The organism is Acinetobacter sp. YH01004 (assembly GCF_013420455.1).
GTDB classification, from domain to species: domain Bacteria; phylum Pseudomonadota; class Gammaproteobacteria; order Pseudomonadales; family Moraxellaceae; genus Acinetobacter; species Acinetobacter towneri.
Map to the genome: position 1 here is coordinate 57,672 of NZ_VOXZ01000003.1, position 57,671 is coordinate 115,342.

A 57,671-nucleotide genomic window follows, 5' to 3' on the forward strand; every position below is an offset into this window, starting at 1 on the left:
GATGAGCACTCGACATTTGGTTATGATTTCACTGGGCGGTGCTATTGGCACAGGTCTATTCTTAGGCTCAGGTGAAGTCATTGCACAAACAGGCCCCGTTGGCGCCATCATCGCTTATATTTTTGGTGGTTTAATTGCCTATATGGTGATGCTGTGTTTGGGCGAGCTTGCCGTACACATGCCTGTTTCAGGTTCATTTGGGGCATACGCCAAACAATATATTGGACCTGGCACGGGCTATACCATCACTTGGTTATATTGGCTCACGTGGTCGGTCACTTTAGGCACAGAATTTACCGCCGCTGCGTTGCTAATGCAGGAATGGTTCCCGCATATTTCCATGTGGATTTGGACACTGATTTTTGGTGGCGTTGTATTTGGTTTGAATATGATTTCCACGCGCTTGTTTGCAGAATCTGAGTTTTGGCTATCTTTGGTCAAAGTCGTGACTGTCATTGCCTTTATCGTTTTGGGTTTAATGGCAATTTTAGGTGCTGTGTCTTATCAAGGTTATACCTCTGCACCTTTATTTAGCAATTTAACCGCACAAGGTTGGTTTCCTGAAGGGCTATTCCCTATTTTTGCCACCATGTTAATTGTTAATTTCGCCTTTTCAGGTACAGAGTTGATTGGTGTTGCCGCAGGTGAAACCAAAGACCCTGCCAAAAACGTGCCTAAAGCAATCAATACCGCAATTTTCCGTCTGTTGATTTTCTTTGTAGGTACCATTGTGGTGATTAGTGCCTTGCTACCACATCAGGCTGCAGGTTTGGCTGCAGAAGGTGTAAGCAGCAGTCCTTTTGTAACGGTGTTTAATCAGATTGGTATTCCTTATGCGGAAGATATTATTCGTTTTGTGATTATCACAGCGTTACTCTCTGCAGCGAACTCAGGTTTATTTGCAGCTTCACGAATGATGTGGTCGCTCTCACACCAAAAGCAATTACCACAGATTTTTTCTAAGGTGAATGCGCGTGGTATTCCTTATATTGCAGTCATGGTCACCATGCTCGGTGCAATGCCAGGTTTATTGTCTGAACAATTTGCGCCTGAAACCATCTTTAAAAACCTCTTGGGTGTGGCTGCATTTACCATGGTCGTGGTCTGGATGAGCATTTGTTTAAGCCAGTTTAACTTCCGTCGCCAATGGTATAAACAAGGTAAAACCGTGCAGGACTTAGGTTTTGCTGCACCGCTATTTCCAATAGTGCCTATTTTAGGTTTTGTGTTCTGTTTTATTACTTGCTTAAGTATGGTGTTTGACCCTGAAATGCTGGCAGGTTTTATTGGCTGTATGATTTTTATTGTGTTGTGCTATCTCAGTTATTACATGATTTATCACAAAAAATCATAATGCTTTTTTAGCGATGATGTAAAACAATAGGGGCGATCTTCGGATTGCCTTGTTTTTTGAGTTGTGTTGATTAGCAATGAATACTGCAAAATACAAAGAAAATCATGCTGCTCTAATAAATGTGTCCATTTAAAAATAACTTGAAAAGCATGATTTTTACCGCTTCAAACGTATCACGACAGCAGAATAGTTTTAATTTTATTCAGTTGAACATTTTTTTCAGAATTATTGCAGAAAAGCGTTTGACACCCCCCCTTATACGCCCTATTATACGCCCACCTCTGAAACGTCCCTATCGTCTAGAGGCCTAGGACATCGCCCTTTCACGGCGGTAACCGGGGTTCGAATCCCCGTAGGGACGCCAATTTCAGAAGTAGATATTTTTTTAAGTCCCTATCGTCTAGAGGCCTAGGACATCGCCCTTTCACGGCGGTAACCGGGGTTCGAATCCCCGTAGGGACGCCAATATTCTCAACAACTGCATTGGTTGTTACATGGTTTAAAAATATAAACTTCTATTTGTCCCTATCGTCTAGAGGCCTAGGACATCGCCCTTTCACGGCGGTAACCGGGGTTCGAATCCCCGTAGGGACGCCATATTCGAGATGTTTACATCTCAACAAAAAGCCCAATCAATATGACTTGGGCTTTTTGCTATCTAACGCATTAGTTTTATATTTCAATCTGTGCGGACTGATTCAAAAACCATAGTTTAAGCTTTGAATCCGTCCACTGAGGTTTGAAAAATACGAATCAAGCTGATTTACGTGAGTTGACCTGTCCTTTAATCACCGCAGTTAAATTGCCTTTTAAATATTTGAAAAAGACTTTTAAAGGCGAGAGTTTCGGGTTTGGACGCTTGCCTTGTGCAATTGCTTTGAACTGCGCGGCATACCAAATAATTTCCATAATTGCCATTTTATCAATCATCGGGATACCAGTTTTAATTTTATCGACCCCGTAACGTACATCTTGACCCGCCAACAAACGGTTGGCTAAATCGGTTTCTACCGCAAATGGTCGGGCGATCCCAATAAAGTCACATGCACCACTGTCCAAAGCAGCATTCTTGGCAACTACCGTTCTAAAACCACCTGTCACCATTAAGTGGCATTTCACCTGACTGCGAATCAATTCCGCAAAAGATAAAAAATAGGCTTCACGGGCAATGGTACTTGGTTTACGTTTATCAGCTTTAGAGCCTGCCATCGCGGGTGCTTCATAAGTACCACCTGAAATTTCAATCATATCTATACCTGCTTCATCCATGGCTTTAAACACGCTAATCACTTCTTCTTCAGTGATGCCGCCACGTTGAAAATCTGCAGAGTTTAGTTTGACTGATACAATAAAATTGTCTGAGGTCGCTGCACGTACCGCTTGATAAATTTGCATCAAAAAGCGCATACGGTTTTCAATATTGCCGCCCCATTGGTCTTGGCGTTTATTGGTCAGTGGCGATAAAAACTGGCTGATCAAATAGCCATGCGCACCATGCAGTTGAATCCCTTCAAAGCCCGCTTGCTCACAAATCTGTGCAGCTTTGGCAAAACGCTGAATAATATCGAGGATTTCATCTTCATGTAGTTCACGTGGTGTACCAAAACTCAAAGCTAAACTTGGACTAAAAGGCACAGCCGAAGGTGCAACCGTTTCTTTATTCAAACCTTTCGGACATTGCCGCCCAGGATGTGACAACTGTACCAATTGCACCATGCCATAACGTTTACCAACTTCTGCCCACTGTTTGAGCTTTTCTATATCTCGGTCTGATTCAATTCCCACAACACCCGGTTCATTTTTGGCACGTAAATCGACCATTACGTTGCCAGTGATGGCACAGCCCAAACCACCTTTTGCCCATGCTTCATATAGACCTAAATGCAGGCTATTCGGCTGCCCTGCCGTGTTGGCAAGCGCCTCACTCATCGCGCCTTTAATGATGCGATTTTTAAACATGGTATTACGAATCTGAATTGTTTCGGCAAGATGGCTCATACACTGTTCCGTATTGTGTTTTATTGGTCTTTTTTACTCTAAAGATTTTTCGGAACAGGTCAATGCCATTTTGACAAATCTTATTGTCAAAATGGTAAAACAAGTCAGCCAGCCGAAATAGCTGTTTAAAAATATTGAAGGTTTAATACTCACTGGCAGCAATCAATTGACGGGTATATTCTGTTTGCGGATGGCTAAATAACTGTACAGTATCTTGAAATTCCATGACTTTCGCTTGATGCAGCACCAACACTTTTTGACACAGTGCTTTCACCACTTGCAAATCGTGGCTAATAAACAAATAGCTCATCTGTTCTTGCTGCTGCAAACGGCGTAACAGCTGCACGACAGCACGTTGCGTGGTACGGTCTAAGGCAGAAGTCGGCTCATCCATAATTAACAGTTTAGGACGCAGCACCAACGCGCGTGCTAATGCAATCCGTTGACGTTGCCCACCCGACAATTCATGCGGATAGCGTTGTTTAAAACTCACAGGCAATTCCACTTTGCTTAGAGCTTCATCAATGCGCTGGATGATTTCAGGCTTGGACAATTGTTGCAATGCCAAACCCTCACCAATGGTTTGCTCCACATTTAAACGTGGATTTAAGCTGCTAAACGGGTCTTGAAATACAATTTGAAACTGCTGACGTAAGGGACGCAATTGGCGTTCATTCAGTTGATTCAGATCTTGCCCAAGTAGTTCAATTTTTCCCTCACTTTCAATCAATCGTGCAATTGCAAGTGCCAATGAACTTTTACCCGAACCACTTTCACCGACAATACCAATAGATTGACCTTGCGGAAGTTGCAAGCTTAACGGCTCAACCGCAACCACATAATCTTTAACCCGATTCAGCAAGCCTTGTTTAATCGGGAATTTCACAGCAACCTGCTCCAACTCCAAAATGGTCGGCAACTCATCAACCTGCAAAGCTTCACCAAAATCATGATTCAACAAGTTTTGGGTATAGGCTTGCTGCGGTCTATTAAAAATATCTGCCACACTGCCCTGTTCTTCGACCCGCCCCTGATTCATTACAATTACCCGATCTGCATAGTGTTTGACTAAATTCAAATCGTGGCTGATCAAAATCATGGCCATATTACGACGCACTTGCAGGCTTTTTAATAAATCCAAAATCTGCGCCTGCAAAGTCACATCTAAAGCCGTAGTTGGTTCATCAGCAATTAAAATATCGGGATCGAGTGCCAACGCCATTGCGATCATCACTCGCTGACGTTGCCCCCCAGATAATTCATGTGGATAACGCTTTAGTTTTTCTTCAGGCTGTGGAATGCCGACATCTGCAAGTAATTGCAGCACCCGGGCACGCGTTTTTTCTTTGCTCCAACCTTGGAGTAATAAACTTTCACCAATAATTTTTTCCACTCGATGCAACGGATTTAAAGCCGTCATTGGTTCCTGAAAAATCATGGCAATTTTTTGACCACGAACTTGTCGCAATTGTTGCGGTTTAAGGCGAAGTAAATCTTGTTCTGCAAAGACTGCCTGACCTTGCACCTGTAAATGTTCGGGCAATAAACCCAGCAATGCCAAACTACTAATAGATTTTCCAGAACCACTTTCACCAACCAAAGCAATGGTTTCGCCTGCATGCAGCTCAAAGTTTAAATCGTGCAATAAAACCTGTTGCTGCTGAATACGCAGATGACTGACTGTTAGCAATACTGCAGGCTGTGATGCAGTTGAAGAATTAACGTCTTGGATCGAATGCATCACGGGTCGCCTCCCCAATATAAATTAACAAGGACAGCACAATTGCTAAGGTAAAAAAGCCTGACAATGCCAACCACGGTGCATTTAAATTATTTTTACCTTGTAACAACAACTCCCCTAAAGATGCTGCATCGGGCGATAAGCCGTAACCTAAAAAATCCAGTGCGGTTAAAGCTGTAATATTGGCGGTTAGCATAAATGGCAACTGCGACAAACTCGAACTCATGGCATTGGGTAAAATATGCCGAAACATAATGGTACGATCGGTTACGCCTAAACTTCGCGCTGCACGGACATAGTCAAAATTTCGGGCGCGTAAAAATTCTGCTCGAACCAAGCCGACCAGTGTCGTCCAGCCAAATAACAGCATAATCACAAATAGCCAATACACACTTGGGGTAAACATGCTGACCAAAATCATCACCATGAACAGCATCGGTAAACCGCCCCACACCTCTAAAACGCGCTGACCAATTAAATCGACCCAGCCGCCATAGTAGCCCTGAATTGCCCCGACCAAAATGCCCAAAGCTGCCGATGCAAAAGTCAATGCAAAGCCAAATAACAACGATACACGCAAGCCATATAAAATTCGCGCCAACACATCGCGCCCTTGGTCATCTGTACCTAGCCAATTTTGTGCAGTTGGTGCAGAAGGTACAGGAACGGCCAAATCTAAATTCGGGGTCTGGTAAGAAAACTCAATGAGCGGCCAAACTGCCCATCCTCGGTCTGCAATCAGTTGTTGCACCACTGGGTCTTTATAATCTGCTTCGGTTTCAAATACACCGCCAAAGGTCGTTTCAGGATAAGCCTTGAACACTGGCAGATATAAAGATTGCTCATATTTGACCAATAACGGTTTATCATTGGCAATCAGTTCTGCCGCCAAAGACAACACAAAAATAATGATAAAGACAATGAAACAACCCAAACCCAATTTATTCTGTTTAAAACGCTGCACACGCGCCTGCATGATCGGTGACATTATTTTGCCCCTCGCGATTCAAAACTAATACGTGGGTCAATCACCTGATATAACACATCGCTGATTAAGCGTAGAATTAAGCCCAATAAGGTAAAAATAAACAAAGTGCCAAAAATTACAGGATAATCACGCTGTACAATCGCCTCAAAACCAAGCAGGCCTAATCCATCCAAATTAAAAATAATTTCGATGAACAAGTTCCCGACAAAGAAAATACCCACCAACGCTTCGGGCAAACCTGCAATTACAATTAGCATGGCATTACGAAACACATGCCCATATAACACACGCGATTCGGTTAGACCTTTAGAACGTGCCGCCAACACATACTGCTTGTTTAATTCTTCCATAAACGAGTATTTGGTGAGATAAGTCAGCCCTGCAAAACCACCAATCACCATCGCCAATAAAGGCAAAGTTATGTGCCAAAAATAATCGGTAATTTTTCCCCACAGACTTAATTGTGCAAAGTTCTCAGACACCAAACCCTGTAAGGGGAACCACTGAAAATATGAACCACCCGCAAAAAATACAATCAGCAAAATAGCAAAGGCAAACGCAGGAATGGCATAACCGACTGCCAACAAAATAGAAGTGGCTTTATCAAACAACAAGCCATGCTGACGGGCTTTTTTAATGCCTAAAGGAATAGAAATTAAATAAATCAGCAAGGTGCTCCATAAACCTAAAGATAGCGATACAGGTAATTTTTCCCATAACAATTGGGTCACAGGTTTATCTTTAAAAAAGCTGGTGCCAAAATCGAACTGCACATAGCTGGTGAGCATTTGCCAAAAGCGTTCATGTGCAGGTTTATCGAATCCATATTGCGCTTCGATTTTTGCAACCATTTCATCACTTAAACCTTTAGCACCTTGATAATTGCTGCTATTGGAGGTTGCAGCAGTTTCACCGCCTGTCGCCCCCATGCCCTGAAAGGCTTCGGCTTGCTGAATCGCCTGTTCGACTGGACCGCCCGGTGCAATTTGAATCACCACAAAGTTAATCAATAAAATGAAAAACAAGGTTGGAATAATCAGGAGCAATCTTTTGAGTATGTATGTGCCCATGTACTTACCTTTTGGCAATGTTCTGGTTTATCGCAAACACTGTCATGCTTGAGTTTTAAAATCGTTATTGTTGACGTAAATAATGTGCAACTTTCTTGGCTTGGGCAGCATCACTCCACCAATAATCAATTCCTGCCGATAGTTTAGGTTTGATGGCGGGCTGACGATACATATTCCAATAGGCATACCAGTTTTCACCTTTGCCATAGGTTGGAATTTGATAATACCCCGCACGCAATAAACGATCCAAAACTTTGGTACGCACAATCAATTGTTCACGATTAGGCGCACGAATCAACTGTTGTACCACTTCATCAATTACTGGGTTTTTAATGCCTGCGTAATTATAGTTTCCTGGTTGATCTGCGGCAGCACTACTCCAAAGCTGTGCTTGCTCATTGCCTGGACTTAAAGATTGCGGCATGACACTGGTGGTCATATCAAAATCGGCACGGCGCATGCGTTCAATATATTGCGGCACATCGACATGCCGAATATTTACCGTAACGCCCAGACGTTTCATATTGCGCACAAAAGGCACTAATGTGCGTTGCAAACCATCCTGATGAATTAAAAATTCAATTTGAATGGCTTTGCCTTTGGCATCGACCAATTTACCTTGCTGAAAACGATAACCCGCTTTCAAAAGCAATTCACGGGCTTTAAGCAAGCCGTTACGGTTAAAGCCACTGGCATCAGTCACAGGATACTGCCAATTTTGCAATACGCCTTGGCGTTGAATAGGATGCAGCTTGGCCAAATAGGGTTTTAAAACAGACAATTCTGCGGCTGAAGGTGTGCCTTTGGCTTCTAATTCACTGTTAGAAAAATAACTTTGCAAACGGCGATATTGCCCATAAAACAAGGCTTTGTTTTGCCATTCAAAATCATAAGCGTAGGTTAAAGCCTGCCTAAAACGAATATCCTGAAACGCATGTCTGCGGGTATTAAAAACAAAACTTTGGGTCGGAATTGGGTTTTGGTGCTGAAATTTATGCTTGACCACCATGCCCGCATTCACAGCAGGAAAACGATATTCAGTGACCCATTTTCGTGCGGTATATTCTTCATGCAACGTGTATTGCCCCGACTTAAACCCTTCGAAGGCAATATCCAGATTGCGATAATAAACATACTTCAGGCGGTCAAAATTATAGCGCCCTTTATTTACGGGTAAATCTTTGCCCCAATAATTTGGATTACGCTTATAAGTAATGCTGCGCCCTGCATCAATCCGCTCAATAAGATACGGCCCTGAACCTAAAATCGGTTCTAGTGTGATGCGGGTAAAGTCACGCTTTTGCCAGTCTTTTTTAGAATAGATTGGCATTTGCGACAAAATCAGCGGCATTTCTGCATTGTTAGTGGATTTAAAACTGACTTTAACCTGATGCTTAGACAAGACCGTGGTTTTATCTAAATCGGATAAATACATTTGCAAACCTGGATTAGACTTGGTCTGAAAAGCATCAAAACTGAATTTCACATCATCTGCTGTAACTGGGCTGCCATCACTAAATTTAGCTTTAGGATTTAAATGAAAAATGACAAATGCAGTTTGCTTGGGGTCATAGCTGACTTTTTCTGCCAATAAGGGATACATCACCCCCGGCTCATCTAAAGAACTGCTCATGAGTGAATCGAATATAAAACTCACCCCATCGGTTGAGCTGCCCTTGCCATTCATGTCATTTAAATTATCAAAAGTGCCATTACTGGCACGAATTAAATCGCCACCTTTGGGCGCTTGCGGGTTGGCATAAGGCATAGCCGAGCGCCCCACATACTGAGGCTGGCTATGTACGGCAATATAGGGCGTGGTTTGTAACGCAGCCCATCCAAACTGCGGCAAGACCACACAACCTAAAATACAGCCCAGATATTGATGTGTCTTTTTTATGGCAAATGACATGCACACAGCTCCTTGTGCAGTATTCCTGAGGATGCCGTCAAAACATGACATCCTCAGGATTAAACTTTACAGATTCGGGACTTTAATCACATCGCCAATACGCAATTGAGTATTTGGCTGCATATCATTTAAATCTGCCAATGCTTTGGTGTCGATGCCATAACGACTGGATAAGCCAATCAGCGTATCCCCACGTTTCACTTTATATTCAGTTACGGTTTTGGGAACTTGAATATTTTGTCCAATGCGTAAACCTGAACGTGGCGTTAAGTTATTTAAACTCGCCAATTCTGCAACCGACACACCCACACGGCTGGCAATCGAATTTAAAGACTCACCACTTTTAACGGTATAAGTTTCGGTGGCTTTACTACTGCTGCTTTTCGCAGCACTTACGACCTCTGTTTTTACTTCATTTTTTGCAGCGCTGGCATCGACTTTTAAGCGTTGTCCAATGCGGACATTGGCAGTACGTGAAAGATCATTCAGCTCTGCCAAATAATTCAATTGCAATTTATATTGGCGCGCAATACTGCTTAAAGTTTCCCCTGCTTTGACCACGTGAATATCATTGGTGGTTTCAGCCACCGCTTCAACTTGGGCTTTTTTCTCAGGAACATCACCCGTGAGTTTAAGAATTTGTCCTGCTCTTAAACCACTGTTACGGCTTAGATTGTTTAAGTCTGCAATATAGTCTTGGCTGAGATTATATTTTGTCGAAATCGCCGATAAGGTATCGCCACGTTGTACCGTATAACGCTCAGGCACATTGACACCTGCAGGCACTTTGAGGGTTTGACCAATGCGCACACCGCTTTGCGTGCTTATATTATTTAAACTGGCGAGCTCTGCCAAAGAAATTTTGGCTTGGTTGGCAATGCTCGATAAAGTATCACCACGCTGTACTTGGTAGTTTTCAGTCGGATAGTTTGGCTCTGCTGCTTTTGTTTCTGACTTACTGGCTTCAGCTTTGCTCGCTTCCGTTTTTTGTGCAGTCACTTCATTTACAGGCACATTAATGCGTTGCCCAACCAATAAGCTACTGTTCGCTTTTAAACCTGGAGTTAAATCAGCCAATTCCTGATTTGACAAGGCATAACGGTCTGCAATCAGTTTTAAGTATTCGCCACGCTTCACTACGTAAGTTTTGGTTGCGATTTTTGCAGCCTGTTCTGCGGCTTTTTTGTCGGCTTCTGCTTTGGCTTTAGATGCAGCCGTTTCTTTTAAACTTAGACGCTGCCCTACAAATAAGCCACTGGTGGTGCTTAAGTTATTAAAATCTGCCAATTGTTTTACAGTTAAACCAAACTGACTGGCGACACCTGTTAAGGTATCATTGGCTTGCACCACGTATTGCTCAGGCATGGTTTTTGGCTTAGCAGGCTCTGCCTGTACTTGTGGCTTGGCGTCGTATAAATAAATACTGGTGCCCACATACAAAGTTGCATCTGGAGCAATTTGGTTCCACTTGGCAATATCACGCCAGTTCAAGCCATTTTTCATGGCAATACTGGCCAAGGTGTCCCCCGCTAACACGGTGTACGTGGTACGTTTGCCTTTTGGTGGTACGACCACCACTTCAGACTCCGTACGCACATAATTCTTACCTTGGTTACGCTTTGCTTCTTCTGAATCTAGGCGCGTATTTTCTGCCACACTTTTCGGGTAAGCAAAACCTTTGGTTAATTCTTTACCTTGCTGCTCTGCAACAGACAGACTGGTCTGAATAGCGGTCAGCTTAATTTTTCCATCGTATGGATCAACAATTTCAGTGCCTTGAGGCGCAATTTGTTTTAACTCAGCCACAAGTTGTTCTTGTTCTGCTTTAGAAGCCACAGGCTGCAACACTTCTTCTACAGTTTTATTGCTACCTTCTGCCTGCACTGCTGCAAGAATTTGCTCACGCTCAGTATTGGAAATTGGTGGTTCAATCCGCACAGGCTGAATATTGGCAGCAGGTGTAACAGCAACAGGAATACGCGGCGCACTTGGAATATCGCTACCCGCAGCAAATGCTGCCAAAGCGTCCGAACCTTGTGGCGTACGTGACAAACGTGTAGGCGTAGTCGTTGCTGGTTTTGAAACACTGGCTGTAGTCGATGCTGTGCTTGGTGTAGTGGTAGTTGTGACTGCCGTAGAGGCAGCAGGCTTGCCTGTAGTCGTTCTGGTTGTTGTACTGGTCGTTAACGCAGGTGGCTCAGATTTAGATGGTGTAATGGTCACACCAGAAGATGAAAACGATGGTGTGTTGCTGCTATTGCTTGCCCATAAACCGCCACCACCTTGTAGTTTTTTCAATCGTGCATCGACTGTTGGGCTTAAATCTGCAGGAATCAAAATACGCATTGGACTTTGGGTGTCAATCCGATCCCCACGATGTCCAGGGTTAAGCGAATACAGTTCGGCACGGCTGAGACCGGTAATATTGGCCACATCATTTAAATTCACCGCGCCCACATTAATTTCACGGAAGTGTGGACGGTTGGCAATTGGGGGTAAAGACACGCCATAAGCATGCGGGCTTTTAATAATTTGTGCTACCGCCAAGAAACGCGGCACATAGTTCATGGTTTCTTGCGGCAGTTTTAAAGACCAATAATCGGTTGGTAAACCTGCAGCTTTATTGCGGTTAATGGCTTGTTGAATACGACCCGGGCCTGCGTTATAAGCCGCCAATGCCAATTCCCAAGAACCAAACTGATTATACAAACTGCCCAAAAACTCATAGGCAGCACGAGTCGACTCCACGACATCTCGGCGACCATCGTACATCGAAGTTTGTTTTAAGCCGTAAATACGCCCTGTACTTGGAATGAACTGCCATAAACCTGCGGCAGCTGCGCTACTGGTTGCTGCAGGGTCATAGGAACTTTCAATCACAGGTAACAACGCCAATTCAGTTGGCATACCACGACGTTCAGCTTCTTTAACCGTGTGATACAAATAACGTGACGCACGCGCACTTAAACGATCCAAATACGGTTGACGTGAAATAAACCAGCCTCGCTGCGCTTCAATACGTGGGTTCCAATGGTTTAAATCCATTTTGAAACCAACGGTCATACGCTTCCAGACATCACCGTGTTTTAAAATTAATAAACGGTCACCTTCTACCGCGCGCATATCGGTTGCAGAGAGTAAATCTTCCAGACCATCTAAAGTACTGGCATCTAAATAACCCGAACCGACCTGACTTGAAGTGAGTGGCTTGCTCGCACCCTGCGTCGAGCTACAGCCCGTCATCAAGCCAAGGGCAGCCAATGCTGAACCTAAAACTGTAATTTTTAAAAATGAAGGTAAAGTCGGCTGCCACATGCGCGTGGTTGGTTTATACATAAAAAAATCCAAACAACTCGTATATAAATTATTTTTTAGACTTGCCATTGTAGTAGAGCTAGACAACGACACAAGGCATTAATTTAGCGCGTTTCGTCTATAAATGTTACAAGAAATTAAAAAATAGACAGGATTTACACGTCTAAACCGAATTTGCGATATACAATAGCTTTTCATTTTGATTTATTTTGCACAACCTGCGGATCTGATTTATGTCTCAAACAATCACTTTATATGTTGATGGTGCTTGTCGTGGTAATCCTGGCTTGGGTGGCTGGGGTGCGTATATTGTTACTGAACAAGAAGAACATAAATTATATGGTGGCGAAGCTCAAACCACCAATAACCGTATGGAATTGACTGCAGCGATTGAAGGCATTTTATTTTGCCCAATGGATGCCAAGCTGATTATTTGGACTGACTCCAATTACGTCAAACAAGGCATTACCGAGTGGATTCACGGCTGGAAAAAGAAAAACTGGAAAGATGTCAAAAACCCTGACCTTTGGCAAAAATTAGATGCCACCTGTCAAGGGCGTGAAATTGAATGGCACTGGATTAAAGGTCATGCAGGACATGTAGGCAATGAAATGGCAGATCAGCTTGCCAATTTAGGTGCAGATCAAATTCAGAAAACCTTAACTACAAATACGGCTCAACACATTCGCCCTGCGCTCGAGCTTACCCCAAATGATAAAAAAAAAGCGGAATCTGATTGGTTGCTCGACGATCCTTTCGGTTTTGACTTGATCGAAGAAGATGTAGAAATTGAAACAAGTACGCTGCATCGTCCTGTAGAAATCGACGTACACAACAATCATCAGGTCAAGGTCGATCTTGAAATAATGCAGACGCCAACCACACGCCTAGCCACAGAAACAGAAACAGAAACAGAAACAGAAACAGAAACAGAAACAGAAACAACAATTGAAACTGCAATCAATGCCGTTGAAGCCGATACAGCAGCAGTAAATGATCTTTCCAATCATCCACACATTGTGATTACCCCTGCCACGCTAAGCTTACATGGTCCACGCCAATTGATTCTAGATACTGAAACCACAGGTTTTTACTATCAAGATGGTGACCGAATTATTGAAGTCGGTGCGCTGGAAATGATTAACCGTAAACTCACGGGCAGTTCCATCCACATTTATATTCAGCCTGAAAAACTGGTCGGTGAATCAGAAAACATTCACGGTATTTCAGATGAGTTCTTAAAAGACAAACCCAAGTTTGCCGAAATTGCCGATGTGCTGTATCAATATCTTAAAGGTGCAGAAATTATTGCGCATAACGCCACCTTCGATATGAACTTCTTAGATATGGAGTTCAGTCGTGCGGGGTTGGGCAATTTGTCCGAAGTATGCGAAGTGACCGACTCACTGCTCATGGCAAAAAGTAAGCATCCTGGGCAAAAAAACTCACTCGATGCGCTCGTCAGACGCTATGAAATTCCTGCGCGTGACCGTACGTTCCACGGCGCATTACTAGATGCTGAAATTCTAGCCGATGTTTACTTGGCAATGACTGGCGGACAAGTCGCCTTTGATATGGATGCTCTGTCTGCAAGCGAAGAACAGCAACGTCAAAGTGATCGTTTAAGCATTGATATTGATCTTGCTGTGATTCTGCCATCAGAAGAAGAATTGGCTGCACATGAGAATTGGGTCAAACAATTTGAAGAAAAACACGGTAAACCTTGCTTTTTTGCCAAATAAAATCTACGAGTTTTGTAATTTTATGTATTTAAAGATTTGCCAGTTCAGTTATAGTTAAAGCAAATAGGACTTTGTGTATTTTGCAAAGAACCAACAAACAGATAAAACACTAGGAAAGGTGCAGATCCATGTCTTACCAAACCTCTATACATTTTGATCCAACTGCCTTACTGATAATAAAAAATGAGGTTGATAATTCTATCAAACTGGTTGAATCCGCAGTAAGCACCTTAGCAGAAGATCAAACTTTGCCTTTTGGGATTGATGATGCACTGAATCAGTTTGAACAGTGTGCTCAGGTTTTAGCCTTAATTGATATGGAAAGCTTGGCAAAAATTGCGCAATACTCAGCAGAGCTGATGCGTAAAATTATGGGGAATCCAAGCAATATCAACACGCTGGAAGTCATTGCACTTAGCGAAGGCACCACCATGCTCAAGCGTTATATTGAGTTTATTTGCCTACGTGAAGTTAAAATTCCACAATTCCTACTCGACACTTTAAACCGTTTAGAATTGGCATTGGGTAAACCATTGACTCAGGAAGGTCAGCATATTGAAACTTTATTGGACTGCATCACTCCAAGTTTCCAATTGCCGCAAGTGCCTTCTTTAGAAAAGTCGGCTTATGTGCATCGCTTATATAAACTGTCATTACATAAGCTGCTCAAGCAAGAAGAATCTGCCATGGATCTTCAAGCGATTAAACTGGTAGGAACGTATTTGGCAGGTTTGGCAGAACAACATCCGAGTCAGCAATATTGGGGCTTAGTACACGTTGCCTTTAACCATATTGATAACTTGTTGTTAAATGAGCCACGTTTGCGTACTTTTATTAGTATTGAGCACAATATGCGTCAATACTTTGCTACGCCAGAAAGCTTTACCGCCAGCTTGTCTGATCTTGCGAATGTGTTGAGCCTGTGTATTAGTCAAGAAGATGAAATTTCTCAACATATTCGCAGTCAAATGAATATTGGTGAAGACTTACTCACCGACATGCAGCTCCAAGTATTCAGCCGTCATTTATATGGTCCAGATTTTGACACCATGCATACCATTAGCGATTTGGTCACCACAGAAATGACACAAATTCGCAATGATATTGAATACAACTATCAAAACATGAGTCCTGAAAAAACGCTGGAATTACAAGGCAAATTAACAGAGTTAGCAAACTTGTTTAAAGTCTTGAACTTAAATGAAGCGCATTTGGACTTACAACGCCAAGCTGAATCATTAAGCCGTCCTGAATTACTCAAAGATGAAAACTTTGCCCAGCAATTAATGAACGTGATTTTATCGGCCATGAACTCAATCGGTGTGCTTGAACGTCACCACACCTCTAGCCGTTTGCAGTTACGTGTAAATAACATGAACATTTCGCTAGATCGTTTAGATGAAGCACACGAAGCCTTGCTGACTGAAACCAAGTTACTGATTGACTTAATCACGCAAACACTGACACAGCACCTACAAACTCAAAGTGTTGCAGATTTAGAGCATACTTCAGCGCAAATTCGTGAAGTTGCAGGGGCAATGTTGTTCTTGAATGCTGAAAGTGGTCAAAAAGCACTGAAAGTATCTGCAGATTTTGTGCATGCACAAGTCGAAGCAGGACAAAACTTAACTGCTGAACAAGTCAACAATATCTTAGATACGCTTGCCAGTGCAGACATGCTGATTGACAATTTAAAGAACAAACAACCTGTTCTACAAAGCATGTTTAAGGTAGCATTGGACAGTAGTGAAAAATTGAAAACTGTAGCCTAATGACTGAACTCTCACTTGCATATATTTTTCAGCAACAACAACTTTTGGTCGATGAAAACTTCCAATTACCACGTGTGGAAAAGTTGGCAAGTGATTTAAGTTTTAGCTCGGGTGATCAAGTGATTGCCCGAGATCTGCTTGAAGATGAATCCATTCCTGAAGGCTTTCAACTGGTGCCTATCCGACAACTTTTACAAGTCTGGAACACCCAACAGTTTGAACAAGCCAGCCGTGCTATTCAGTTACTCGAATGGCGTCGCAACCACAAATTCTGCAGCCATTGCGGTCATAAAACCGAAGTCCATGCGACTCAATATGCCATGGTCTGCCCAGCTTGTGGCTATCACCAATATCCGCGCGTAAATCCATGTGTCATTACCGTGATTACTCGTGGTGAAGATGAAGTCTTATTGGCGCGTAATGCACGCAATAAACTGCCCATTTACGGTTTAATCGCAGGCTTTGTTGAAGTGGGTGAAACACTCGAAGAAGCAGTACGTCGTGAAACTTTTGAAGAAGTTGGCGTACAACTTAAAAATATTCAGTATCTTGCCAGCCAGCCGTGGCCTTTTCCAAGTAACTTAATGATCGCCTTTAAAGCTGAATATGCAGGCGGTGAAATTCAGTTACAGGAAGAAGAAATTCGTGATGCACAGTTCTTTAAGTTTGATCAACTGCCTGATATTCCATTTAAAGGCAGTATCGCCCATGCCATGATTATGCATGTGACCCAAGGCACGCCTGTGGCAGATGACACCAAAGCTTGGCTATAAGTCTAATTCGCAATCTTGCATTTAAAAAACCGTTGCACCCCATAAGCTGCAACGGTTTTTTTAATTACCATTTTCCACAGAAGATCAATCAACATCACGCATCTTTAAGTGCCTGATCTAAAGCACGCATAATTTGGCGTTTGGTCGCAAAGAAACGACTAAACAAACTCGACACCGATGCCATAACACTGACATGCCCTGTTTTTGGAATGACAATAATTTCACTATGATTGCCATATTTCTTTAATACGTGGTCGAAGTCTGTGGCATTACTTGCCCCCACAATTTGATCTTTTTCTGCCACCAATAAATAGTGTTTGACTGAATTCGGCTCCACAAAATAATACGGCATCACATCCTGATACGGCACCTCTTGATCAAAGGCATCGGCACATAGCGGATCATCCTTATAATCAAAATGATAAGGCCCTGCCAAACCAATAATCACACGAATGTGATCTTTACAGCTTAAAGCATAGGGCTGGGGATGGTACAACAAGGACATCACATTAAATGCCCCAGCCGAATGTCCCATCAATACCACCTGTGCCGTAGAAATACCCAGTTTGTGTTGCTGCTGAGTCAAGTAATTCAGTGCAAGAGTTAAATCATCAATATAGGTGGGAAAAATATGCTGTGGCGCGAGTTGATAGTTCATCACCGCAACATCAAAGCCTTCTTTTGCAAAAGCTTCGCCCACAAAACGATAATCCTGCTTATCGCCACGTGACCATGCCCCACCATGCACAAACACCATGAGTGGACGCTGCGGGCGTGGTGTTATGGTGCGGTACAAATCCAAACGATGCCGTGCGCGTAAACCATAAGCAATATTGCTTTGAACGGTATAACCCTGACGTGGCGTTAAACGGTTCAGCGCATAGCTGCCCAAATCATACAGGCGAAATTCTTCATAAATACGTTTCGCCTGTTCTAAAGTTTTATTCAGTTGTTTAAACCAGTGTTCCACATTATTGAACATGTGTCGGTTCAACCTGATCTGGGTCAATCGCGACTGGCGTTTGTGTTTCTGGAGCAACCATTGGGCTGACAAAGTTCGCATTGTTGCTCGGTTGTAGCTCAATATTATCAATCAGGGTAATAATTTTAGTGACATTGCCCACTTGTTGTAGCACTTGGTTTAAATCCTGCAATTCTGCATTGTTTAAACGTCCCATCACATACAACACACCATCTTCGGTATGAATACGCACTTTGCTGTCTGACACCACAGGTGCTTTCATAATCAAACCACGGGTATTTGCAGTAACCGTGGTGTCCTGCATAATGGTGCTATAGCTGATTTGATTACCCACTGTAATATAATTGTGGATGGTTTTTACATCACTCATGGCACGCACATTGTCTTCTGCCAACTGTTTTAAATGCGCGTCAGGCACTTGCCCTGTCAACAACACATTGCCATGAAAACTTTCTATATTGACACGTGATTGTTTAAAACGTGAATCCAGTTTATATAAATTAATTTTTGCAGTACGTTCAATAGAGTTATCTATAAACACTTGCCCAAGTGAGCGTGCACCACTTTCTGTACCCACTGGCGCAGTGCCTGTGCCACTTGAAATAAAACTTGCACAACCCGATAAACTTGCTACACACAGCAAGGTCACTGCAATACGCTTGAACACTCAGCAAGACTCCTATTATTTTCTTTCAATTCTGGCTTGTGCTGTGCATTTCATCCTTAGATTTGCACGATCAACAATACACCGACTGATGCTTTTGCTTTAAATTTCACTCAAAGATTAATCAAGTCTGCATCAAAAGTAAAAGCATTTTCAATCCATTGCAAATCATACGGGAATTTGGAAAAGTCTTGCTGTACTGTTTTTGCAAATTGCTGAGAAAAATCAAAGCAAATCACATCAAAACGACAATAATATTCTGAATAGTGTGGATATTCTGTTAAAAACTGCATGGCGGTTTTCATAATTTTACGCTGCTTAGATGCAGACACCACTTCGTAGGCTTTGCCATAGCCAGTTTGCGAACGCGCTTTAACTTCTACAAAAATCAGTTGTTCTGCTTGAATAAAAATACCATCTATTTCACCAAAAACACTGTGATAATTCTGCTCCAGCATACGCCAACCGTGTTGATGTAAATATTGCCAAGCCGTCTGCTCTGCCCATGTGCCAATGCTTTGCTGCAGTGTTTTTTGATTCATGCTATATCCGATTTTTTTTATTTTGTTATGGTGCGCAATCGTAGTATTCGCTGAAGTGCGATGACGCGAGTTTCACACGCCAGACTGCAATTCAGGTAGAATAAGCGCTTGGTCTGTAACTTGTATCAGACGCAAGCCAATACTGCTGTTGTTTCGTGTTCCATCATTTTTATTTTAGTTTGCTATTTCCCACGGAGAAAACTCAATGAGTGCCCAGTTATTTGTTGTTGCTACCCCAATTGGTCACTTAGATGATATGAGCTACCGTTCAATTGATGTGCTCAAATCGGTCAGCCTAATTGCCGCTGAAGATACCCGCACCTCTGCACAATTAATGAAACATTTTAATATTTCAACTCCGCTTACAGCCTGCCATGAACACAACGAAAGCAACAAGATTGATATTTTAGTCCAAAAATTACTCAATGGCGAAGATATTGCGCTCATTAGCGATGCAGGTACACCACTGATTAGCGACCCAGGTTTTAAACTGGTTCGTGCAGCACAAGCCAATGGTATTCGTGTGATTCCTGTGCCGGGTGCATGTGCAGCCATTGCAGCGCTCAGTGCGGTTGGCTTACCAAGTGATCGCTTTAGTTTTCAGGGATTTCTCGCTTCTAAACAGTCACAGCGATTACAACAACTTGAAAAGCTAAAAGATGAAACCCAAACCCTGATTTTTTATGAAGCACCACATCGAATTTTAGATTCAGTCAAAGATATGGCTGCCGTGTTTGGTGCAGATCGCCCTGTTGGCTTTGCCCGTGAAATCACCAAAACCTTTGAAACCATTAAAAAAATGACTTTAGGTGAATTGGCTGAATTTATCGCAGCAGATCATCATCAACAAAAAGGTGAAATTGTATTGGTGGTGGGGGGAGCGAGCGAAGAAAAAGACATGGAACAAGAAAAATTAGATCAATTATTGCAGCGTTTGTTGCAAGATTTATCGGTAAAAGCAGCATCACAATTGGCGGCTGATCTAACAGGGATTAAAAAGAAAATTGCCTATCAACGTGCGTTGGAATTAAGCCAAGCAGCTGAATAAGCCGATTGAGCAATAACAGTGATGACGATCATCGCGCATAAAAAAAAGCATCACCCTTTATACAAGGTGATGCTTTTTTATGTTGAAGGTATAAGCATTAGAGCAGCCTGCATAGTAAGCATCCCGCCCTAACTCACTCAACAGTTCAACGAATAAATTCAATCAACAAGTTCAGCAAGCACGTTCAACAGATTAGTCGCGCGCAGACTCATCTGGTGGCACTTCGGTAATTTTTCCGCCACGCGCCAAGAATGCAGCCACTTCATCTTCCAATGCCTGACGCTGTTTTAGTTTGGCAGTTACAGTGAGAGTTTCTGCTTCTGCAAGATCACCATCTACAGCACCTTCTTCTGATTCTGCTGCACCTTTTTCAGCCGCTTTCGCTTCATCTTCGTCTACAGTTGAATCTTCTACATCATCGTAATCGTTCATGTCCGTCATCTTAATCTCCCCACAAATGACTTCAATTTAGTCCAAGTGAAAACTGGTTATGAATTACGATGAAATTTAGCAATCTCTTGGCCTTTCGCATAGAGTCTAGATTAAAAAAAACGTATCTTTTTTAACCAAATTCGTAATCAGGTATGTATGACCGTACAAAAAACGACTGTTTTGCTTTAAACCGCGTAGCGTGTGTCTTTAAGCAGGCTTAATCCACTGGCTTGTGACATAAAGGCATCTTTTAACGCAGGCAGCTGCTCCACCTGTTTTAAACCAAAGTTACGTGCCCACACCACAGGGAATAAAGTGGTGGTTTCCATCCAGCCAATCGCAGACATACTATGCATCATGGCATCATTTTGTCCTTTACGACGATGCTCGTAACGCTTTAAAGTTTGCTCATGCGCCCAAACACCACGTTTGAAATCATGCAACAACACATCGCACAGTACGGCTGCATCCAGACAACCAATATTCACGCCCTGCCCTGCAAGCGGATGAATTACATGCGCGGCATCACCAATAAGTGCCAAACCATCTTGCACATAACGCTGCGCTGCACGTGCTTTCAGTGGGAAAATAGCACGTGGGGTTGCCTCTAAGACTTCCCCAAGCATGTGATGACTTTCACGAGTCAAAAGTTGGGTAAAGTCGTCATCATTCAGTTTGGCATATTCTTCGGCATAGTCATCAGGCAAAGTCCAAACAATCGACTGCCAATGCCCTTCCTGCTCGGCGTGTAAACTTGCCATCGGTAAATAGGCCAAAGGACCAGTTTCTAAGAAAATTTGACGTGCAACATGCTGATGCGGCTGCGCAGTACGAATTGCACAGGTTAGACCTACCTGACGATAATCCAACACATCAAAATCAATAAAGGCTTGTTCGCGCACAAAGGAGTTAGCACCATCTGCGCCAATGACTAGCTTAGTCTGTAATTGTGTACCATCGGCCAAATAAATGTGCCAAACGCCAACACCACGCTCTAAACGGGTCACTTTGACTTGCGTTCGATAATCTTGCACTTGTTGCAACATTTGCTGCTGAATCGCTAGATTTAAAATGCTTGGCTCGACCATTGAACCCAGAGCCTGCTCAATAGCGGGTGTACGTTCGTTACTTGCCCCAAAGTTAATTTCGCCATAGCCATTTTTATTCCAAACCTGCATGCCGCTATACGGCATATGTCGCGCCAGTTTAGACCAGACATTGACTGTTTTTAACAGGTGGATGGTGGCCTGACTTAAAGCCAATACACGCGGATTGGCAACTGCAAGGGTTTTCTCTGCATCTAAAATAGGTGCGGCATCTAAAACTGTAGCCTGCACACCCCCTTGTGCCAATAAAAGTGCAGTTAAGCCTCCCACCAAGCCGCCACCAATAATGACGACATCTAACACTTGCGTTTGTTGATTTGCTGTGATCATGCTTTTAACCCCATGGCATAATTGGCGACCAAAGGTTTAATGCCTGGAATGGTATCAAACGCGACTAAGCCTGTATTACGCATAAATTTCAGGATTGGGTTTTGATTGCTAAATCCACGTACCACGCTGTCACAGAATTTAATGACTCGCTGTTGATCTTTCAAACGCGATTGTTCATAGTCACGCAGCATTGCAGCATCGCCTAAATCTGCTGACTGTGCCGCCTGTTCGGTGAGATAACGCAATAATACGTAAGCATCTCGCATACACAAGTTAAAGCCCTGCCCTGCGACTGGGTGAATGGTATGCGCTGCATTACCCATCAGTACAACGCGACCAACCGCCTGTTTTTCTGCCAGAACTTGTGACAATGGAAAACTAAAACGACGTCCTGTTTTTTCAAACTTCCCTGCACGATCACCATAGGCTTGTTGCAAGGCATTTAAAAAGTGTTGATCATTTTCATCGCCAATCCATTCATGTTCTGTACCTTTTGGCACAGGCCACACCACAGAACGGCGATATTCACCTGGCAGGGGCAGCAACGCCAAAGGTCCTAAGTGACTAAAACGCTCAAAACCCACATGCGCATGCGGCTTGGAGGTTTGCACTGTGGTCACAATCGCTACTTGGTCATAATCATGTTCCGATGCACCAATGCCCAAGGCTTTACGGCAGAAAGAATCACGACCATCGGCAGCAATCAGTAGTTTGGCAGCAAGCTGTAATTGTTCCTGACCACGTACCGCTTCAATATAGGCAAAATCTGCATCTTGTTTAAGACTGGTGACCTGCACACCATCAATCAATTCAATCAAAGGTTGTTTACGCACTTCGGTCAGTAACACCCGACCTAACCATGCATTTTCAATCACCTGACCAAAGCTTTCGACTTTTTCTTGTTCGGCCAATAAACGTGCCTTGCCAAAACTACCTTGTTCGGTAATTTGAACTTCTAAAATAGGCGTAGCATGTTCTTGCAAGGCATCCCATAAACCTAGCTCTTGGTAAATTTGTACGCTGCGACGCGACAAGGCACTGTTACGTGCATCAAAACTGGAATGATACGGCGCAAGGTTAGCATCGTCATAATTGGGGTATTGAATCGCTTCTAGCAACTTTACTGCAATGTTTGACTTAGCCAACATCAAGGCTAAGCTTAGCCCGACCATACCACCGCCTACAATGATCACTTCTTGTTGCATGCCTTGATCCTTTTTATGAGGTATTCGACTTCAAAAGATTCAATCGAAATACGTATAATCTGTAATGGATTTTATCTTACCGCAAAGTCATTTATTTTTATAATGAATTAGTGTTGAAGCTATGGAAGATGATTAGACTTCTTGCAAATGTCCAATTCAAACTATAATTATTAGTCCCTCATCTTCTTGCTCCGAGCCATGTATGACACAAGAGAAGATAAATTCAATACTTAGTATTATTGATGGCTGATGATTGATTTTAGAATAAGCTCAACGATAAAAATGATCTCACATAATGGTTATTATACAAACTATCTTTGTAATGCATATTGCATTACAATATTTCCATACATTCAATAACTGAGAGAAGTGATGGCTACTGTTAATTTCAGGGTCGATGAAGCCCTTAAAGAAAAATCTTATTCAATCCTTAAAGAACAAGGTATCTCACCTACCGATTTCTTTACCAATATTCTTGAATATGTGGCAACGACTGGAAAGCTTCCAGTACACAAAGCGTTGCTTTCAGAAGAAGATGCTGAACTATTGGCACTTGTCCGTAAACGCATGAATGATCCTAAAGAGATGTTCGAGGAAGTCACATTAGATGACTTATAATCTTTTACGTCATAAGGACTTCACTGCAGAATGGGAAAAGCTTCCGAGTGCTATCCGCGACCAATTCAAGAAAAAATTAGCCAAAGTCATTGAGCAGCCACATATTCCAAAGAACATGCTTAAAGGTGATCTTGCTGGCTGCTATAAAATCAAATTATTAAAAGCGGGTGTCCGACTTATTTATCAGGTCAAAGATGATCAGGTCGTTATTTTGCTCATTACCGTTGGAAAGCGTGCTGATAACATTGTTTATGATGAAGCAAAAAAGCGGATCAAAGACTAAAAATTATTTACATACTCAAAATTTACACGCGCTTTCTAATAAAAAAGCTGATCACTTGACCAGCTTTGATTAGACCCAATTAAGCAGATTTAGCTTTTGCCATCAATGCTTCAATCTCTTCTACGGTTTTCACCACTTTTGAAGTCAGATTCAATGGCCCGTTCGCAGTCGCAACAATATCATCTTCAATACGGATACCTATACCACGCCATTTAGCATCTACCGTTTCATCATCGGGTGCAATGTATAGACCCGGTTCAACGGTCACCACCATACCTTCTTCATAAACACGCCAGTCTTCACCGTGTTTATAGCTGCCGACATCATGCACATCCATGCCCAACCAATGCCCTGTACCGTGCATATAAAACTGGCGATAACTTTCCGAAGCAATAATTTCTTCTAAATTGCCCTGCATAATGCCTAGATCAAGCAAACCTTGCACCAAAATACGCACCGCAACATGGTGTGGTTCTTTATAGGAGTTACCAATTTGTACAGCTTCAATTGCTGCAATTTGCGCATCCAATACAATGTTATACAGTGCTTTTTGTTCTGGACTGAATTGACCATTCACGGGAAAAGTACGGGTAATATCTGAGGCATAGCACTGATATTCACAGGCTGCATCAATCAGGACTAAATCGCCATCTTTAAGCACTTTGTCATTTTCGACATAATGCAAAATGCAGGCATTTTCACCACCACCGACAATACTGTTATAGGCAGGTACGCAGCCATTTTTACCAAAAATATAATTCAGTTCAGCTTCTAGCTCATATTCCATCATGCCTGCTTTTACTGTTTGCATGGCACGAGTATGTGCTTCTGCACTAATATTTGAAGCAATTTGCATCAGTTCCAATTCAGACTCAGTTTTATGCAAACGCATTTCATCCAGCAAACGATCTAACTGAACAATTTTGGCAGGTGCAGTATTGCCTTGACGATGTTGTGCATCAGCTTGTTGGTTCCATGCCGCAACACGTACATCAAATTCAGTCTGATGCCCCAAGCGATAGTACAACGTGTCTTTATTGACAATTTTGGCGATGATTTCTGCATCTAATTGCGCAATTGCAAAAGACTCATCTGCCTCAAACAGCTCAATTGCACCTTCTAAACCTGCGCGATAACCATTCCAGATTTCCATTTCACGGTTACGTTCACGGCAGAACAACGTGTAGGTATAACCTTCATCAATTGATTCATAGGTTTCAATCACCGCAACTGCTTCAGGTTCAGCAAAACCTGTTAAATAGAAAAAACTGCTGTCGGCACGATATTTATAATCTGCATCACGATTACGCATTGCCACAGGACTGGTTGCAATAATTGCGACACTATTGGGCCCCATCAGTTCTGCAAGTTGATCACGACGTTCTTTAAATTCGACTTGAGTCAGTTTTTTCATAAATACGGTCTACATATATAAAATGATGAAAATATGATTGTTGTAATGACTTAAAGCACCTTACACCGACATACTTAGGCACACAACGCCCGATTAACTCGGACGGTGTGGCGTAAACATTTCAACAACAGCACTTGCGTTTTGTGTGGTTTGTGCAGTTTGTTGACGCGACTTAGCATGTAAGTTTTGCAATAAAGAGCTTTCTTCTACTGGTACTTTTTTACGCCCAACAGATAAACTCACAGGAATCAAACGTACAAATTCATACAATTCCTGATAGCTTTCTTCGCCTTCTTCGTCATTGTCTGAATCTTCAAATTCAACCGCAGCAACATCTTGTAAATGCTCAATCAGTTCGATTTCATCTGAACGAATATGCCCAGAAGCCAAACCAAAACCAAGCACAACGCCTGCACACCAATCTGCCAAAGCTTGCACACGTTCTTGTAAAAGATGTTCATCATCTGGCAATAACGGCAGATAATCTAACTCATCTTCAGACAAAGCATGTGCGACATCTTCCGATTCATCGGTTAAAAGTGACAGTGCGGCTGGCTCTAATTCTGGCACATTGAGGGTTTCTAAAATCTGCTGCCACTCGGTTTCAGTTGGTGCATTTGTCACACAAACTATACCTGTCAGCAAGCCATGTAACTCACTTGGGCTTGAAATTTCTTCAATGTTAGAAAAATTGCGGAACCATTCCGACCAACCTGAAATATCGTCTTGCATTCGTTTATCCAATCTCTATACTTCGTATATATTACCTTTGTTTGCAATACTGTGCGACCACGATATGTTAGAAGAATTACAGCGTCTACAAGCGCATATTGGTGTTTTAAAAACACGAATTGATCATTATGAAAGTGAAAATACCGCCCTCAGCACAGCCAAGCAAACTGCTGAGGAACAGCATCATGCACAAATTGTGCAAAGAAACAGCATTATTACTGCCAAGCAAGATGAAATTGAGAATCTGACTGAGCAATTAAGCAGCACTCAGGCGCAATTTCAGCAGTTAAACCAAGATGCGACAGCACTGGCAGACCGTTACAGTCGTTTGGAAAAAAGCTGTACTGATTTGAAAAACCGCTTTCAGGAAATTTTGGCTGAGCGCAATGAATTACGCATTCTGAAAGAAAAAATGCTGAATGATCAGCGTATGAATCAGCATGAAATTCAGACACTCAAACAAGAACGTGAAAGATTGTTACAAAAAAATGAGCATGCCAAAGCCAAAGTTGAAGCTATTATTCAGCGTCTTGCAATTTTAGGTACAGCTCAAGATCATCATGCGCAAGAAATTCAACAACTTGCCCACCCTGCCGAAGTGAGCGAGGAAGGTTAATATGTCAGTTCAAATTCCAATTGATTTACGTGTTTTAGGACATAGTTTCCGTTTAGCCACAACTGAAGAAAAAAGAGAAGATTTAGAGCGTGCGGCACAATTATTGAATGAACGCTACGATGAGTTTCGTCGTAAAGCGCCCAATATGGAACCGAGCAAACTGATTATTGTCGTGGCTTTAGAGTTGATGCAAGAGGTTCTTTCTATGAATAAATCTTTGCAGCATTATGAGCATTGTGAGCGTTTACTCAGCACCATTTTGCAAGAAGTTGAAGCCCTTACTTAAGTGGTGTTTTTTTGACTTAAGTTTGCATAAAGGCTATGCAAACAAGCTCTATCTTTATAGTTAATTCGTGAACATGAGTTGCCAAGCAACTGAGATGGGTTATACTAATTCTAACTCTGAGGTGTTCGCCAGCGAGTCTATATCCCTGCCGATACTTAAATCTTAGGATTGTGTTCTGCATATTTAGAGCGTATGCCCATCTCGTATGGGAAACCCAGCAAGTATGCGTCGCGTCCGCCTTGAACTTTTTCGGGTTCAGGGTAACGACATGCAGCGGCATCTTCGGAGCTATTTATTTTTAAATATCTAAAAATAAAATGTCTAAAAAATATAAAATCGTTTAGAAAAATGTATCAGCAGAAACCTTAAACCGCTCAGACAGCGCTTTAATATGACGAATATTCAACTGGCGTTTGCCGCTTAAAATCTCCGAAATCACAGATTGAGTTGCAACCTCTGCCAAGTCAGATTGACCTAATCCATGTTGCGCCATCAAAAAAGCTAAAGCAGCACGACCATCTCCATGAGGAATAGGCAGGTGTTCATTTTCATAAACAGAAACCAAGTCACCGAGTTGATGAATCAGCCCCATTAAAGGATGCGTTTCATCATCACCAACAATATCTAAAAGCTCATCTAAAGCCTCGACAAGTGCATGAAAATCTTTTTCATTTTCTGGTTTACTCAGCAAAGGAGCAACGTAGTGCCAGTGATCTACAGCCTGTTTAATCATTGCGTTCATACTAATCCTCCTTCCAATGACCTTTGTCATATTCTTTATGGGATAACACATGACGAATATACACACGCTTTGCCTGATACATCACAACAGCAATAAGTCGAATCTTATTCCCACCAATATCGAATACATGAAACTTTCCAACTTTATCAACTGCTGGAAATAACTGCTTCATTTCGGCAAAGTCTTTCGGATCATTTGCCTTAATAATTCGATACCAACCATCGAGTGCTGTTTCAGCCTGTGGCCACTTGTGCATTGCCTCTATAATTCTAGCGTGGGTGATCACATGCATAATATTTTATCGCATTTTGCTATAAATCAAGTATAAACTGATTATCGCATATTGCAATATTTTATAGCGAATTAAACAAACTCAGTTTCACCAACTTGATGATAGTGACGATTAAAATAAACCAACGCCTGATCTTGTTGATTTTTTTGAATAGCAACAATTGGGCAAATAAAAATAGTATGCGTCCCCACTTCTTGAATTTGTGAAATTTCACAATCAAAACTGACCAATGCATTTTTTAATATAGGAGCACCTGTTTCCAAAGCTGCCCATTCAGCCTGCTTAAAACGCTCATCGGAACTCAATTTTGATGAGGCAAATGCATTAGAAAGATGTTCTTGTTCTGCATTTAGCACATTCACACACAGCACTTTATTCTCTAAAAAACTGAGATGAGAACGCGATGATTTGTTCATACACACCAATAATGTTGGCGGTGTATCTGTCACGCTACATACCGCAGATGCAGTAAAACCATGACGTCCTGCATCTCCCATTGTCGTCACTACATTGACTGCACTTGATAAGAAAGACATTGCATTTTTGAAGTCTGTTGCTTTAACCATCACCGTATTCCAACACTCAACTTTTTTAGAAAGTTCAAAGGATGCTTTTTGCCTGAAAAAGCATCCCTGATTCACTTAACTTAAATTCACTTGGCTTGAATTCACTTCGCCTGATCGAACGCTTAACTAGATAATTCTTGGCGAATAATCTTCGTACCAGCAGCCAAAGCCTGTAACTTGCCTCGTGCAACCTGACGACTCAATGGTGCCATTCCACAGTTAGTCGATGGGTACAACTTGTTAGCATCGACAAATTGCAATGCTTTGCGCAATGTATCTGCAACTTCATCGGCTGTTTCAATCGTATTCGTTGCGACATCAATCGCACCCACCATCACCTTTTTACCACGGATAAGTTCAAGCAAATCCATCGGAACACGTGAGTTGTGACATTCCAGTGAGATAATATCCAAATTAGACTGCTGTAGTTTTGGGAAAACTGCTTCGTATTGACGCCATTCTGAGCCGAGTGTTTTTTTCCAATCGGTATTGGCTTTAATGCCATAGCCATAGCAAATATGCACGGCTGTTTCACATTTCAAACCTTCTAACGCGCGCTCTAATGTTGCCACGCCCCAGTCATTCACCTCATCAAAAAACACATTAAACGCAGGTTCATCAAACTGGATGATATCCACGCCTGCTGCTTCAAGTTCACGCGCTTCCTGATTCAGGATTTTGGCAAATTCCCACGCCAGTTTTTCACGGCTCTTGTAGTGCGCATCGTATAAAGTATCAATCATGGTCATAGGACCAGGCAGCGCCCATTTGATGGGTTGATCTGTCAGTGAACGCAGGAATTTGGCATCTTCAACAAAGACTGGTTTTTGCCTAGAAACTGCACCCACCACAGAAGGGACACTGGCATCATAACGATCACGAATTTTGACTGTTTCACGTTTTTCAAAATCGACACCTTCAAGGTGTTCAATAAAGGTGGTGACAAAATGCTGACGGGTTTGCTCCCCATCACTCACAATATCAATCTCTGCTTGCTGTTGTTCATGCAGTGATAGACGTAGCGCATCTTGTTTTGCGTCCAGTAATTCTTGCCCTGTTAATTTCCAAGCTGACCAAAGCTTTTCAGGTTCTGCGAGCCACGAAGGTTTAGGTAAACTGCCAGCCGTTGAGGTCGGTAATAAAATAGCCATTTTGAATCTTCTATCTGTATTTTAAGTTAAGCAACACGTTCTTGATTGGCAGCATGTAGCGGCACGAACTTGGCAGCCCATTGTTCAAGAATATCTTGATAAGGCTTGATAAAGTTTTCTTCAGTCCATTTGCCCTGCTTGACTGCCAACTGACCTCGCTCAACACGGTCATATACAACTTGGGTTAATGAATAATCCTGATAATTCAAACTTGGCTGATAGACCTCGCCTGCAGGTGAGTTGGTGTTATAAATTTCAGGACGATAAATTTTCTGGAAACTTTCCATAGTACTGATGGCACTGATCAACTCAAAATCTGTGTAATCATGCAGTAAATCGCCAGAAAAATAGAACGCAAGCGGTGCATTGCTATTTTCAGGTTTGAAGTAACGCACGGTTAAACCCATTTTTTCAAAATAGTCATCGGTTCTTGAATATTCATCATTTTTATATTCTGTACCTAAGACAGGATGCACATTGGTCGTACGATAATAAGTTTTTGTGGTTGATACGCTCAGGCAAATCACAGGTTGTTTTTGAAACTCAGCTTGGAACACTGCTGAACTGACCAAATGCTGATAAAGCTTGCCATGTAAATCACCAAAACTTTCAGGCTTTTCATTTACTTTGCAGCCTAATGCTGGCAAGACCACACTAAAATCATAATCACGAACATACGATGAAAAACTGTTGCCAATCATGCCTTCAATACGTTCATTTGTTTGATGATCTGTGATCGTACTTTTTAGCATTTCAATGAATGGAAAAGTTTTGCCATTTCCTTCAATATCAATTTCTGCAGAAATAATGTCGATTTCAAGCGAATAACGATCACCTTTTGGGTTATCGCAAGATGCCAGCGAGTTAAAACGATTATTGATCATCGCTAAAGTTCTGCGTAAATTTTCCTGACGGCTTTCACCACGCGCCAAATTTGCAAAATTGGTGGTTAAACGCGTGTTGTTAGCAGGTTCATAGTTTTCGTCAAAACGAATACGTTTAATTGAACAGGTGAATGGCTTTGTCATGATGATCTACTACCCAAATTTAAAAAGTTAAAATTTCTGAATGAGGGTATTTATACTGGAACGACAAAGTGAATAAAAATGATTTAACCTCAATCCAAAGTGAATTTTATTCACCTTAATTTAAAATATGCAGCAAAACATCTAAAAATGATGGTTTTTCTGTTATCCCTTAAATTTAAAAATTAAAATAAATATTTCAATAACAACAAGTTAAAACCAAAAAATATTTTTATTCCGATAAATATTGAAGAGTATATTTTAGAGGACAGCACATAGTTCATTCAGTAGATTTCAGCCCTGAATGAATGAAACTCAGCTTGAAGTTAGAAAATCTCAGCTTCTGATTGGCTTGGTTTAGCATCTTCGTGATCAAAATGTATTCAGTTGGTCACATCAAAAAACAACGAGAAAAAATCGGCAGGCAAAAAAATAGGTCAATTCGTCAGTTGACCAATTGACCTTACGATAAGCTCACACATTGGAGCTTCTTAGATGATGCAGTTTTATTGAACTTGTGCAGGAAAATCATCTTCTGCCAATGCAGCCGTAATTTGATCTACAGTTGCAGTGCTTTCCACGGTCACAATTTTAGTCGCTAAATCGACTTCAACTTTTGCAGCAGGATCAACATCTTGAATGGTTGCCGTGACACCACGTGCACAACCGCCACAAGTCATATTTTCAATCAATAGTTTCATTGCGAACTCCACACTTCTGCCTTTGTTGAACTGTAGTTTAAAGCTTACCATGCTGGCAAGGTCAAGCCTATTTTGGGCTAAAATTTACTTGACCTTACCATCGTGTCAATCTATATGCTAAACACATCCTCCAAATTATAGAGACGACCATGGACGCAAAACACCCAAATGCCTCTCCCTATCAGGAAACTTTGTCTATAGAAGGCATGACCTGTGCCTCATGTGTCGGGCGTGTCGAAAAAGCCTTAAAAAAAGTCGATGGTGTAGAAAAAGCTGAAGTGAATCTTGCAACAGAAAAAGCACTGATTCACGCATCGCAACCTTTAGACCGTGCACTGCTCATTAAGGCAGTGCAACGTGCAGGTTTTGATGTAGCTGCCATTCAACCAATCGAACTGTCTATTGATGGCATGACTTGTGCTTCGTGTGTAACACGTGTCGAAAAAGCCTTAAAGAAAGTGCCTGGTGTAGAACAAGCCAATGTCAATTTGGCGACTGAACATGCATGGATTCAGCCGAATGCCACTGTTTCTAGCCAAGACCTGATTCGAGCGATTCAAAAAGCAGGTTATGACGCCAAACTGCTGCAACACGACTCTAACGAACAACACGATAAAAAGAATCTGGAACAGCAACAACTGAAACGTGATTTAGTAATTTCACTGATTTTAGCCTTGCCTGTGTTTATTCTGGAAATGGGATCACACATGATTCCTGCCTTTCACATGTGGGTGATGCACAATATTGGGCAACAACAAAGTTGGTTGATTCAATTTGCTTTAACCACATTGGTGCTGCTGTTACCAGGACGTCGTTTTTATCAAAAAGGGATTCCAGCGCTGTTACATTTTGCGCCTGATATGAACTCTTTGGTGGCGGTAGGAACTTTGGCTGCATACAGTTTTTCATTGGTGGCAACGTTTATGCCGCAGCTTTTACCCGAAGGCACAGTGCATGTTTATTATGAAGCTGCGGCAGTGATTGTCAGTTTGATTTTGCTGGGTCGTTATTTTGAAGCCAAAGCCAAAGGTCGCACCTCGCAAGCCATTCAGCATTTAATTGGCATGCAAGCTAAAACTGCACGTATTCATCGGGATGGTCAAATCATTGAAGTGCCAGTGGCGGAAGTCAGCTCCAATACCATTGTCGAAATCCGCCCAGGTGAGCGCATTCCTGTAGATGGTGAAGTGATCGAAGGTCATAGTTATATAGATGAGTCAATGATTACAGGTGAGCCTGTTCCTGTAGCCAAACAAATAGGCAATCAAGTTGTAGGCGGTACCATCAACCAAAATGGCACACTAAATATTCGTGCTACTGCCATTGGTGAAGCTTCGGTGTTGGCGCAAATTATTCGTATGGTCGAACAAGCGCAAGGCTCTAAATTACCTATTCAAGCCTTGGTGGATAAAGTGACCATGTGGTTTGTACCTGCCGTGATGTTATTGGCTGCACTTACTTTTATTGTGTGGTTTATTTTTGGCCCAGAACCTACCCTAACCTTTGGTTTAGTCAATGCAGTCGCTGTTCTAATTATTGCCTGCCCATGTGCGATGGGTTTAGCCACACCGACTTCAATTATGGTGGGAACAGGTCGTGGCGCAGAAATGGGCGTGCTGTTTCGTAAAGGCGAAGCTTTGCAGCTTTTGCAAGATGTTAAAGTGGTCGCGGTGGATAAAACAGGAACGCTCACCGAAGGCAAACCGACATTAACCGATTTTCATGTGCAATCGGGTTTTGATGCAGATCAGGTCTTTGTACTTTTAGCATCGGTAGAAGCGAAATCTGAGCATCCCATTGCATTGGCGATTGTGCAAGCTGCAACAGAAAAGCAAGTCAGTTTACTGCCTGTTACCGAATTTGACAGCATCACAGGTTCAGGTATTGAAGCACTGGTGAATGGTCAACGTATTCAGATTGGTGCAGACCGTTATATGCAACAAATTGGGCTAGATGTTAGCGCTTTTAATGCAGAAGCTGCACGTTTAGGACAAGAAGGCAAAACACCAATTTATATGGCGATTGATCAACAACTGGCAGCCATTGTTGCCGTTGCAGACCCAATTAAAGACACGACTTTTGCTGCTATTGCAGCGTTGCATCAACTGGGTTTAAAAGTGGCGATGATTACGGGAGATAACCGACATACGGCTCAGGCAATTGCTGCACGTTTACAGATTGATCATGTGGTGGCCGAGGTTTTACCTGAAGGCAAGGTCGATGTTGTACGTGAATTACAACAGCAATTTGGACGTGTGGCTTTTGTGGGTGATGGTATTAATGATGCCCCTGCTTTGGCACAAGCCGATGTTGGAATTGCGATTGGTACAGGTACAGATGTTGCGATTGAAGCAGCCGAAGTTGTATTGATGTCGGGCAATTTACAAGGTGTGCCCAATGCAATTGCTTTGAGTAAAGCCACTATCCGCAATATTCGTCAAAATCTGTTTTGGGCATTTATTTATAATATTGCCTTGATTCCAATTGCTGCAGGCGTGCTATACCCGTTTGCAGGTATTTTGCTCTCGCCTATTTTTGCTGCGGGCGCGATGGCATTATCTTCAGTGTTTGTATTGGGTAATGCGCTCCGTTTAAAATATTTCCAAGCAGCACAGATTTAAATGCAACATACAAAAGGGTTTAGAAGATTGCTCTACGCCCTTTTTATGAGAGAAGTCACATGAATATTGGTCAAGCCTCTAAGCTATCGGGTATTTCCAGCAAAATGATTCGTTATTATGAGCAAATTGGTTTACTGGATACCGCCAAACGCTCTGCTTCGGGTTATCGGATTTATTCTGAGCAAGATTTAAAAACTTTGTCTTTTATTAAGCATGCACGGGATTTGGGGTTTTCTTCTGAGCAAATGAAAGAATTGCTAGGTTTATGGAAAAATGCTGACCGACAAAGTGCAGAAGTGAAGCAACTCACGCTTAAACATATTGAAACCTTAAAACAGAAGATTACGCAATTACAGGAAATGGCGAACTGGTTGCAAAGCTCTGCAGATCATTGCTCTGGCGATGAACAGGCAGATTGTGTGATTTTGAAAGATATTGAATTGGGGAAGTGATTTGGAATTAAGCTTCCCCCATTCAAACAAGACCTGACAGTTATCCACTTGTTAGAAACCATTGTTGTATCTGTCAGCTTAAATTTAACTTAGGAAATCTACATCCCTATCTTTTTTAATACATAGCATAAAAAAACTCACACTTTGGGGAAGTGTGGGGGGAAACTTGGAATATCTGTTACTTTATGGGAGCGTATTATATATAAACACAATTTGAATTAGTGAGCATTCTATATAATTTACGAGATAAATTTAACACTTTTTAAGAATCTCTCCGATAAACTGCACAACAATCAAGTTTTAGCACTATTCATTACGCATATTTTAGCGCGGTAATTCATACCCTTTTTCATTAATTAAACGAACCGCAGCATCACAGACTTCTGCATCATAAATTGTACCGTGTCCACGTATGACTTCTGCAAGTGCGACATCCACCCCTAATGCGAGGAGAAATAAATGACTTTAAGTCAAATACGTCTGGCGATACTAAGTCACGAGATAATTTAGGCATACTTTACCCTGCACCCAACCGATGAATGGTTTTTAGACTGACTTCGCTCACTACAGGTACGACAATATTCTGAAAAGACATCACGATATTTCCTATTTACTTGCAAGCCTGATTGAATCAATCTCTTTTATCATCTTACAAGCTATTGATCATTTTTTAAGGCATTTAAAGGTTGAAATTTAAGGAAATTTTATAAAAAACTCCAAGCTCAAACTCAAAAACCACATTACGACTTCATCTATTTTGTGAAATACCTCTCATTTTTAAACGATAAATTTTTTAGAATGATTTATGCTATATCACACATCAATAAACGAAAATTGAATAACAAGAGAGTTTGATCTATGCCACATTCTTACCACCTCGAAAAACACTATATTGAACGGTCTGGATGGTTACGTGCTGCAGTATTGGGTGCGAACGATGGGATCATTTCTGTGACCAGTTTGGTCGTGGGGATGGCAGCCAGTGGTGCATCTTCTCAAACATTGTTAATTACCTGTATTGCAGGCTTAATTTCGGGCGCTGCTTCTATGGCAGCAGGTGAATATATTTCGGTGAAATCTCAACAAGACATTGAACAAAATGACCTTGCGATGGAAGCACGCGAATTAAAACTCAATCCAGAGCATGAGCTAAAAGAACTCACCAATATTTATATGATTCGTGGTTTAGATGCCGAATTGGCAGAACAAGTTGCCATACAACTGACTGCTCACAATGCTCTAGATGCCCATGCCCGTGACGAAATTGGTATTTTAGAACACACCTCAGCGCAGCCATTTATGGCAGCTTTTTCATCGGCATTGGCATTTACTGTAGGTTCATTATTCCCGTTGGTGTCTATTTTACTCTTACCTGAACATCTGTTAGACAAAGGCGTGATGTTGGTCGGTGTAATCAGTCTAGGGGTTATGGGTGCGCTTGCCAGCTATGTCGGTGGCGCAAGTATGTGGAAAGGTGCATTGCGTGTCATGATCTGGGGTATTGTCGCCATGGTATTCAGTGCGTGGATTGGTTCAATGTTCCATGTCGCTGTGGCTTAAAAAATCTAGGAAATTCAGTGTAAATCTCTGCCCTATCTTTGGATAAAAATATATTCAGAGATAGGGCAAGCTTCAGAAATAACATGAATGAACAGCTTATCCATGCAAAGTTTATATCTCTAAAACTTCTATCTTCAAAGTTAATCAAATAAAACTACAACAGATTCAGCCCACAATTTTAAGTCAGTTTTAAGTTTCAAATTTTAAACTAAAGCATCTTAAAGTCTTTTGAATCATTGACAATGTCTAAGCAGCCCGAATCACCACTTGCTCCATCTATCTTTGCCCGACTACGCTTTTGGCAAAAACCGATTTCTTTATTCTATTTCAATCTACTGCTTGCCCTATGGTTAGGCTTGGTATTGAACTATGGATTTTATGAGAAAATTCAACAATTCACACCTTATCAGGGCATTAAAGCCATAGGCTTATTGATTGCAACTGTGATCGTCATCGTATCGGCGTATCATCTGTTGCTGCAATGGCTAAACTGGCGTTGGAATGCCAAAATATTAGCCAGTATTTTGATTGTAGTCGGTGGATTCAGCGCTTATTTTGTTAATAGCTTGGGCGTAGTGATTACCGCAGACCAAATTCAAAATATGCTGCAAACCGATGTACGTGAAGTACGTGATCTTTTGTCTGTACGCTTAGTGGTTTGGAGTGTGCTGTTTGTACTATTGCCATTGGTCTTGGTGTGGTCTGTTAAAATTCAGCCGACTCATTTTGCCCGTCAATTACTGCAAAAGACTTTAGGCAGTGTAGTTTCGATTGTGCTGATTTTGGGTTTATTGTTCTGTTTTTATGTGGATTATGCTGCAATCTTCCGCGAGCATCGTGATTTAAAAGGCATGCTTTCTCCACAAAATGCGATTGCCTCTAGTCTATCGTATTATAAAAAGAAAGCACCCAAACAGAATTTGCCGCTGCTGCGCTATGGTGAAGATGCACATTTAATTCAACGTGCGCAAACAGGCACAGCACCCAAAATTATGCTGTTGGTGGTTGGTGAAACTGCACGTGCTGAAAGCTTCTCGCTGAATGGCTACGCAAAAAATACCAACCCTGAACTCTCTAAGCTGCCTGTGATTAATTTCACTCAAGTCAGCTCTTGTGGTACAGCCACGGCTGTTTCTGTGCCGTGCATGTTCTCGGGGATGCCACGCCAAAATTATGATGAACAACTGGCAAGTCACCGTGAAGGATTACTGGATATTGCTCAGCGTGCAGGTTATCAAGTCACTTGGATTGATAACAATTCAGGCTGTAAAGGTGCCTGTGATCGGGTGCAGCAATATTAAATTCCTGCAGAACTAAAACAAAAATGGTGTGATGCTAGCGGTGAATGTTTAGATGAAATTTTAGTGGACAGTTTACAGGCTTATCTTGCTCAGCTTGACTCGAAAGACAGACGTTCACATTTAATTATCTTGCACCAAATGGGCAGTCATGGACCTGCTTATTTCAAACGCTCAACCGTAGCTTATCAACCCTTCCAACCGACGTGTAACAGCAATGCGATTCAGGGTTGCAGTGCCGATGCCTTACGCAATACCTATGACAACTCGATTGTGTATACCGACCATGTTTTAAGTCAGTTGATTCAAACTTTAGAGCAACAAAAACACTATCAAACTGGTTTTTGGTATTTATCTGATCATGGTGAATCGACAGGCGAGCATGGTTTATATTTACACGGCGCACCGTATTCTATGGCACCGACTCAACAAACTCATGTACCGATGCTGATGTGGTTTTCAGAAGCTTGGCAACAACAAAATTCCGCGCAAGTGAATTGCTTAAAAGCACAACGCCAAGCAGCATTGAGTCAGGACAATCTTTTCCCAAGTTTATTGAGCTTACTAGATGTAAAAAGCCAAGTGATTGATCCGAAAAATGATATGCTGAATCAATGTTCTGCCCCATCTACCACTCAACCGCAGCACGAGTCATCACATGCCTAAAATATTAATCATTGAAGATGATTTTATGATTGCCGAATCGACCCAAACCTTGCTCAAGTTACAGCAATTTGATGTTACTTGGGGGAACAACGGGATTGATGGCTTAAAGCAATTAGAGCAGCAAGATATCCAGTTGGTGTTGCTGGACTTAGGCTTACCCATGATGGACGGCATGCAGGTATTAAAAAACATTCGCCAGTTACATCCACAATTGCCCGTGCTGATTATTTCTGCGCGTGATCAATTGCAACAACGGGTGGATGGTTTAAATCAGGGTGCAGATGATTATTTAATTAAACCCTATGAATTTGATGAATTACTGGCGCGAATTTATGCCCTGCTCAGACGTAGCGGCGCACAAAATCCTGTAAACGATACCGCACATATTTTAAGTTATGGCGATTTAGTCTTAGATACCGAACAACATTTGGCAAAATTCAAAGGTGAATATATCGAATTGTCGAATCGTGAATGGGCAATTTTAATGGCTTTGGTCAGCCACCCTAATAAAATTTTCTCTAAAAGTAATTTAGAAGATAAATTATATGATTTTGACAGTGAAGTCAGCAGCAACACCATTGAAGTCTATATTCACCATTTACGCGCCAAACTTGGCAAGGACTTTATTCGTACCATTCGTGGTTTGGGCTACCGTTTAGGGCAAATTTAATGCAATCCTACTCTTTGCAAAAACGTCTGATTGTTTATGTTTCTATCTTTAGTGTCATGTTGGGCTGCGTTTTGGTATTTGCAGCGTATCGAATTGCCCTAGAAGAAATGAATGAAATTTTAGATGCACAAATGCAAAGTTTGGCAGAACGCATTGCAGCGAACCATCCTGAACCTACACAGAGCCAAATCGATTTAAATCAGAGATATAGCGAAGAAGACTTATTTGTCGATATTTGGTCATATGACGATGCTACAACACAATTACACCCTCAAGATGTGTTGCTACAACCCGTAGAAAAACCAGGGTTTTATAATCATCAAACCGAAGTTGGACTGTGGCATACCTATATTTTGCCGCAAGAAACCCTACAGATTCAAATTAGCCAGCAAAACTCTGTGCGCCAATATTTAGCTTTAGAATTAGCGGCAAATATGTTTATTCCCTATGCAATATTTTTACCCTTTGCCCTTTTGGCTTTGGGTTGGCTGATTCGTCATAATTTTCAACCACTAAATAACTTTAAAAGCGAATTGGCACGTCGTAAAGCGCAGGATCTCAGCCCGATTCACATGTTGGATTATCCTGTCGAGCTTGCACCCACGATTCAGGAAATGAATCAGTTATTTACGCGAATTTCTGCCGCACAGCAGGAACAGCGCCAGTTCGTTGCCGATGCTGCACATGAATTACGTACCCCACTCACTGCACTCAATTTACAAGTACAAATTTTATTGCAGCAATTTCCACATAGTGATGCCCTCAATAATTTAAGCCAAGGGGTTTTGCGTTTACAGCATTTAGTCAATCAGTTATTAAGCTTAGCCAAGCAAGATGCCTCAGATAGTCTAATTGAAAACGATCAAACCCTATCTTTAAATCAAATGACCATTGCCTGTGTGGAACAGCTCATTCAATTGGCATTGCAAAAAGATATTGATTTAGGTGTCGAACAACGCCAAGAGTTGAATATTCATGGACAAAGTTCTGCTTTACTTCCATTATTTATAATTTAATTGATAATGCGATTAAATATACCCCCAAACAAGGCGTGATTAATGTGACTATTTTTCAGCAAGAACAACATGCAATTTTGCAAATTGAAGACAGTGGTGCAGGCATTGACCCCGCACTATTCAATCAAATTCGACAGCGTTTTTACCGTATTCATAACCATGCGGAAATTGGTAGTGGTTTAGGTTTATCTATTGTAGATAAAGCCACCCAACGCTTAGGTGCAAGTTTAGAGTTTTCTAAAAGTGCCAGTTTAGGTGGTTTATGTGTGCAGGTTAAATTTCCGATGCGTTAAGATCGGGTTTTAAGTTAGATTTTGAGTGTGCAATTTATGCGCCAAGAATGCATAGGCAACCACATTCAAACACCAAGTAATCCAGCCTGTCCAAAGATTATGACTAAAAAAATGTGCCCCGCGCATCATTTGCGCCCAGCCCATCCCCATGCCTAAAATACATGCTGCAATTAAGAAAAAATAAGCACGTTTAGGTTGAGCAACCCGATAAACAAAATATCCTACCAATAAAGCAAAACCACTTGAGGCATGCCCACCAGGAAAACAATGCCCTGCCGTTGCACTTAAATCCCACCAAACGCCATGCGCTGTGGCAATGCTCATATCCCACGGGCAAGCATGTGCCGACTGCGATTTAAGTATTGCAATCACACTGGTTGAAATCACCGCCATCCAAAAGAAATAGCCAAACTCCCAACGACGAGCACGTAATTTTTGAAATCTGAAAGACAGCAACCAAGCCAGCAAATAGCTCAGATATACTGCAATCAGGATATATTTGACATACCGATGATTTAATACAGCCAATGCCCAGTCTTGTCGAAGTGGAAATTCTGCATGAGCATCCACAAAGGGTTGAATGAGGTATAAATCTAGCCTGCCTGCAACGCTAAAGAAATTGAGCAATATCAGCAAACTCAGAAGGAGTAAAATTGCTTGAAGAAGTAAAAATTTTGAATGCTGATGCCGCATGAGGAATACTCAACTCACTATCTATTTTAAAGTCTGTTTTATGCTTGTTTTTTAAGGAATTAAGCAGAAATCAGGCATGCACCCCAAGTCAATGCGATAATTGCCAAAGCAACAAATTGCGCTGCACTGCCCATATCTTTGGCATTTTTAGACAAGGGATGTTGCTCAATTGAAACACGATCGACCACAGCTTCAATGGCTGAATTAATCAGTTCGACAATGATGGCAAGTAAACACACCACTATCATGATCACTTGTTCGACACGACTAACAGGCATGAAAAAACTGAGTGGAATCAGCAGTGAATTAATCAGAATGATTTGCCGAAATGCCGCTTCATTTTGAAAGGCGGCTTTAAACCCTGCCAAAGAATAGCTTGTGGCATTCAAAATCCTTTGTAAACCAGAAGTGCCTTTGTAAGGAGAGCGTGGAAGCATAGTGAATCTGATTTGAAATAAATCCGATGTTAAGTCACTTAGCTTAAAATTGGCTTAAATATAACCTTTTGAGACTATTAAATTAAATCTGTGTAATATGTAACATTATGAATGCCTATTGAATAATAAGACTCCATCTAAAGTAAGCTGTAAATACCATCAATTTCTTATTGTTGAATCTAAGGTTGTATCAATTGCTCGGCTTCAACTTGCTTAATATCAAAATCAGGACTTTCTTTGGCTTGAATAATTTGCACAGGAATAAAGCGCACTTGAACCACACTTGGTTTTCCACGTGGGTCTTGTGCTAATTTTTGATTCAATGCAGAAATCTGTTGAGGTTTTGGCGCTATATCTCCACGCAAGACTACGCGAATTAAAGTCATCTCTTTACGCCGATCAAACTGCACCGTATCAATCAAATTATTATGTTGATTAAATTGACTTTCAATCAAGCTTTCTACCTGATGTTCATACATCTGTTTATTTAACATCATCATAAAGTTAAAGCTTAAATAGATACCCAGCGCAAAAAGTACTAAAAGACTCACGATATTTCTTTTAATAAATTCAATTACTGTGCTATTTACTTCTTCATCTGAACCGCGTCTAAAACCTGCTGCCCATAACACCAGTGAAGAACTAATTTGAATAGCAACAATATTGGTCAGTGCCAACAGCAGAGCATTTGCTGCATGTTTCCATTCCAGATGCGCAATTAATATGCCACTTGCAACCAGCGGCGGTACCAAAGCAGTCGCAACTGCAACGCCAACAACAGCCACAGACAGACGTGGTGAAACGGCTGCAAATGCCCCTGCTGCACCACCCGCAAGTGCAATCATTAAATCCATAATGGTAGGCTGAGTTCTAGACAGAATTTCATGGGTGATAGGTAAGTTAATATTGATAAGACCTAAAATGATGCCAATACTGACAATCATCGACACACCTAAAACTAAGGTTTTAAATGCTGTTTTAAAAAACAACCATCGATTATCAATAAATGCTAAAGCCATACCTGAAATAGGGCCTAGCATCATCGCAACCAGCATTGCACCAATCACCACTGCGGCTGAATTTGACAATAAACCATAGCCCGCAATAATCGCTGCCAAAGCATTCATTATAAAAAAGGTTTTGCTTGGTAAGGCATCCGCTTGAATGTTCAACCGTACTTGTTTATGATCAATTTTTTTAGAATTTTCGCGCTCCGCCTGTTTGTATTTCAGCTTTTCTTTCAAAAGTTCATATTTTTCTTGTTCAGGACTGTCTTCAACCACTATCGTTGGATCTTGATCTTTTTCCAAAGCATACCTCCGTGTCAGCTAAAGAAGAATCTTTCCAAATCCTCATACGGCCGTAGACTTTGTGCAATTACGCCCATCATGTTTAGCTTCATACAATTTATTATCTGCAAGTTTCAGTACATCAGAAACATCTTCTGCATCTCGAGGCCAAAAAGCGATGCCAACAGAGATGGTGATTTGACCCATCTGATTAATCGTAGTTTCCTGCATGGTTTTTCTAAGCCGCTCTGCAGCTTTATACACCACATTTGCATCTGCAGTCGTCATTAAAACTAGAAATTCTTCACCGCCACTACGACAGCAAACATCCTGTTCCCTAAAATTAGTTAGCATTATTTGCGCGAGCGTTTTAAGTACCACATCACCTTGATCATGCCCATACTGATCATTAATTTGCTTAAAAAAATCTATATCAATGGCTAATACTGCAAATTCGGTACGAGTCTCTAGCAGTTCATTTAAAAATAATTGCATACCACGACGGTTATATAAACCTGTTAATGGGTCCGTATTGACACGATGTTTTAACTCCGCAATCCGATCACTAAAGGTTTCCGAACTCATTAATAATGAGGTTCTAAACTTTAAAACCTCGAAATACCACGGATCAACTTCTTTAATTTTATTTTCAATGTCCGCATGATTGAGCATACTTGCCATACGTGCCAAGCGGTTCAAAGGTGAAGAAATAAAGCTTGAGATATACCAAATCAATAAAAAAATAAAAAAGTAAAAAATGAAGATTCCAATCGATACTTTAAAAATCAGCGTATTAGCTTGTGCAAGTAAATCATCTGTGGGCTGCTGAGAAACTACAATCCAATTTACACTTGGAATATGTGCAAAACCCGCCAAATTATCTATACCTAAACTATTCTTTAAACGAATTGATCCCTTTGTATTCTTATTAATATAATCCAAACCTGTATTATTGATAATTTTTTCACCAATTCGCTTTTTATCTGGATGAAAAATAATACGATTATGTTGATCAATCACATACATATAACTTTTTTTATAATCATACTGAGTATTGAGCATGGTATTAATCAAGTTCTGCTCCTGTAAATAAATCGTACCACTGATTAAGCCTAAATATTGATGTGTTTTATTATAAATAGGTTGTGACATCATGACGATTAAATTATTACTTATAGACCAATAGGGAGATGAAATATAAGTTTTCTTTTTTTCAATAGATCCATCAATACCAATGGTACTATAAGCCTGATTAAAATTAAGTTTTAATGTATTAGGTGCATAAGCTAAAATATGTTTATTCTGCTCTACCAATAAAACACTATTAAAATTATTCGATTGATTTTTTAAGCGTTTTACTTCTTCTTTTCTAACTTGTGTATTATAAAATTTTTTTTCTAATAAACGTGCACTATAATCCAACTCTTGCAGCATATCTGAAAAATGTTGATTGGCACTGGTGGCAATTTTTTCTGCATATTTTTCATTGATCGAAAGTGAATTTTGAATTAATTGTTGTTTAATTACATAATTTAAAATAAAAATACTTACGACAAATAAGCCTGATACACTTAAAATTGTGGAAATTAAAATAAGTTTACGCAGATCCAATCCAAGTCGTAGTAAAAAATGTTTCAACAGTTCCTACCCCAAAAATTCAAAAACTGTGACAATTGCCAACTTTAACACATAATTTTACAACTCAATCACATAATTTTAAAGCAATATAGTTGAATTTTTGATGTTCAATTCAACAAATTGGATAATTCGCTTGTTGCTGACCACAAACTAAATCAGAAATATATCCTCTAAATACAATTTCTACCACACACTTCCTAAGAATGCACCGACTAATAACAAATAAAGACAACTTGAATTTTTTCGTTCTTATTTTTTGCTGAAAACCTTGTCTATTCGATAAATTTTTAGGGTCAATTACTCATAAAATTACAAAAAATAAATATTTATTCCATGCTTTAAATTTATCCTATCCACCTAATAAATAAATTGTTTTCTCTTATGTTTAAGACACTTTTCACTATAAGCAGTTGCTCACTTTTAACAGCATGTATTGTAGTTGACGGAACAGCATCGGGGCAGATTCCCAATATCGTCATTCAACCTCAAATTCCAGCAAGTACACCTGTAGAACGTCCTGCACAACAAACCATTTATATGCCAACACCTATGCCTTATCCTGCACAAACATGGCAACAAAAAGTCAAAATTAAAACCTATGATGGTCGCTGCGTAGATTTTAGTCGCAGTAATCAACGTTCCATTCAGACTTCACATTGTCATGATGGTACCAATCAGCATTTTATTTTCCATCCTGATCAAAGCATTACCGTGCAAGGTAAATGTCTAGATGTAGCAGGAAAACAGAAACATGATGGTGCTGAAGTAATTGCTTATACCTGTAATGGACAAAGTAACCAAAAATGGTATCTCGATGGTCAGCGTATTCGTAGTGCAGATACAGGCAAATGTTTAGATATTTATAATGGAAAAATGAAAATGTATAGCTGCAATCAAAATCGTGGGCAGAAATTTAGTTTTATTGCCTTATAAAAAAGAATCACTAATTCCCTCAGCCTAGCCTGCTCTTTTGAAGATGAGGGAATTAGCGAATGATAATTTAAAAAATTATAAAAATTTTACTTTAAATACGATTAATTAAGGATGCTGACTAAACAAATCAAAAATCACTTTTCTTAACCACTGATGACTGGTTTGGTGATGACAAGACGTATGCCAATATTGTCGTACAGGATAGGTTGGAAAATTCAAAGGCGCACTCACTACTTGTAAATTCCCGCGTGCCAATAACACCTCACTTAAATAATAAGGCACTGTCGCAATCATATCGGTTTCTTGCACAATTAAACCGACCCCTAAATAACTTGGGATACTCATTAGAATATTACGTCTTAAACCACGATTGCTTAATTCATTTTCAATATGGTAGTGACCTATACTGGTATCTACATCGACATGCGATTCACGAATATAAGCTTCAACATCTAAACTTTTTTCACAAATACGTGGATGATCTTTACGACTAATCACCACATAATATTGTAAAAATAATTGCTGCTGATAAAAACCCTGCTCTAACTCAGGTAAAAAACCAATCGCAAAATCAATTTCACCATTTGCCATTTGATAACTGGTTTCACGGGTAATAGGACGAATTTTAATCCGCACTGAAGGTGCATATTTTTTTAAAAACTTGGTCAGTTTTGGCAATAAAACCAAATGCGAAACATCGGTCATTGCCAAGGTAAATAATTGATCGGAATGTGTCGGATCAAAATCGACTTTAAAATTATTGACCGTTTCAATTTTATTAATAATTTCACTAATCGGTGAAAAAATCTGTTTCGCCAACTCTGTAGGCAACATTTCATTGCCAACCCTTAAAAATAATGGGTCATTAAAATGCTGACGAATTTTATTTAAACAGTTACTAACCGCAGGCTGACTCATGCCCAATGCATCTGCTGCTGCAGACACATTTTTTAATTTATATACATAGTAAAAAATCTGTAGCAGTTTGCTATCTAACTTAAACATATCCATCTTTCCTTAGAATCAGTTTCACTGCTCAGTTTTCATCCTTATTTAACGCCAAGCTTTTAATTTAGAGCTATGCCCAATGCCCACATTAAAACAATTGGTCGGATCCAATTTTTGATAATGCTGCTTTAAGGCAGGCTTCGCCACATATAAATGCCCAACATTATGCTCTGCAGGATACTCTGCCCCACGTGCATCAAGCAATGACCACATTTGATGTTCCATCGCCAACGGGTCTACGCCTTTTTTAATAATATAGTCCTGATGAAAGACATGACATAAAAAATGACCATAATACAACTTATGTATAATCGCCTGCTCCAACTCTTCGGGCAAGGTTTCAACCCATTGCTGATCATTACGTCTTAACGCAATATCTAAAGCAACAATGTCTTCCACTTCATTTCGATGTGTATCACGATAACGAATTGCAGCACCTGCCACTGCAAAGCGATGCAGAAAAGCCTTGCGGCCTTCATCTTCATTACATAGAAAAAAACTGCCGGAATTGCGCGTGATAAAATAATCCATTAAAAACTGCTGTACTGCCGCAACATCTTGCTGCTCAATGCGCAAAATTAAATGATGTTCATACAAATCACGAAATTGGTTCATGCGTTCTGGTAAATGATTTGGCAGTAGTTTCGTGAACATTTGCAAAACTTTATCCGACAATCCACGCATGCCCCAACGGGTTAGAAAACCATCAACTTTATCTTTCATGGCAAAAGCTGCAGGTACTTTACTGGTGCCAAACTTCTCGATAAACAAGAAGCTGTCTTTGCCATATTCTGCACCAATGTCATAGGCATCTCGATGAATATACTCGCCAGCAATCGGTACACGCGGCAAATCACGTAATAAAAAACGGCGAATCGCGGTTAAATCATCCTGCTGATTGCTGCCGATATAAAACACCTGACTCGGAATTTTCTCAAATGTATCCAAACGCACTGCAAACACACAGACTTTACCTGCCGAACCCGAAGCTTCAAACAAACGGCTCGGGTCGGCATTAAACCGTGCAGGCGTATCGGCATCGACTTGGGCAACATCATGCACGTAACGCTGATCTGAAGCACAACAATGTTCCGAATATTCAATATCTTCAGGGCGATATTGTTGTTGCTCAAGTTTGGTTAAAATTTCTTCTGGCGAGTTCCCTAAATTCACCCCCAAATGATTGATGAGTTGCAACTCGCCCAGTGCATCGACTTGTGCATATAAGGCCAACTCAGTATAGGCAGGACCACGTCTGACCAATGCACCACCTGAATTATTACATACCCCGCCCAACACTGAAGCGCCAATACAAGATGAACCAATGACTGAGTGTGGCTCACGCTGATGCGGCGCCAATTGCTGTTCCAAAGCATCCAATGTTGCACCAGGCAAGCAAATCACTTGCTTGGCATCGTTGATGAGCTGAATACCTTTTAAACGTTGGGTGTTGATCAAAATTACAGGACGATCATAGTCATCACCAAAAGGGGTAGAACCACCCGTGAGTCCAGTATTGGCGGCTTGCATAATAATAATGCAATCTGCTGCCACAGCCACTTGTAACACTTGCCACTGCTGCAATAAAGAACCTGGCGTGACCACCGCAAAAACCTGTCCTTCGCCAAAACGTCGCCCTTGACGATATAAACGAGTATCTGATTCATGGGTCAATACATGCGCTTTTCCCACAATATCGACCAAGTTTTTGAGGGTTGCTGCAGCATCAAATTGTGTTGCAGAAGAAATTGTCTGTGGCATAGTGTACAAGTCCTGAAACAAGGTGAAAAATACAATTAAGCGATTCAGCCAAATGCATCGGTTGATGGATTGATCGCTCCTGTTGGCAATTTAGCCTTTCAGTTCACGCTCAAGTTGTACCAAGCAATCTGAGTTAATCGCTTGAATGTTTTTAGCACCCGTTAAGGTCATTGCGACTCGCATTTCTTTATCAATCAATTCGAGTAAATTACTCACACCCGCCCCACCTGCTGCACCTAGTGCATAAATAAAGGCACGTCCGAGCATACAAGTATCCGCACCCATCGCCAACATGCGCACCACATCTAGGCCATTACGAATACCTGAATCCACTAGAATTTTTAGATCTCCTTTTACTGCATCGGCTATTGGCGGTAAAGCACGTGCAGTCGAGAGCACACCATCTAACTGACGACCACCGTGATTGGACACCACAATTCCATCAGCCCCAAAACGAACAGCATCCTTAGCATCTTCTGGGTCTAAAATGCCTTTAATGACCATTGGGCCATCCCAGAATTCACGAATCCACTCCAAGTCTTTCCATGAAATAGATGGGTCAAAGTTATTGCCTAACCAGCCAATATAATCTTCAAGTCCTGTTGGTTTGCCTAAGTATTTAGAGATATTGCCCAAGTCATGCGGACGACCTAGTAAGCCAACATCCCATGCCCAGTTTGGATGCATCACTGCCTGCATATAGCGGCGCATAGCAGCATTTGGACCACTCATGCCCGAATGTGCATCCCGATAACGTGCGCCAGGCACAGGCATATCTACTGTAAAGACCAAAGTTGAACAGCCTGCTGCTTTAGCACGTTCCAAAGCATTACGCATAAAACCACGGTCACGCAATACATATAATTGAAACCACATTGGCCGTGAAATGGCAGGCACCACTTCTTCAATTGGGCATACCGACACGGTAGATAAAGTAAACGGAATGCCTTTTTTGTCAGCTGCAACTGCAGCCTGCACTTCACCACGGCGCGCATACATGCCCGTTAAACCCACAGGTGCCAAAGCCACAGGCATTGACAAGGTTTCATTAAATAAGGTGGTTTCTAAACTCAAAGCCGACATGTCATTCAAAACACGTTGGCGCAAGGCAATCTGTGAAAGGTCTTCCACATTTCTTTTCAGCGTTTGTTCCGCGTACGCACCTCCATCAATATAGTGAAATAAAAATGGCGGTAAACGGCGTTTCGCTGCTTCGCGGTAATCATTCGCAGAAGAAATAATCATGGCGCTATCCTGTTTAATCGACTCGCACGCTGACGACGCGCATCTTCCTCGTCTATCATGCGTACTTGTTGAACTACAAATTCAATATGTCCACACACTGCCGAACGGGCAGCTTCTGGATCCTGGCGTTCAATTGCATCCATCACTTGAAAGTGTTGATCGTGCAACTGATCGAAACGGTGGGCTTCGGTATAGACTTTGCGTCTGCCCAAAACTACGTTGTATTGCAACAAATCAAATAAGCCACGCATCATTTGAATGAGCACCAAATTGTGCGATGCTTCGGCAATTGCCAAATGAAACTTGGCATCGGCAATTGCTGCCTGATCGTCATCACCTAAAATTTGAAAGTGGGCGATTTGCTCATAACAGGCACGGATGTTTTTCAAATCCTCAGCAGTTGCCCGCTGTGCGGCATACCATGCCGTACCACCTTCAAGCACCATTCGAGCTTCCTGCACATCAAAACGATAAGCAGGGTCTTCATCAATCAGGTTACTTAAAGGCTGCACAATTTGATATTGCGACCAATTGGTGGGTAACTGTTGCAAAAAAGTACCCGCTCCAACTTTGCTGACCAGCATGCCCTGACTGGTCAATTGCTGAATGGCTTCACGCAAAGAGGAACGGGAAACCCCGAGTTGTTCACATAACTTTCTTTCGGCAGGCAATCGGTCTCCGACTTGCATCTGATTTTTTTCAACCAGTGTGCGCAGGTCTTGTACAACTTTGTCGGAGACTTTCATGCGGCTATCCTCTTGTGCATGTGATTATGGAATCATCCATGGGAATACATAAGCTTGTAGAGTGATAATAATACCGATCATAACGGTGAACGTGATACTATGTTTCACGGTAAAGCGGAATAAATCCGATTCTTTTCCGACTAAACCCACTGCCGCACAGGCAATTGCAATCGATTGTGGTGAAATCATTTTGCCTGTTACTCCACCACTGGTATTGGCAGCAACCAACAAGACTTCTGGTACACCAATTTGCTGTGCAGTTGTGGCTTGCAAGGCAGCAAATAAGGCATTGGCTGATGTATCTGAACCTGTCAAGAACACTCCAATCCAACCTAAAAATGGCGAGAAGAATGTGAAAGCATTGCCTGTGTGTGACAAAGCCAGTGCCAAAGTCGCAGACATGCCTGAATAATTGGCAATAAAAGCAAAAGCTAACACCATCCCAATCGAATAAATTGGTGTTTTTAGCTCGTTGATGGTTTCTGCAAAAGTTTTAACCGCTTCACGTGGTTTCATTTTTAAGTAAATGATGGTGATGACAGCCGCAATCATAATTGCAGTCCCTGTTGCACTCAGCCAATCGAACTTAAAGATTGCATCGTAGTCTTTAACTTCAGCAACCACAGGCGGCATTTTTTGCACCAATTGATGTAAAAATGGCACTTTGATGGAAATTACCCAGTCATGCATTGCCCCATCTTTGGCAAATAAATCTTTAAACGGTTTAATACTCCAAATGGTGACCATCACCGTTAACACTGCAAAAGGTGACCATGCTTTAACAATCTGCCCCATGCTGTATTTTCGCTGTTGTTCTGCAACCAAGTTGGCATCCACTTTTGTGTCTGCATCGCTAAAACGGAAAATGTGTTTTGGCTGCCAGAATTTAAATAAGACCGTTAAACTAATCAAAGAGGCAATTGCAGCTGTAATGTCAGGTAACTCAGGCCCAACAAAGTTAGAGGTCAAGTATTGTGCAATGGCAAAAGCACCACCACCCACCAACACTGCAGGCCAAGTTTCTTTCACACCGCGCCAGCCATCCATAATTGCCATAATCCAGAACAGCACAATAGGCACCATAAATGGTAACTGACGCCCCACCATCTGGCTAATTTCCATGGTTTCTACACCCGAAACCTGACCCGCCACAATAATTGGAATCCCCATCGCGCCAAACGCAACCGGTGCAGTGTTCACAATCAAACATAAACCCGCAGCGTATAGAGGCTTAAAGCCCAAACCAACCAATAAAGCTGCAGTAATTGCCACTGGCGCCCCAAAACCCGCTGCACCTTCTAAAAATGTCCCAAACGCGAAGCCGACTAATAGCATCTGGAGACGCTGATCTTCTGTAATCGACAGAATAGATGAGCGAATAATGTTAAATTGCCCTGTTTTTACAGAGATTTTATATAAAAATAATGCGCCTATAATAATCCATGCGATTGGCCATAAACCGTAGAAAAAGCCATAGATCAATGAAGCAAAAGCCATTGGTGCAGGCATGCCATAGGCAAATAACGACACCAATAACGCCAAAATAACCGTAATTGTTCCCGCAACACTTCCTTTTAAGCGAAATACAGCCAATGCCAGAAAGAAAAAGATAATCGGGATTAATGCAATAAGACTCGAAATCCAAATATTTGCCATTGGATCGTAGATCTGTTGCCAATGTTGAAGCATTGTCATCTCCTTGAAATGCTCACTCAAACGTAAACATAGGTCTAAGCATATAGATAAAATTCTAATTTTGGTCTGACCAATATTAAGATAAAAATCAAAATACTCTTAACATTTGCAACAAATAATAGTTTTATACAAATAAATGTCAATATTGGTTGGATTGTTTATTCATATGGTCATACCAATTTAAATAAAGATGATCTTTGTTCGCAGCATAAAAAATACGGTGAAGAAAAATTTAAACTTTGTTTTTTCTGTAGTTTTTAAGAGGAAGGAAAAACCAAATTTATTCGGCACAGCCTTATACAACTTTCGTCTAATACAGTAAAATACGTGTGCTTTCTTCTAAGATGAATTGAACGCTTGATCAAAGGAATCATGGATAAATTCAGCTCAAGTGGCCGCTATTCGGCTTAAAAACATGTGGATTAAAAGAATTTTTTAGACAAAAAAATAACGCCATTATTGACTGCAACAATGGCGTCATCGTGTATTTATAACAGCAACTCACACCTTACTGTGGCTTAACCTGTCACCACGTTCAGGCGCTTTAAACGCGAAATATGCAAATCAATTTGCCCTGCAATTTCAGGTAAAATTTGCTTTAAAAACTGGCTATAGTTCATTGCATCTTCTGCTCTTAATACGCCTGCTTGTACCAATTGTTCCTGCTGTAGCAACATACTTTGTACACGGTTTAAATCAGGCTTTTGCCCTTGGCTTAAACCTGTACTAATTTGCTTAAAGCCTAAATACAACTGATCACGTTGCTGGATTAATTGCTGCATTTCAACTGCAGATACCGCAGCACGCTCTAGCATAGCGTTTGTTTCCAGTACATTTTCAGATTCATCTGAATATAGACTTTGCGTTGTTTCTATCTCTGTGGAAGCCGTGTTCGGTTTCACCCACACTGTTTCCGAAACAGTCTTATTCGGTGGTTGAAATACATACACCACGGTAAACAACACCGCGACCGCCAAAACAAAAAAGCCAATACCGAGCCATCGAGTCCCATTCATGTGCATGCTCCATAAGCAAACCATCCTAAAATGCGCTCAATTCAAATATCGTCTTGAGCGCCTTAGCATGCTTTGCCTGTTATGATCGGCCTAAAAATTACGGCGTCGACCAATCGCTTGGTGCATAACCCAAACGCACTCGCTGTGGGTGATTCCCCACTGGCACACTGCGGACTTTTTCTCCCGTAGCAAAGTCAATCACCGTTACCACATCGGTTTCACTTTCTGAAATCACACAGCTTTTTCCATCTGGGCTACGGGTTGCCCAATATGGTTTACCTGCAGGAATCAGTTTGCCTGCTTTTAAACTCTGACGGTCTACAATGGTCGCGTAATCATCCATCGTGCCTGCCACACAGAGTTTTTCGCCATCTGCGCTGATGGATAAACCATGATGACGTGAATCATTTACCCATTTGCTGCGGTCTTTTGGAATTGTACTGCTGCCCGGTAATTGTCCAATACGCGTGACTTTATCGGTTTTTAAGTCGTATTCCACCAAACCATTAAAAAATGAAACCTGCGCATAAAGTTTGCTTTCATCTTTACTTAGCACCATAGGACGCACTGAGTTGGATAAATCTTTACGTCCAAAGGCATCTAACGCAGGTCGGAAATCAATTTTTTTCAGAACTTTATAATTGTTGGCATCGGCAATGGTAATAAAGCGCTTACCTTTGGTAAAATCTTGCCACTGTGCATCCATCGAAGTTTCTACGTTACCAATCGCAGAGTTTAAGATTTTCGTTCCACCTGCAAAGTAAATATTTTCGTGCGGCTTATCCCCTGTTGCAAAACGCCCCAATTCTTTACCTGTATGAATATCTAAAACATGCACCACATTACCTGACGATGCCGACACAGCAACACGTTGTCCATCTGGTGAAACCGCCATGTGGTCTGCGCGGAAACCTTCGACTGGCGTACGCCAATTAATTTTGCCCGTTTTAATGTTGATGGATACCACATCGGCAAAACTTGGACGTGAAGCCACAATCGACTGTCCATCTGGCGTGGAATACATATCATCCACCAACTGGTCATTGCCCTCACCTGCAGTTTGTTGAATGTAAGTGTAGGCAATCAATTTCACTGGATTTAAATGAATTTCTAATAAACGCTCTTTGCGGTCAGGAATCATATTGACCACACCCACTTTGCCAAAGTCTTGTGAAGGGTGAATCACCGTCACTGTGCCATCCCAGTTATTGCCGACAAAAAAGACTTGTTGGGTATTCGGTGGCTGCGGTAAATAGGTCGAATCTGCATAACTTTGTGCGCTGACACAACTTCCTAAAGCCAGCACGCCTTGAAGTAGATGTTTAAACACCTTGTTGGAATAATTCATGTTCTTGTTCTCCCTGAACAGCAAAATGAAAGTGTTGTTTTTGTTTTGGCTTGTGTTTTTACATATTTGTTGTTTTTAACTGAAGCCTGCCTAATCCATCTTGAAGCGATCTTGAAGATTGTTGGCGTGGCATTGATTGGGCAATAGCATAAGAGTTTTTGTAATTTTGCGTCTAGGGTTCGAGCTAGACTATCCGATAGCAGGTCAATTTTCAGATAAACAGAAATACAGCATCACATCCTGTTAAAATGCCAAGTATGATAAAAGCTTGTTTTTGTCGATGAAATGACAGTAATCCCATACCCATTCAAGCATTTAAACTCAAGAATATAAGGATGTGCCGAGATGCAGTTGTTGGAACTTAAAACCTTGCGTAAACAGCTTCGACAACAGCGCAGAGCGGTCACGCGCACCCAACAGCAACACGCACAGCAAGCTGTTTTGCAGCGGCTAATACGACTGCCAAAATTTCAGTACGCAAAAAAAGTGGGTATGTATTTACATGCTTTTGGTGAAATTCATACACACCGCATCATTGAATATTGCTTCGCGCATAGCAAACAAGTGTATTTGCCCATGATTTGCAATATGAATCAACACTTGGTGTGGGTACAAATCACCCCACAACAATATCGTCAGCGTCGCTTTGCCCATCATCGTTTGGGGATGCAAGAACCAAGAACAAGTCGCGGAAAACACATCTCCCATTTAGATTTAGTCTTGATGCCCTTATTGGCTTGCGATACGCATGGCACCCGCATTGGAATGGGCGGTGGTTATTATGACCGCACTTTAGCCTCTGCCCCGCAGCATCCTTATCGCTTAGGGATTGCACATGATTTTCAGCTAATTCATACACGCTTGCCACGTGAAAATTGGGATCAACCTGTAGATGCCTTACTAACTCCACAACATTTTTTACAGTTTAAACGCACCTTGAAACGCTAAATTGATCATTTTGACTGAATAGATCAATTTAAAATCACATATTTAGCTACTTTTTAAACAATTTGTGTTGACCTGCCCTTGTATTTTAAAAAATACCCATCACTATTAAAAACATGGCAACACCGTTGTCACTCATTAGGAGTGCCCATGTCTGAAATTATTATGAATCAAGAAACCTTAGAGCCTCAGGTTCCAAGTGTATTACCGCTTTTAGCGCTACGTGATGTGGTGGTTTATCCACACATGCAAATCGCGCTATTTGTAGGTCGTGAAAAATCGATCAATGCAGTTGATGTGGCTCGTAACAGTGACAATCTAGTATTTGTAGTTGCGCAAAAAGATTCGCTTACAGAAGAAATTGATCACGACAATTTATATCAATACGGTACTGTCGCGAAGATTGTGCAAGTTGTGAATCACGAAAATGATGAAAACTGTATCAAAGTGCTGATTGAAGGCTTATACCGCGCCAAACTCGAAAAAATTATTGATGAAGACGCGTATTTGACTGCAGAACACAGCTTGAGCCCAATGACTGTTGCGATGGATGAAAATACCCAAGCAACACGTTTGCAAGAATTACGTGCCTTATTTGCGCAATATGCAGAAGCAAAATTACGCAATGCACGTGAACTGATTGCTGCTGCCAATAAAATTGAAGATTTATTGCAGTTGTTGTTCTTTGTTGCAACCCGTGTGCCATTGAATATTGATGTCAAACAAAAATTCCTTGAGCACGATGAGTTTGAAGCTCACTTGACCGAGTTAATGACTTATTTATTGCAACAGTCTGAAGAACAGCAGATTGAGCAAACCTTGCATGACTCTGTTAAACGCCAGATGGAAAAAAATCAGCGTGAATACTTCTTGAATGAGAAGATGAAAGTCATTCAACGCGAACTGTCCGATATGAACGGCGGTGCGGAAGATGATGTCGCTGAAATTGAAAAACGTCTGGCCGAAGCAGACTTGCCAGAACATGTCCGCAAAAAAGCAGAAGCTGAGTTCCGTAAGCTAAAAGCCATGCAACCTGCATCTAGCGAAGCGGCTGTGGTACGTAACTATCTGGAAGTAATTTTAGATACGCCATGGAACAAAGCCAGCAAAGTCAGCATTAACTTGGCGAAAGCACAAGAAATTTTAGATGCCGACCATTACGGTTTAGATGAAGTCAAAGACCGTATTGTGGAATACCTTGCTGTGCAGTCGCGCGTGAAAAAACTCAAAGGTCCAATTCTGTGCTTAGTCGGTCCTCCGGGTGTAGGTAAAACCTCACTGGGTGAATCGGTTGCAAAAGCCACTGGACGTGAGTTCGTGCGCATGGCGCTAGGCGGCGTACGTGATGAAGCGGAAATTCGCGGTCACCGCCGTACCTATATTGGTGCGATGCCGGGTAAAATTGTGCAGTCATTGACTAAAGTTGGTGTGAAGAACCCACTGTTCTTGCTCGATGAAATTGACAAAATGGCACAGGATTACCGTGGCGACCCTGCATCTGCTTTGTTAGAAGTACTTGATCCATCACAAAACAACAAGTTTAATGATCACTATTTAGATCTAGACTTAGACTTGTCTGAAGTGATGTTCATTTGTACTGCCAACAGCATGAATATTCCAGAAGCTCTGTTAGATCGTATGGAAGTAATTCGTCTACCGGGTTATACCGAAGATGAAAAAGTGAATATTGCAGAACGCTATCTTGTCCCTAAAGCCATCAAAAATAATGGCTTGCGTGCTAAAGAATTGACGGTTCATGAAGAAGCGATTCGTGACATTGTGCAGCGCTATACACGTGAAGCAGGTGTGCGTAGTCTGGAACGTGAAGTGTCAAAAATTGCCCGTAAGGTGGTGAAAGAAGCAGTCAGCAAAAAAGCCAAAAACCTACAGGTAGATGTGACTTCACAAAACTTGCCTGACTACCTTGGTCCACACAAATTTGACTATGGTATGGCAGAAGAAGAAGCCGAAGTGGGTCGTGTAAATGGCTTGGCTTGGACTTCAGTGGGTGGTGAATTACTCACCATTGAAGTGGCAACCATGAAAGGCAAAGGTAATTTCATCACCACAGGTTCATTGGGTGATGTGATGCAAGAGTCAATCAAAGCCGCGATGACCGTTGTGCGTACCCGTGCCGACAGTTTAGGCATTGAAGCCAATGTATTTGCCGAAACCGATGTACACGTACACTTGCCAGAAGGTGCAACACCTAAAGATGGTCCATCTGCAGGTTTGGCATTGACTACGGCATTGGTATCTGCATTTACAGATATTCCAATTCGTCCTGATATTGCCATGACAGGCGAAACCAGCTTACGTGGTCGTGCAATGCGCATTGGTGGCTTGAAAGAGAAACTTCTTGCGGCACATCGTGGTGGTATCAAACTGGTATTTATCCCACAGGAAAACGTGCGTGACTTGTCTGAAATTCCAGACAATGTCAAAGAAGGTTTGGAAATCAAGGCTGTGAAAAGCATTGATGAAATCTTGCCTTTGGCACTGACCAGTATGCCTAAGCCTTTAACCAAGGCACCGATTGTGAAGCCAGTAGCAGCAGGCAAAGCCGCACGTCATTAAGCAAGTTACTCTGCTTTAAGCATAGAACATCTCAAAAGAGCACTTCGGTGCTCTTTTGTTGTATTTAGATTCTGGATTTAAAATAATTGAATAATTTTTTAATTATTTTTAAAATGGATAGTCTGTTTTTAATTCAATTTCCTTGAAAAATAGGCAAACCATCCACATATATAAATTTAAGATACATCGCGCTGTATGTTTCTTGTTTGGTCTATTTAGACCGATAAATTGATCAGACGCTTTTGATTGAAGTGTGCTTCATGGTCTGGTCATCCATATCTCCAGGTGGATGACCTTTTAACCGCAGTCCTATTTCAATTCAGGGCTGCGTTTTTTATGCGCTGCGATCAATCATCAAGGTGAT

The 57,671-nt window shown here is 41.4% G+C and carries 48 protein-coding genes, 3 tRNA genes, 1 other RNA gene and 2 pseudogenes (2 of these 54 cut by a window edge); 22 read left to right on the top strand and 32 right to left on the bottom strand.

Features of this window, described 5'->3' with window-relative positions; translation table 11 throughout:
* From FTT71_RS03040 to FTT71_RS03055, 4 genes are all read left to right on the top strand, one after another.
* Positions 1-1,354, top strand: partial view of an amino acid permease gene (locus FTT71_RS03040; protein WP_026438458.1) — the 3' portion only. 65 nt of this gene lie to the left of the window's left edge; only the last 1,354 of its 1,419 coding nucleotides appear in the window; its start codon lies off the left edge, out of view; the stop codon is at positions 1,352-1,354.
* A gap of 288 nt (positions 1,355-1,642) precedes the next feature.
* Positions 1,643-1,718, top strand: a tRNA-Glu gene (locus FTT71_RS03045).
* A 25-nt stretch (positions 1,719-1,743) separates the two neighbouring features.
* Positions 1,744-1,819, top strand: a tRNA-Glu gene (locus FTT71_RS03050).
* A 56-nt stretch (positions 1,820-1,875) separates the two neighbouring features.
* Positions 1,876-1,951: transfer RNA gene (locus FTT71_RS03055), tRNA-Glu, on the top strand.
* A gap of 156 nt (positions 1,952-2,107) precedes the next feature.
* Here the strand turns inward: FTT71_RS03055 and FTT71_RS03060 are convergent.
* The 6 genes from FTT71_RS03060 to FTT71_RS03085 form a co-directional block, all read right to left on the bottom strand.
* Entirely contained in the window at positions 2,108-3,352 is a 1,245-nt protein-coding gene (locus FTT71_RS03060; protein WP_180160697.1) for an NADH:flavin oxidoreductase/NADH oxidase family protein, read from the bottom strand.
* A gap of 142 nt (positions 3,353-3,494) precedes the next feature.
* Positions 3,495-5,093 (bottom strand): ABC transporter ATP-binding protein, encoded by a 1,599-nt coding sequence (locus tag FTT71_RS03065; protein WP_179996132.1) that lies wholly within the window; start codon positions 5,091-5,093, stop codon positions 3,495-3,497.
* Positions 5,071-6,081, bottom strand: coding sequence for an ABC transporter permease (locus tag FTT71_RS03070; protein ID WP_179988923.1), 1,011 nt, complete (start codon positions 6,079-6,081; stop codon positions 5,071-5,073). The genes FTT71_RS03065 and FTT71_RS03070 overlap by 23 nt, the downstream gene beginning before the upstream one ends.
* On the bottom strand, positions 6,081-7,151 hold the full coding sequence (locus FTT71_RS03075) for a microcin C ABC transporter permease YejB (RefSeq protein ID WP_096902176.1): 1,071 nt from the start codon (positions 7,149-7,151) through the stop codon (positions 6,081-6,083). The genes FTT71_RS03070 and FTT71_RS03075 overlap by 1 nt, the downstream gene beginning before the upstream one ends.
* 64 nt (positions 7,152-7,215) lie before the next feature.
* Positions 7,216-9,063 (bottom strand): extracellular solute-binding protein, encoded by a 1,848-nt coding sequence (locus tag FTT71_RS03080; protein ID WP_004972660.1) that lies wholly within the window; start codon positions 9,061-9,063, stop codon positions 7,216-7,218.
* A gap of 66 nt (positions 9,064-9,129) precedes the next feature.
* Entirely contained in the window at positions 9,130-12,399 is a 3,270-nt protein-coding gene (locus FTT71_RS03085) for a LysM peptidoglycan-binding domain-containing protein (protein ID WP_179990336.1), read from the bottom strand.
* A gap of 212 nt (positions 12,400-12,611) precedes the next feature.
* Between FTT71_RS03085 and dnaQ the strand changes: the two genes are divergently transcribed.
* From dnaQ to nudC, 3 genes are all read left to right on the top strand, one after another.
* Complete coding sequence (dnaQ, locus tag FTT71_RS03090) at positions 12,612-14,120, top strand: DNA polymerase III subunit epsilon (RefSeq protein WP_180160698.1); 1,509 nt, start codon at positions 12,612-12,614, stop codon at positions 14,118-14,120.
* Positions 14,121-14,248: 128 nt separating this feature from the next.
* Positions 14,249-15,892: a chemotaxis protein gene (locus FTT71_RS03095; protein ID WP_096902171.1), complete on the top strand. Its 1,644-nt coding sequence runs from the start codon at positions 14,249-14,251 to the stop codon at positions 15,890-15,892.
* The gene (gene nudC, locus FTT71_RS03100; protein ID WP_096902169.1) at positions 15,892-16,665 is read left to right on the top strand and encodes an NAD(+) diphosphatase; all 774 of its coding nucleotides are present in this window, start codon (positions 15,892-15,894) and stop codon (positions 16,663-16,665) included. Before FTT71_RS03095 ends, nudC begins: the two co-directional genes overlap by 1 nt.
* A 94-nt stretch (positions 16,666-16,759) precedes the next feature.
* Here the strand turns inward: nudC and FTT71_RS03105 are convergent, their stop codons facing one another.
* The 3 genes from FTT71_RS03105 to FTT71_RS03115 form a co-directional block, all read right to left on the bottom strand.
* The gene (locus FTT71_RS03105; RefSeq protein ID WP_180160699.1) at positions 16,760-17,647 is read right to left on the bottom strand and encodes an alpha/beta hydrolase; all 888 of its coding nucleotides are present in this window, start codon (positions 17,645-17,647) and stop codon (positions 16,760-16,762) included.
* Positions 17,637-18,314 carry a BON domain-containing protein gene (locus FTT71_RS03110; RefSeq protein WP_004972649.1) on the bottom strand — a complete coding sequence of 226 codons (678 nt, stop codon included), beginning with the start codon at positions 18,312-18,314 and terminating at the stop codon, positions 17,637-17,639. Before FTT71_RS03110 ends, FTT71_RS03105 begins: the two co-directional genes overlap by 11 nt.
* 110 nt (positions 18,315-18,424) lie before the next feature.
* Positions 18,425-18,853, bottom strand: a complete 429-nt coding sequence (locus tag FTT71_RS03115) for a YraN family protein (RefSeq protein ID WP_004972647.1) — start codon at positions 18,851-18,853, stop codon at positions 18,425-18,427.
* Between the two features lie 205 nt (positions 18,854-19,058).
* On the opposite strand from FTT71_RS03115, the gene rsmI reads away from it, so the two are divergent.
* Positions 19,059-19,901 carry a 16S rRNA (cytidine(1402)-2'-O)-methyltransferase gene (gene rsmI, locus FTT71_RS03120; protein ID WP_179991266.1) on the top strand — a complete coding sequence of 281 codons (843 nt, stop codon included), beginning with the start codon at positions 19,059-19,061 and terminating at the stop codon, positions 19,899-19,901.
* 192 nt (positions 19,902-20,093) lie between these two features.
* On the opposite strand, the gene FTT71_RS03125 is transcribed toward rsmI, so the two are convergent.
* The 3 genes from FTT71_RS03125 to ubiH form a co-directional block, all read right to left on the bottom strand.
* Complete coding sequence (locus tag FTT71_RS03125) at positions 20,094-20,342, bottom strand: hypothetical protein (protein WP_004972644.1); 249 nt, start codon at positions 20,340-20,342, stop codon at positions 20,094-20,096.
* Between the two features lie 176 nt (positions 20,343-20,518).
* Positions 20,519-21,769 (bottom strand): FAD-dependent monooxygenase, encoded by a 1,251-nt coding sequence (locus FTT71_RS03130; protein ID WP_180160700.1) that lies wholly within the window; start codon positions 21,767-21,769, stop codon positions 20,519-20,521.
* The gene (gene ubiH, locus FTT71_RS03135; RefSeq protein WP_104852300.1) at positions 21,766-22,974 is read right to left on the bottom strand and encodes a 2-octaprenyl-6-methoxyphenyl hydroxylase; all 1,209 of its coding nucleotides are present in this window, start codon (positions 22,972-22,974) and stop codon (positions 21,766-21,768) included. The genes FTT71_RS03130 and ubiH overlap by 4 nt, the downstream gene beginning before the upstream one ends.
* 372 nt (positions 22,975-23,346) lie before the next feature.
* Here ubiH and FTT71_RS03140 point away from each other — a divergent pair, with 372 nt between their 5' ends.
* Entirely contained in the window at positions 23,347-23,592 is a 246-nt protein-coding gene (locus tag FTT71_RS03140; RefSeq protein WP_104852301.1) for a type II toxin-antitoxin system RelB/DinJ family antitoxin, read from the top strand.
* Positions 23,582-23,875 (top strand): type II toxin-antitoxin system RelE/ParE family toxin, encoded by a 294-nt coding sequence (locus tag FTT71_RS03145; RefSeq protein WP_004970510.1) that lies wholly within the window; start codon positions 23,582-23,584, stop codon positions 23,873-23,875. The genes FTT71_RS03140 and FTT71_RS03145 overlap by 11 nt, the downstream gene beginning before the upstream one ends.
* A gap of 79 nt (positions 23,876-23,954) precedes the next feature.
* Here the strand turns inward: FTT71_RS03145 and pepP are convergent, their stop codons facing one another.
* Positions 23,955-25,289 carry a Xaa-Pro aminopeptidase gene (gene pepP / locus FTT71_RS03150; protein ID WP_154320488.1) on the bottom strand — a complete coding sequence of 445 codons (1,335 nt, stop codon included), beginning with the start codon at positions 25,287-25,289 and terminating at the stop codon, positions 23,955-23,957.
* 93 nt (positions 25,290-25,382) lie between these two features.
* Positions 25,383-26,021 (bottom strand): UPF0149 family protein, encoded by a 639-nt coding sequence (locus tag FTT71_RS03155; RefSeq protein ID WP_004970514.1) that lies wholly within the window; start codon positions 26,019-26,021, stop codon positions 25,383-25,385.
* A 64-nt stretch (positions 26,022-26,085) separates the two neighbouring features.
* Here FTT71_RS03155 and FTT71_RS03160 point away from each other — a divergent pair, with 64 nt between their 5' ends.
* From FTT71_RS03160 to ssrS, 3 genes are all read left to right on the top strand, one after another.
* Positions 26,086-26,637 carry a hypothetical protein gene (locus tag FTT71_RS03160; protein ID WP_019836370.1) on the top strand — a complete coding sequence of 184 codons (552 nt, stop codon included), beginning with the start codon at positions 26,086-26,088 and terminating at the stop codon, positions 26,635-26,637.
* Between the two features lies 1 nt (position 26,638).
* Positions 26,639-26,923, top strand: coding sequence for a cell division protein ZapA (locus tag FTT71_RS03165; RefSeq protein ID WP_004970518.1), 285 nt, complete (start codon positions 26,639-26,641; stop codon positions 26,921-26,923).
* Positions 26,924-27,033: 110 nt separating this feature from the next.
* Positions 27,034-27,216, top strand: a non-coding RNA gene (gene ssrS / locus FTT71_RS03170) — 6S RNA.
* A 47-nt stretch (positions 27,217-27,263) separates the two neighbouring features.
* Here ssrS and FTT71_RS03175 read toward each other — a convergent pair.
* From FTT71_RS03175 to FTT71_RS03200, 6 genes are all read right to left on the bottom strand, one after another.
* Positions 27,264-27,665, bottom strand: a complete 402-nt coding sequence (locus FTT71_RS03175) for a type II toxin-antitoxin system HigA family antitoxin (protein ID WP_004970519.1) — start codon at positions 27,663-27,665, stop codon at positions 27,264-27,266.
* Position 27,666: 1 nt separating this feature from the next.
* The gene (locus FTT71_RS03180) at positions 27,667-27,957 is read right to left on the bottom strand and encodes a type II toxin-antitoxin system HigB family toxin (RefSeq protein ID WP_019836372.1); all 291 of its coding nucleotides are present in this window, start codon (positions 27,955-27,957) and stop codon (positions 27,667-27,669) included.
* Positions 27,958-28,028: 71 nt separating this feature from the next.
* Complete coding sequence (locus FTT71_RS03185) at positions 28,029-28,523, bottom strand: flavin reductase (RefSeq protein WP_004970523.1); 495 nt, start codon at positions 28,521-28,523, stop codon at positions 28,029-28,031.
* Positions 28,524-28,645: 122 nt separating this feature from the next.
* Positions 28,646-29,674, bottom strand: a complete 1,029-nt coding sequence (locus FTT71_RS03190) for a methionine synthase (protein ID WP_179988915.1) — start codon at positions 29,672-29,674, stop codon at positions 28,646-28,648.
* A 26-nt stretch (positions 29,675-29,700) separates the two neighbouring features.
* Positions 29,701-30,702: a putative oxygenase MesX gene (locus tag FTT71_RS03195; protein ID WP_154320486.1), complete on the bottom strand. Its 1,002-nt coding sequence runs from the start codon at positions 30,700-30,702 to the stop codon at positions 29,701-29,703.
* Between the two features lie 503 nt (positions 30,703-31,205).
* Positions 31,206-31,400 (bottom strand): heavy-metal-associated domain-containing protein, encoded by a 195-nt coding sequence (locus FTT71_RS03200; protein WP_004970528.1) that lies wholly within the window; start codon positions 31,398-31,400, stop codon positions 31,206-31,208.
* A gap of 149 nt (positions 31,401-31,549) precedes the next feature.
* Between FTT71_RS03200 and FTT71_RS03205 the strand changes: the two genes are divergently transcribed.
* The 6 genes and pseudogenes from FTT71_RS03205 (at position 31,550) to FTT71_RS03230 (ending at position 39,976) form a co-directional block, all read left to right on the top strand.
* Positions 31,550-34,021, top strand: coding sequence for a heavy metal translocating P-type ATPase (locus FTT71_RS03205; RefSeq protein ID WP_180160701.1), 2,472 nt, complete (start codon positions 31,550-31,552; stop codon positions 34,019-34,021).
* Between the two features lie 59 nt (positions 34,022-34,080).
* Positions 34,081-34,473, top strand: a complete 393-nt coding sequence (gene cueR / locus FTT71_RS03210) for a Cu(I)-responsive transcriptional regulator (protein WP_004970532.1) — start codon at positions 34,081-34,083, stop codon at positions 34,471-34,473.
* Positions 34,474-35,331: 858 nt separating this feature from the next.
* The gene (locus FTT71_RS03215; protein ID WP_096902719.1) at positions 35,332-36,033 is read left to right on the top strand and encodes a VIT family protein; all 702 of its coding nucleotides are present in this window, start codon (positions 35,332-35,334) and stop codon (positions 36,031-36,033) included.
* 242 nt (positions 36,034-36,275) lie between these two features.
* Positions 36,276-37,997 (top strand): annotated as a pseudogene (locus FTT71_RS03220) (phosphoethanolamine transferase).
* Positions 37,990-38,667, top strand: a complete 678-nt coding sequence (locus tag FTT71_RS03225) for a response regulator transcription factor (protein ID WP_179988912.1) — start codon at positions 37,990-37,992, stop codon at positions 38,665-38,667. The pseudogene FTT71_RS03220 and the gene FTT71_RS03225 overlap by 8 nt, the downstream one beginning before the upstream one ends.
* Positions 38,667-39,976 (top strand): annotated as a pseudogene (locus tag FTT71_RS03230) (ATP-binding protein). The gene FTT71_RS03225 and the pseudogene FTT71_RS03230 overlap by 1 nt, the downstream one beginning before the upstream one ends.
* A 9-nt stretch (positions 39,977-39,985) precedes the next feature.
* Here FTT71_RS03230 and FTT71_RS03235 read toward each other — a convergent pair.
* The 4 genes from FTT71_RS03235 to FTT71_RS03250 all read right to left on the bottom strand — a co-directional run bounded on the left by FTT71_RS03235 (position 39,986) and on the right by FTT71_RS03250 (position 44,033).
* Positions 39,986-40,669 carry a phosphatase PAP2 family protein gene (locus FTT71_RS03235; protein ID WP_179994041.1) on the bottom strand — a complete coding sequence of 228 codons (684 nt, stop codon included), beginning with the start codon at positions 40,667-40,669 and terminating at the stop codon, positions 39,986-39,988.
* A gap of 59 nt (positions 40,670-40,728) precedes the next feature.
* Positions 40,729-41,106 (bottom strand): diacylglycerol kinase, encoded by a 378-nt coding sequence (locus tag FTT71_RS03240; RefSeq protein ID WP_179988910.1) that lies wholly within the window; start codon positions 41,104-41,106, stop codon positions 40,729-40,731.
* A 179-nt stretch (positions 41,107-41,285) separates the two neighbouring features.
* Positions 41,286-42,416 carry a TIGR00341 family protein gene (locus tag FTT71_RS03245; RefSeq protein WP_004970544.1) on the bottom strand — a complete coding sequence of 377 codons (1,131 nt, stop codon included), beginning with the start codon at positions 42,414-42,416 and terminating at the stop codon, positions 41,286-41,288.
* A gap of 42 nt (positions 42,417-42,458) precedes the next feature.
* Positions 42,459-44,033 carry a sensor domain-containing diguanylate cyclase gene (locus FTT71_RS03250; protein WP_180009250.1) on the bottom strand — a complete coding sequence of 525 codons (1,575 nt, stop codon included), beginning with the start codon at positions 44,031-44,033 and terminating at the stop codon, positions 42,459-42,461.
* A gap of 381 nt (positions 44,034-44,414) precedes the next feature.
* Here FTT71_RS03250 and FTT71_RS03255 point away from each other — a divergent pair, with 381 nt between their 5' ends.
* Positions 44,415-44,966, top strand: coding sequence for a ricin-type beta-trefoil lectin domain protein (locus tag FTT71_RS03255; RefSeq protein ID WP_019837853.1), 552 nt, complete (start codon positions 44,415-44,417; stop codon positions 44,964-44,966).
* 105 nt (positions 44,967-45,071) lie between these two features.
* On the opposite strand, the gene FTT71_RS03260 is transcribed toward FTT71_RS03255, so the two are convergent.
* The 7 genes from FTT71_RS03260 to FTT71_RS03290 all read right to left on the bottom strand — a co-directional run bounded on the left by FTT71_RS03260 (position 45,072) and on the right by FTT71_RS03290 (position 53,785).
* Entirely contained in the window at positions 45,072-45,971 is a 900-nt protein-coding gene (locus FTT71_RS03260) for a LysR family transcriptional regulator (protein ID WP_004970549.1), read from the bottom strand.
* A 48-nt stretch (positions 45,972-46,019) separates the two neighbouring features.
* Positions 46,020-47,735 carry a D-lactate dehydrogenase gene (gene dld, locus FTT71_RS03265; protein ID WP_035311162.1) on the bottom strand — a complete coding sequence of 572 codons (1,716 nt, stop codon included), beginning with the start codon at positions 47,733-47,735 and terminating at the stop codon, positions 46,020-46,022.
* 90 nt (positions 47,736-47,825) lie between these two features.
* Positions 47,826-48,980 carry an FMN-dependent L-lactate dehydrogenase LldD gene (lldD, locus tag FTT71_RS03270; protein ID WP_016659249.1) on the bottom strand — a complete coding sequence of 385 codons (1,155 nt, stop codon included), beginning with the start codon at positions 48,978-48,980 and terminating at the stop codon, positions 47,826-47,828.
* Positions 48,977-49,726 (bottom strand): transcriptional regulator LldR, encoded by a 750-nt coding sequence (gene lldR / locus FTT71_RS03275; RefSeq protein ID WP_004970689.1) that lies wholly within the window; start codon positions 49,724-49,726, stop codon positions 48,977-48,979. Before lldR ends, lldD begins: the two co-directional genes overlap by 4 nt.
* 24 nt (positions 49,727-49,750) lie before the next feature.
* Positions 49,751-51,421: an L-lactate permease gene (gene lldP / locus FTT71_RS03280; protein WP_180072515.1), complete on the bottom strand. Its 1,671-nt coding sequence runs from the start codon at positions 51,419-51,421 to the stop codon at positions 49,751-49,753.
* Positions 51,422-51,939: 518 nt separating this feature from the next.
* Positions 51,940-52,437 carry a hypothetical protein gene (locus FTT71_RS03285; protein WP_004970693.1) on the bottom strand — a complete coding sequence of 166 codons (498 nt, stop codon included), beginning with the start codon at positions 52,435-52,437 and terminating at the stop codon, positions 51,940-51,942.
* Between the two features lie 97 nt (positions 52,438-52,534).
* Positions 52,535-53,785, bottom strand: coding sequence for a YncE family protein (locus tag FTT71_RS03290; protein ID WP_096902747.1), 1,251 nt, complete (start codon positions 53,783-53,785; stop codon positions 52,535-52,537).
* A 351-nt stretch (positions 53,786-54,136) separates the two neighbouring features.
* Here FTT71_RS03290 and FTT71_RS03295 point away from each other — a divergent pair, with 351 nt between their 5' ends.
* Both FTT71_RS03295 and lon read left to right on the top strand, forming a co-directional pair.
* Positions 54,137-54,733: a 5-formyltetrahydrofolate cyclo-ligase gene (locus FTT71_RS03295; RefSeq protein WP_026438444.1), complete on the top strand. Its 597-nt coding sequence runs from the start codon at positions 54,137-54,139 to the stop codon at positions 54,731-54,733.
* A gap of 147 nt (positions 54,734-54,880) precedes the next feature.
* Complete coding sequence (gene lon, locus FTT71_RS03300; RefSeq protein ID WP_131260796.1) at positions 54,881-57,307, top strand: endopeptidase La; 2,427 nt, start codon at positions 54,881-54,883, stop codon at positions 57,305-57,307.
* A gap of 354 nt (positions 57,308-57,661) precedes the next feature.
* On the opposite strand, the gene FTT71_RS03305 is transcribed toward lon, so the two are convergent.
* Positions 57,662-57,671, bottom strand: the final stretch of a protein-coding gene (locus FTT71_RS03305) for a M28 family peptidase (RefSeq protein WP_373683476.1). The gene runs 956 nt beyond the window's last position; the window shows 10 of its 966 coding nt (coding positions 957-966); its start codon lies off the right edge, out of view; its stop codon occupies positions 57,662-57,664.

Coding starts and splice junctions, on each gene's coding strand:
- FTT71_RS03060 (WP_180160697.1), bottom strand. CDS start 3,352: ATGAGCCATCTTGCCGAAACAATTCAGATTCGTAATACCATGTTTAAA.
- FTT71_RS03065 (WP_179996132.1), bottom strand. CDS start 5,093: ATGCATTCGATCCAAGACGTTAATTCTTCAACTGCATCACAGCCTGCA.
- FTT71_RS03070 (WP_179988923.1), bottom strand. CDS start 6,081: ATGTCACCGATCATGCAGGCGCGTGTGCAGCGTTTTAAACAGAATAAA.
- FTT71_RS03075 (WP_096902176.1), bottom strand. CDS start 7,151: ATGGGCACATACATACTCAAAAGATTGCTCCTGATTATTCCAACCTTG.
- FTT71_RS03080 (WP_004972660.1), bottom strand. CDS start 9,063: ATGTCATTTGCCATAAAAAAGACACATCAATATCTGGGCTGTATTTTA.
- FTT71_RS03085 (WP_179990336.1), bottom strand. CDS start 12,399: ATGTATAAACCAACCACGCGCATGTGGCAGCCGACTTTACCTTCATTT.
- dnaQ (WP_180160698.1), top strand. CDS start 12,612: ATGTCTCAAACAATCACTTTATATGTTGATGGTGCTTGTCGTGGTAAT.
- FTT71_RS03095 (WP_096902171.1), top strand. CDS start 14,249: ATGTCTTACCAAACCTCTATACATTTTGATCCAACTGCCTTACTGATA.
- nudC (WP_096902169.1), top strand. CDS start 15,892: ATGACTGAACTCTCACTTGCATATATTTTTCAGCAACAACAACTTTTG.
- FTT71_RS03105 (WP_180160699.1), bottom strand. CDS start 17,647: ATGTTCAATAATGTGGAACACTGGTTTAAACAACTGAATAAAACTTTA.
- FTT71_RS03115 (WP_004972647.1), bottom strand. CDS start 18,853: ATGAATCAAAAAACACTGCAGCAAAGCATTGGCACATGGGCAGAGCAG.
- rsmI (WP_179991266.1), top strand. CDS start 19,059: ATGAGTGCCCAGTTATTTGTTGTTGCTACCCCAATTGGTCACTTAGAT.
- FTT71_RS03125 (WP_004972644.1), bottom strand. CDS start 20,342: ATGACGGACATGAACGATTACGATGATGTAGAAGATTCAACTGTAGAC.
- FTT71_RS03130 (WP_180160700.1), bottom strand. CDS start 21,769: ATGATCACAGCAAATCAACAAACGCAAGTGTTAGATGTCGTCATTATT.
- ubiH (WP_104852300.1), bottom strand. CDS start 22,974: ATGCAACAAGAAGTGATCATTGTAGGCGGTGGTATGGTCGGGCTAAGC.
- FTT71_RS03140 (WP_104852301.1), top strand. CDS start 23,347: ATGGCTACTGTTAATTTCAGGGTCGATGAAGCCCTTAAAGAAAAATCT.
- FTT71_RS03145 (WP_004970510.1), top strand. CDS start 23,582: ATGACTTATAATCTTTTACGTCATAAGGACTTCACTGCAGAATGGGAA.
- pepP (WP_154320488.1), bottom strand. CDS start 25,289: ATGAAAAAACTGACTCAAGTCGAATTTAAAGAACGTCGTGATCAACTT.
- FTT71_RS03155 (WP_004970514.1), bottom strand. CDS start 26,021: ATGCAAGACGATATTTCAGGTTGGTCGGAATGGTTCCGCAATTTTTCT.
- FTT71_RS03160 (WP_019836370.1), top strand. CDS start 26,086: ATGTTAGAAGAATTACAGCGTCTACAAGCGCATATTGGTGTTTTAAAA.
- FTT71_RS03165 (WP_004970518.1), top strand. CDS start 26,639: ATGTCAGTTCAAATTCCAATTGATTTACGTGTTTTAGGACATAGTTTC.
- FTT71_RS03175 (WP_004970519.1), bottom strand. CDS start 27,665: ATGAACGCAATGATTAAACAGGCTGTAGATCACTGGCACTACGTTGCT.
- FTT71_RS03180 (WP_019836372.1), bottom strand. CDS start 27,957: ATGCATGTGATCACCCACGCTAGAATTATAGAGGCAATGCACAAGTGG.
- FTT71_RS03185 (WP_004970523.1), bottom strand. CDS start 28,523: ATGGTTAAAGCAACAGACTTCAAAAATGCAATGTCTTTCTTATCAAGT.
- FTT71_RS03190 (WP_179988915.1), bottom strand. CDS start 29,674: ATGGCTATTTTATTACCGACCTCAACGGCTGGCAGTTTACCTAAACCT.
- FTT71_RS03195 (WP_154320486.1), bottom strand. CDS start 30,702: ATGACAAAGCCATTCACCTGTTCAATTAAACGTATTCGTTTTGACGAA.
- FTT71_RS03200 (WP_004970528.1), bottom strand. CDS start 31,400: ATGAAACTATTGATTGAAAATATGACTTGTGGCGGTTGTGCACGTGGT.
- FTT71_RS03205 (WP_180160701.1), top strand. CDS start 31,550: ATGGACGCAAAACACCCAAATGCCTCTCCCTATCAGGAAACTTTGTCT.
- cueR (WP_004970532.1), top strand. CDS start 34,081: ATGAATATTGGTCAAGCCTCTAAGCTATCGGGTATTTCCAGCAAAATG.
- FTT71_RS03215 (WP_096902719.1), top strand. CDS start 35,332: ATGCCACATTCTTACCACCTCGAAAAACACTATATTGAACGGTCTGGA.
- FTT71_RS03225 (WP_179988912.1), top strand. CDS start 37,990: ATGCCTAAAATATTAATCATTGAAGATGATTTTATGATTGCCGAATCG.
- FTT71_RS03235 (WP_179994041.1), bottom strand. CDS start 40,669: ATGCGGCATCAGCATTCAAAATTTTTACTTCTTCAAGCAATTTTACTC.
- FTT71_RS03240 (WP_179988910.1), bottom strand. CDS start 41,106: ATGCTTCCACGCTCTCCTTACAAAGGCACTTCTGGTTTACAAAGGATT.
- FTT71_RS03255 (WP_019837853.1), top strand. CDS start 44,415: ATGTTTAAGACACTTTTCACTATAAGCAGTTGCTCACTTTTAACAGCA.
- FTT71_RS03260 (WP_004970549.1), bottom strand. CDS start 45,971: ATGTTTAAGTTAGATAGCAAACTGCTACAGATTTTTTACTATGTATAT.
- dld (WP_035311162.1), bottom strand. CDS start 47,735: ATGCCACAGACAATTTCTTCTGCAACACAATTTGATGCTGCAGCAACC.
- lldD (WP_016659249.1), bottom strand. CDS start 48,980: ATGATTATTTCTTCTGCGAATGATTACCGCGAAGCAGCGAAACGCCGT.
- lldR (WP_004970689.1), bottom strand. CDS start 49,726: ATGAAAGTCTCCGACAAAGTTGTACAAGACCTGCGCACACTGGTTGAA.
- lldP (WP_180072515.1), bottom strand. CDS start 51,421: ATGACAATGCTTCAACATTGGCAACAGATCTACGATCCAATGGCAAAT.
- FTT71_RS03285 (WP_004970693.1), bottom strand. CDS start 52,437: ATGAATGGGACTCGATGGCTCGGTATTGGCTTTTTTGTTTTGGCGGTC.
- FTT71_RS03290 (WP_096902747.1), bottom strand. CDS start 53,785: ATGAATTATTCCAACAAGGTGTTTAAACATCTACTTCAAGGCGTGCTG.
- lon (WP_131260796.1), top strand. CDS start 54,881: ATGTCTGAAATTATTATGAATCAAGAAACCTTAGAGCCTCAGGTTCCA.